The sequence below is a fragment of the Corynebacterium sputi DSM 45148 genome (assembly GCF_000427865.1).
GTDB lineage: Bacteria > Actinomycetota > Actinomycetes > Mycobacteriales > Mycobacteriaceae > Corynebacterium > Corynebacterium sputi.
Genome location: NZ_ATYV01000001.1, coordinates 169433 through 226725 on the forward strand (window position 1 = coordinate 169433; position 57293 = coordinate 226725).

The 57293-nt window shown below is 60.3% G+C and carries 51 protein-coding genes, 1 tRNA gene, 1 other RNA gene, 1 pseudogene and 1 riboswitch (2 of these 55 running past the window's edge); of the genes and pseudogenes, 37 read left to right on the forward strand and 17 right to left on the reverse strand.

The window, feature by feature from the left end; translation table 11 throughout:
* A protein-coding gene (gene aceE, locus YWU_RS0100855) for a pyruvate dehydrogenase (acetyl-transferring), homodimeric type (RefSeq protein WP_027018983.1) crosses the window boundary here: on the reverse strand, nucleotides 1-824 show its 5' portion. 1942 nt of this gene lie to the left of the window's left edge; only the first 824 of its 2766 coding nucleotides appear in the window; its start codon is at nucleotides 822-824; its stop codon lies off the left edge, out of view.
* 404 nt (nucleotides 825-1228) lie between these two features.
* Between aceE and YWU_RS0100860 the strand changes: the two genes are divergently transcribed.
* The 11 genes from YWU_RS0100860 (at nucleotide 1229) to YWU_RS14360 (ending at nucleotide 8575) form a co-directional block, all read left to right on the forward strand.
* Nucleotides 1229-1648 (forward strand): DUF3052 domain-containing protein, encoded by a 420-nt coding sequence (locus tag YWU_RS0100860; RefSeq protein ID WP_027018984.1) that lies wholly within the window; start codon nucleotides 1229-1231, stop codon nucleotides 1646-1648.
* A gap of 77 nt (nucleotides 1649-1725) precedes the next feature.
* Nucleotides 1726-1797 (forward strand) — tRNA-Val (locus tag YWU_RS0100865).
* 190 nt (nucleotides 1798-1987) lie between these two features.
* Nucleotides 1988-2269, forward strand: a complete 282-nt coding sequence (locus YWU_RS0100870; protein WP_027018985.1) for a hypothetical protein — start codon at nucleotides 1988-1990, stop codon at nucleotides 2267-2269.
* Nucleotides 2269-2499 carry a hypothetical protein gene (locus YWU_RS0100875; protein WP_027018986.1) on the forward strand — a complete coding sequence of 77 codons (231 nt, stop codon included), beginning with the start codon at nucleotides 2269-2271 and terminating at the stop codon, nucleotides 2497-2499. The genes YWU_RS0100870 and YWU_RS0100875 overlap by 1 nt, the downstream gene beginning before the upstream one ends.
* A 711-nt stretch (nucleotides 2500-3210) precedes the next feature.
* Entirely contained in the window at nucleotides 3211-4203 is a 993-nt protein-coding gene (locus YWU_RS0100880) for a ParB/RepB/Spo0J family partition protein (protein WP_027018987.1), read from the forward strand.
* 870 nt (nucleotides 4204-5073) lie between these two features.
* Nucleotides 5074-5316, forward strand: a complete 243-nt coding sequence (locus YWU_RS0100890; RefSeq protein ID WP_027018989.1) for a hypothetical protein — start codon at nucleotides 5074-5076, stop codon at nucleotides 5314-5316.
* Nucleotides 5317-5466: 150 nt separating this feature from the next.
* Nucleotides 5467-6291 (forward strand): helix-turn-helix domain-containing protein, encoded by an 825-nt coding sequence (locus YWU_RS17770; RefSeq protein ID WP_084141466.1) that lies wholly within the window; start codon nucleotides 5467-5469, stop codon nucleotides 6289-6291.
* Between the two features lie 141 nt (nucleotides 6292-6432).
* Entirely contained in the window at nucleotides 6433-6735 is a 303-nt protein-coding gene (locus YWU_RS0100905; protein ID WP_027018992.1) for a hypothetical protein, read from the forward strand.
* Nucleotide 6736: 1 nt separating this feature from the next.
* Nucleotides 6737-7186: a hypothetical protein gene (locus tag YWU_RS0100910; protein ID WP_027018993.1), complete on the forward strand. Its 450-nt coding sequence runs from the start codon at nucleotides 6737-6739 to the stop codon at nucleotides 7184-7186.
* A 175-nt stretch (nucleotides 7187-7361) separates the two neighbouring features.
* The gene (locus YWU_RS0100915; protein WP_027018994.1) at nucleotides 7362-8216 is read left to right on the forward strand and encodes a phage major capsid protein; all 855 of its coding nucleotides are present in this window, start codon (nucleotides 7362-7364) and stop codon (nucleotides 8214-8216) included.
* Between the two features lie 2 nt (nucleotides 8217-8218).
* Nucleotides 8219-8575 carry a hypothetical protein gene (locus YWU_RS14360; protein ID WP_156892648.1) on the forward strand — a complete coding sequence of 119 codons (357 nt, stop codon included), beginning with the start codon at nucleotides 8219-8221 and terminating at the stop codon, nucleotides 8573-8575.
* Between the two features lie 1275 nt (nucleotides 8576-9850).
* On the opposite strand, the gene YWU_RS0100930 is transcribed toward YWU_RS14360, so the two are convergent.
* The gene (locus YWU_RS0100930; RefSeq protein WP_027018995.1) at nucleotides 9851-11017 is read right to left on the reverse strand and encodes a tyrosine-type recombinase/integrase; all 1167 of its coding nucleotides are present in this window, start codon (nucleotides 11015-11017) and stop codon (nucleotides 9851-9853) included.
* 281 nt (nucleotides 11018-11298) lie between these two features.
* On the opposite strand from YWU_RS0100930, the gene YWU_RS0100935 reads away from it, so the two are divergent.
* Nucleotides 11299-12225, forward strand: coding sequence for a cobalamin biosynthesis protein CobD/CbiB (locus YWU_RS0100935; RefSeq protein ID WP_027018996.1), 927 nt, complete (start codon nucleotides 11299-11301; stop codon nucleotides 12223-12225).
* Here the strand turns inward: YWU_RS0100935 and YWU_RS0100940 are convergent.
* Nucleotides 12222-13151, reverse strand: a complete 930-nt coding sequence (locus YWU_RS0100940; protein ID WP_169718861.1) for an SURF1 family cytochrome oxidase biogenesis protein — start codon at nucleotides 13149-13151, stop codon at nucleotides 12222-12224. The genes YWU_RS0100935 and YWU_RS0100940 overlap by 4 nt on opposite strands.
* Nucleotides 13152-13290: 139 nt before the next feature.
* On the opposite strand from YWU_RS0100940, the gene YWU_RS14370 reads away from it, so the two are divergent.
* On the forward strand, nucleotides 13291-13884 hold the full coding sequence (locus YWU_RS14370; RefSeq protein WP_338025258.1) for a GtrA family protein: 594 nt from the start codon (nucleotides 13291-13293) through the stop codon (nucleotides 13882-13884).
* Here YWU_RS14370 and YWU_RS0100950 read toward each other — a convergent pair.
* Both YWU_RS0100950 and YWU_RS0100955 read right to left on the reverse strand, forming a co-directional pair.
* The gene (locus YWU_RS0100950; protein ID WP_027018998.1) at nucleotides 13881-14384 is read right to left on the reverse strand and encodes a low molecular weight protein-tyrosine-phosphatase; all 504 of its coding nucleotides are present in this window, start codon (nucleotides 14382-14384) and stop codon (nucleotides 13881-13883) included. The two genes, YWU_RS14370 and YWU_RS0100950, sit on opposite strands and share 4 nt — an antisense overlap.
* Nucleotides 14381-15112 (reverse strand): HAD hydrolase-like protein, encoded by a 732-nt coding sequence (locus YWU_RS0100955; RefSeq protein WP_027018999.1) that lies wholly within the window; start codon nucleotides 15110-15112, stop codon nucleotides 14381-14383. The genes YWU_RS0100950 and YWU_RS0100955 overlap by 4 nt, the downstream gene beginning before the upstream one ends.
* 34 nt (nucleotides 15113-15146) lie before the next feature.
* On the opposite strand from YWU_RS0100955, the gene cobC reads away from it, so the two are divergent.
* The 7 genes from cobC to YWU_RS0100985 all read left to right on the forward strand — a co-directional run bounded on the left by cobC (nucleotide 15147) and on the right by YWU_RS0100985 (nucleotide 22023).
* Nucleotides 15147-16169: an aminotransferase class I/II-fold pyridoxal phosphate-dependent enzyme gene (cobC, locus tag YWU_RS0100960; protein WP_034646631.1), complete on the forward strand. Its 1023-nt coding sequence runs from the start codon at nucleotides 15147-15149 to the stop codon at nucleotides 16167-16169.
* Entirely contained in the window at nucleotides 16166-17320 is a 1155-nt protein-coding gene (locus tag YWU_RS0100965) for a Nif3-like dinuclear metal center hexameric protein (RefSeq protein WP_027019001.1), read from the forward strand. Before cobC ends, YWU_RS0100965 begins: the two co-directional genes overlap by 4 nt.
* Nucleotides 17317-18054, forward strand: coding sequence for a zinc ribbon domain-containing protein (locus YWU_RS0100970; protein ID WP_027019002.1), 738 nt, complete (start codon nucleotides 17317-17319; stop codon nucleotides 18052-18054). The genes YWU_RS0100965 and YWU_RS0100970 overlap by 4 nt, the downstream gene beginning before the upstream one ends.
* Before the next feature lie 9 nt (nucleotides 18055-18063).
* Entirely contained in the window at nucleotides 18064-18723 is a 660-nt protein-coding gene (locus YWU_RS0100975) for a histidine phosphatase family protein (RefSeq protein ID WP_027019003.1), read from the forward strand.
* Nucleotides 18724-18753: 30 nt separating this feature from the next.
* Nucleotides 18754-19177: RNase P RNA component class A (gene rnpB / locus YWU_RS17280), an RNA gene on the forward strand.
* 15 nt (nucleotides 19178-19192) lie between these two features.
* Nucleotides 19193-20500 (forward strand): alpha-hydroxy-acid oxidizing protein, encoded by a 1308-nt coding sequence (locus YWU_RS0100980; protein WP_027019004.1) that lies wholly within the window; start codon nucleotides 19193-19195, stop codon nucleotides 20498-20500.
* Nucleotides 20501-20655: 155 nt separating this feature from the next.
* Nucleotides 20656-22023 (forward strand): HNH endonuclease signature motif containing protein, encoded by a 1368-nt coding sequence (locus YWU_RS0100985; RefSeq protein WP_027019005.1) that lies wholly within the window; start codon nucleotides 20656-20658, stop codon nucleotides 22021-22023.
* A gap of 3 nt (nucleotides 22024-22026) precedes the next feature.
* Here the strand turns inward: YWU_RS0100985 and YWU_RS0100990 are convergent, their stop codons facing one another.
* Nucleotides 22027-23208: a GHMP family kinase ATP-binding protein gene (locus tag YWU_RS0100990; protein WP_027019006.1), complete on the reverse strand. Its 1182-nt coding sequence runs from the start codon at nucleotides 23206-23208 to the stop codon at nucleotides 22027-22029.
* 164 nt (nucleotides 23209-23372) lie between these two features.
* Between YWU_RS0100990 and YWU_RS0100995 the strand changes: the two genes are divergently transcribed.
* Nucleotides 23373-23570: a hypothetical protein gene (locus YWU_RS0100995; protein ID WP_027019007.1), complete on the forward strand. Its 198-nt coding sequence runs from the start codon at nucleotides 23373-23375 to the stop codon at nucleotides 23568-23570.
* On the opposite strand, the gene YWU_RS0101000 is transcribed toward YWU_RS0100995, so the two are convergent.
* Genes YWU_RS0101000 through panB form a run of 3 tightly spaced genes read right to left on the reverse strand, consistent with a single transcriptional unit; the run spans nucleotide 23567 to nucleotide 26506 of the window.
* Nucleotides 23567-24007 carry a DoxX family protein gene (locus YWU_RS0101000; RefSeq protein WP_034646539.1) on the reverse strand — a complete coding sequence of 147 codons (441 nt, stop codon included), beginning with the start codon at nucleotides 24005-24007 and terminating at the stop codon, nucleotides 23567-23569. The two genes, YWU_RS0100995 and YWU_RS0101000, sit on opposite strands and share 4 nt — an antisense overlap.
* Nucleotides 24008-24049: 42 nt before the next feature.
* Nucleotides 24050-25654 carry a CYTH and CHAD domain-containing protein gene (locus YWU_RS0101005; protein WP_027019009.1) on the reverse strand — a complete coding sequence of 535 codons (1605 nt, stop codon included), beginning with the start codon at nucleotides 25652-25654 and terminating at the stop codon, nucleotides 24050-24052.
* 42 nt (nucleotides 25655-25696) lie between these two features.
* Nucleotides 25697-26506, reverse strand: coding sequence for a 3-methyl-2-oxobutanoate hydroxymethyltransferase (gene panB, locus YWU_RS0101010; protein WP_027019010.1), 810 nt, complete (start codon nucleotides 26504-26506; stop codon nucleotides 25697-25699).
* A gap of 81 nt (nucleotides 26507-26587) precedes the next feature.
* On the opposite strand from panB, the gene YWU_RS0101015 reads away from it, so the two are divergent.
* The 4 genes from YWU_RS0101015 to exaC all read left to right on the forward strand — a co-directional run bounded on the left by YWU_RS0101015 (nucleotide 26588) and on the right by exaC (nucleotide 35034).
* Nucleotides 26588-27925 carry a glutamine synthetase family protein gene (locus YWU_RS0101015; protein WP_027019011.1) on the forward strand — a complete coding sequence of 446 codons (1338 nt, stop codon included), beginning with the start codon at nucleotides 26588-26590 and terminating at the stop codon, nucleotides 27923-27925.
* 26 nt (nucleotides 27926-27951) lie between these two features.
* Nucleotides 27952-31128 carry a bifunctional [glutamine synthetase] adenylyltransferase/[glutamine synthetase]-adenylyl-L-tyrosine phosphorylase gene (locus YWU_RS0101020; RefSeq protein WP_027019012.1) on the forward strand — a complete coding sequence of 1059 codons (3177 nt, stop codon included), beginning with the start codon at nucleotides 27952-27954 and terminating at the stop codon, nucleotides 31126-31128.
* 26 nt (nucleotides 31129-31154) lie between these two features.
* Nucleotides 31155-33371 carry a hypothetical protein gene (locus tag YWU_RS0101025; protein WP_027019013.1) on the forward strand — a complete coding sequence of 739 codons (2217 nt, stop codon included), beginning with the start codon at nucleotides 31155-31157 and terminating at the stop codon, nucleotides 33369-33371.
* A gap of 142 nt (nucleotides 33372-33513) precedes the next feature.
* Nucleotides 33514-35034 carry an acetaldehyde dehydrogenase ExaC gene (gene exaC / locus YWU_RS0101030; protein WP_027019014.1) on the forward strand — a complete coding sequence of 507 codons (1521 nt, stop codon included), beginning with the start codon at nucleotides 33514-33516 and terminating at the stop codon, nucleotides 35032-35034.
* Nucleotides 35035-35107: 73 nt separating this feature from the next.
* On the opposite strand, the gene YWU_RS0101035 is transcribed toward exaC, so the two are convergent.
* Both YWU_RS0101035 and YWU_RS14375 read right to left on the reverse strand, forming a co-directional pair.
* On the reverse strand, nucleotides 35108-35644 hold the full coding sequence (locus tag YWU_RS0101035) for an NADPH-dependent FMN reductase (protein ID WP_027019015.1): 537 nt from the start codon (nucleotides 35642-35644) through the stop codon (nucleotides 35108-35110).
* A 121-nt stretch (nucleotides 35645-35765) separates the two neighbouring features.
* On the reverse strand, nucleotides 35766-37061 hold the full coding sequence (locus tag YWU_RS14375; protein WP_051259858.1) for an MFS transporter: 1296 nt from the start codon (nucleotides 37059-37061) through the stop codon (nucleotides 35766-35768).
* A gap of 137 nt (nucleotides 37062-37198) precedes the next feature.
* Here YWU_RS14375 and YWU_RS0101045 point away from each other — a divergent pair, with 137 nt between their 5' ends.
* Complete coding sequence (locus YWU_RS0101045) at nucleotides 37199-38152, forward strand: cation diffusion facilitator family transporter (RefSeq protein ID WP_027019016.1); 954 nt, start codon at nucleotides 37199-37201, stop codon at nucleotides 38150-38152.
* A gap of 21 nt (nucleotides 38153-38173) precedes the next feature.
* On the opposite strand, the gene YWU_RS0101050 is transcribed toward YWU_RS0101045, so the two are convergent.
* Complete coding sequence (locus tag YWU_RS0101050; RefSeq protein ID WP_027019017.1) at nucleotides 38174-39859, reverse strand: thiamine pyrophosphate-binding protein; 1686 nt, start codon at nucleotides 39857-39859, stop codon at nucleotides 38174-38176.
* Between the two features lie 357 nt (nucleotides 39860-40216).
* Nucleotides 40217-40376, forward strand: a riboswitch (cobalamin riboswitch).
* Nucleotides 40377-40509: 133 nt separating this feature from the next.
* Between YWU_RS0101050 and metE the strand changes: the two genes are divergently transcribed.
* The 3 genes from metE (at nucleotide 40510) to YWU_RS14380 (ending at nucleotide 43869) form a co-directional block, all read left to right on the forward strand.
* Nucleotides 40510-42816, forward strand: coding sequence for a 5-methyltetrahydropteroyltriglutamate--homocysteine S-methyltransferase (gene metE, locus YWU_RS0101055; RefSeq protein ID WP_027019018.1), 2307 nt, complete (start codon nucleotides 40510-40512; stop codon nucleotides 42814-42816).
* A 132-nt stretch (nucleotides 42817-42948) separates the two neighbouring features.
* Nucleotides 42949-43443 carry a DUF4385 domain-containing protein gene (locus tag YWU_RS0101060; protein ID WP_027019019.1) on the forward strand — a complete coding sequence of 165 codons (495 nt, stop codon included), beginning with the start codon at nucleotides 42949-42951 and terminating at the stop codon, nucleotides 43441-43443.
* Between the two features lie 126 nt (nucleotides 43444-43569).
* Entirely contained in the window at nucleotides 43570-43869 is a 300-nt protein-coding gene (locus YWU_RS14380) for a hypothetical protein (RefSeq protein ID WP_034646544.1), read from the forward strand.
* 33 nt (nucleotides 43870-43902) lie between these two features.
* Here the strand turns inward: YWU_RS14380 and thrC are convergent, their stop codons facing one another.
* Nucleotides 43903-45339, reverse strand: a complete 1437-nt coding sequence (thrC, locus tag YWU_RS0101070) for a threonine synthase (RefSeq protein WP_027019020.1) — start codon at nucleotides 45337-45339, stop codon at nucleotides 43903-43905.
* Between the two features lie 150 nt (nucleotides 45340-45489).
* Between thrC and YWU_RS0101080 the strand changes: the two genes are divergently transcribed.
* The 7 genes and pseudogenes from YWU_RS0101080 to YWU_RS0101110 all read left to right on the forward strand — a co-directional run bounded on the left by YWU_RS0101080 (nucleotide 45490) and on the right by YWU_RS0101110 (nucleotide 54143).
* A complete protein-coding gene (locus YWU_RS0101080) occupies nucleotides 45490-47244 on the forward strand; it encodes an ATP-dependent nuclease (RefSeq protein ID WP_169718862.1) in 1755 nt (584 codons plus the stop codon).
* Nucleotides 47245-47883: 639 nt separating this feature from the next.
* The gene (locus YWU_RS0101085) at nucleotides 47884-48105 is read left to right on the forward strand and encodes a hypothetical protein (protein WP_156892649.1); all 222 of its coding nucleotides are present in this window, start codon (nucleotides 47884-47886) and stop codon (nucleotides 48103-48105) included.
* Nucleotides 48106-48703: 598 nt separating this feature from the next.
* Nucleotides 48704-49885: pseudogene (locus YWU_RS14385) on the forward strand (RtcB family protein).
* 225 nt (nucleotides 49886-50110) lie between these two features.
* Nucleotides 50111-51160, forward strand: coding sequence for an iron-siderophore ABC transporter substrate-binding protein (locus tag YWU_RS0101095; RefSeq protein ID WP_027019024.1), 1050 nt, complete (start codon nucleotides 50111-50113; stop codon nucleotides 51158-51160).
* Nucleotides 51161-51238: 78 nt separating this feature from the next.
* Nucleotides 51239-52249, forward strand: a complete 1011-nt coding sequence (locus YWU_RS0101100; protein ID WP_027019025.1) for a FecCD family ABC transporter permease — start codon at nucleotides 51239-51241, stop codon at nucleotides 52247-52249.
* Between the two features lie 71 nt (nucleotides 52250-52320).
* On the forward strand, nucleotides 52321-53331 hold the full coding sequence (locus YWU_RS0101105; RefSeq protein WP_051259859.1) for a FecCD family ABC transporter permease: 1011 nt from the start codon (nucleotides 52321-52323) through the stop codon (nucleotides 53329-53331).
* Nucleotides 53331-54143: an ABC transporter ATP-binding protein gene (locus YWU_RS0101110; protein WP_027019027.1), complete on the forward strand. Its 813-nt coding sequence runs from the start codon at nucleotides 53331-53333 to the stop codon at nucleotides 54141-54143. Before YWU_RS0101105 ends, YWU_RS0101110 begins: the two co-directional genes overlap by 1 nt.
* 90 nt (nucleotides 54144-54233) lie before the next feature.
* Here YWU_RS0101110 and YWU_RS0101115 read toward each other — a convergent pair whose 3' ends face one another.
* From YWU_RS0101115 to YWU_RS0101130, 4 genes are read right to left on the reverse strand one after another with little or no spacing between them, the layout of a single operon-like run.
* Nucleotides 54234-54797: a sugar O-acetyltransferase gene (locus YWU_RS0101115; RefSeq protein ID WP_027019028.1), complete on the reverse strand. Its 564-nt coding sequence runs from the start codon at nucleotides 54795-54797 to the stop codon at nucleotides 54234-54236.
* 15 nt (nucleotides 54798-54812) lie between these two features.
* On the reverse strand, nucleotides 54813-55412 hold the full coding sequence (locus YWU_RS0101120; protein ID WP_027019029.1) for a hypothetical protein: 600 nt from the start codon (nucleotides 55410-55412) through the stop codon (nucleotides 54813-54815).
* 5 nt (nucleotides 55413-55417) lie between these two features.
* Nucleotides 55418-56167 carry a type I methionyl aminopeptidase gene (gene map, locus YWU_RS0101125; protein WP_027019030.1) on the reverse strand — a complete coding sequence of 250 codons (750 nt, stop codon included), beginning with the start codon at nucleotides 56165-56167 and terminating at the stop codon, nucleotides 55418-55420.
* Nucleotides 56168-56198: 31 nt separating this feature from the next.
* Nucleotides 56199-56984: an SGNH/GDSL hydrolase family protein gene (locus YWU_RS0101130; protein ID WP_240484021.1), complete on the reverse strand. Its 786-nt coding sequence runs from the start codon at nucleotides 56982-56984 to the stop codon at nucleotides 56199-56201.
* A 68-nt stretch (nucleotides 56985-57052) separates the two neighbouring features.
* Between YWU_RS0101130 and YWU_RS0101135 the strand changes: the two genes are divergently transcribed.
* Nucleotides 57053-57293, forward strand: the 5' portion of a protein-coding gene (locus YWU_RS0101135; protein ID WP_027019032.1) for a DUF6918 family protein. 188 nt of this gene lie beyond the right edge of the window; 241 of the gene's 429 nt are visible here — the first part of the coding sequence; it begins with the start codon at nucleotides 57053-57055; the stop codon falls past the right edge of the window.

Here is a 57293-nt window from a genome sequence, read left to right on the forward strand (position 1 = left end):
AAGGTGAGGTTGTCAAGCTTGTTCAGTGCAGCGATCTGCAGCAGACCACGTGACTCAGGCTCATCCATCTCGCCGTCACCGAGGAAGGCCCACACGTGCTGATCGGTCGTGTCCTTGATGCCGCGGTCATTGATGTACTTGTTGAAACGAGCCTGGTAGATCGCGTTCATTGGGCCCAGGCCCATGGACACGGTGGGGAATTCCCAGAAGTCCGGCAGACCATGCGGGTGCGGGTAGGACGGCAAGCCGCGCTCTTGGGAGACTTCCTGGCGGAAGGCGTCCAGGTCATGCTCGTTGAGGCGACCCTCCAAGAAGGCGCGCGCATACATGCCCGGCGAGGCGTGTCCCTGGTAGAAGATCTGGTCACCGCCGCCGGCGTGGTCCTTGCCGCGGAAGAAGTGGTTGAAACCCACCTCATACAGCGGCGCGGACGATGCATATGACGAGATGTGACCGCCGACGCCGACCCCCGGGCGCTGCGCACGGTGCACCATCACCGCAGCATTCCAGCGCATCCACTTGCGGTAGCGACGCTCGATGTCCTCATCGCCCGGGAATTCCGGTTCGATCGAGGTGGGGATGGTGTTGACGTAATCGGTGGACGTCAACGACGGAAGCGGGACGCGCTTCGCGGTAGCCCGCTCCAACAGACGGAGCATGAGGAAACGCGCGCGCTCGGGCCCGGCTTCCTCCAAGAGACCGTCGAGCGACTCCAGCCATTCTTGAGTTTCTTCCGGGTCGTTGTCATTGAGGTATGCGGCGACACCGTCGCGGATTAGCGCGACATTGGTGTCGTCGGAAAAACGGTCGGCCGAGTCAGCCATTGGGGGTTCCTCCGGGGGCTCTACATTGTGGTCCGTGTGGGCCGGATAAACGGTGTTCGCAGTCCAGGCACACCCAACCTTACGTTCGACACGGGCACTCTTGCAGATTGCATTCGCACCCAATTGTTAGCTGATTGTAACTACGCAGGTGATAGCAGTGAATCTTTGTGAACGGCAGTCAGCTACCGCTGTTCTACAGGGTGAACTCGACGTCACAGGAGTGTCACGGACTGCCCATGAAAGGGGTGCGTTCATCGCCTTTTCAGGGAAGATCCTGAGGATGGCCTATGGATTGCGGCCGGGAAAATGTAGAGTGCCCACTGAGCACTGAAAAACTCTCGAAGCTTCAACTCTCGGCATTAGCGCTGGGGGAGTCGCTTTAAGTTCTGAGGAGGACAAAAGACGTGGACGACGCCTCGGGCGCTGCCAGGCGGATCATCGAACTACTGGGCATCAGCAAGGATTCGCTGGTCCAGGAAATCGGGTGGGACGACGATTCAAATACTTCGGTCAGTGAGGCCGTCGAGACATTCCTCGGAGAGGATCTCCTGGACGAGGACACCGACGAGGTCGTGGACGCAGTATTGTATTGGTACCGCGACGAGGACGGCGATCTTGTCGACCACCTCGTGGACATCACGCGTCCTCTTTCGGATGAGGGCTTCGTGTGGCTGCTGACTCCTGCCGCCGGAACACACGGCTCCGTCGACGCTGGCACGATCGCTGAGTCCGCTCAGCTGGCTGGCCTGACGGGCACGTCTACTGCACGCCTGGGGGATTGGCAGGGCACCTGCCTGGTCCCGCGTGGAGTGAAGCGTCAGTGATTTCCTGATTTCAGGATCTTGTTGCTAGAGTTTGCTGGTGATTCCGCTCGCCTCCTTGGTGGACGGAGATCATCTTCGCGGAGATAGCTCAGTGGTAGAGCTCTGGTTTTACACACCAGCGGTCGGGGGTTCGAAACCCTCTCTCCGCACAACGTCCCTATCAGGTGTTTTTCTGAAGCCTGGTAGGGATTTTTGCTGTTTTAGGCTTGATTTCGCCGGGTTGTGGGTGGCCGTTTGGGGTTGCTGGTGTGTGGGGGAGGCGTTCATTGAACGTAAAAAGCCCCCCGCGTGAACCGAACATTCACCGGAGGGCATGACCGCTAATTAGGAGCGGATTTCATGCAGAATAACCCGAACTTCACCGCGTTTCAACTGGTCGCAGCCACTCAATCAGTGCTGCACAACGCCGAACGCCTAAAAGACCTCGCCGCGCTGGTCAATGACGTTGACCTTCACCGCGTCGCTGAGTCTCTAGAGGCCGTCGCTGGTCGTATGCAGGCTAAGGCCGATGAGTACGCACCTATCGCGCTGTATCCGGTTGATGTGATCTCCCCGGAACCTGCGCCGTATGCGCCTCACACAAGCCCTATCCCGTACATCCTCACGGACGAGGTGGCCTAATGCGCTACACGACTTTGAACGATGTTCGGGACTATGAAGTCATCCCCGCTCTTGGTGAGTATGCAGCCGATTACGACGTGGATGCGATAGCGGCTGAGGTGTCTCGCTGGGAGGCGGATCTGTATCCGGGTACGTCGGTGGCGAATGCTGCTACGGCGGGGTTTGTGGTTGTCGAAGACAACTGGGAGTTCTGGGACACGGTGCAGCGGCACGCGCTGGACTCTCTCTAAGGTCACGTAGTCCGGTATCCCACCCTTACCTAGCGGTGGGGTCTACCGGGCCGTATATGGCCTTCACAGCGGTGTTTGTGGGGGCGATATACGTTGCGTGACTCTCAGGGTCCAGGGCGTATCTGCTCATGAATTAAGGGGCGTTCATCGTGGTGGCGAAGGAAAAAACCACCACTCTATTTTTCACCTAGAAAGTGAGGTTTCGGGGCCGTCTTTTGCAGAGTCCGGCCTGCCAAAACAGATAGACCTGCCACGGCGTTAAAGTGCTACGTCTCCCTAGCCGTGAGGGAGCACCGTTGTCAGAGTCGCTATCTGGCACGGTGTTCGGACGTTCCCGTGACTCTCCAGGGGTGGAGGCCGGGGTAGTTCGGCATGGGTTGATGTCATTGTGTAGCGGAAACTGTGGTGTGACCATGGGAGGACATAGGGGGTTAGGGCTTTGGGGCCGTTAGGTCTCGATGTTCTTTGCGGCTACGTGGTCCACTATCAAGCAGTTAGTTCACTGTCAATGATATGTGACGAACAACACACTTAAATAAGTAGACTTAGGTAACGCTAAGTGGTAAGGTTTCGATATCACATGTGAGTGTGATGTGCAATTTGAGTAACTGAACAGCGTAAATACAGTAACCGACCTGGGTGGCCAGGGTCGGCGGCGTAGCCACACGCCGAGCACATTGGCCTCAGAACATCTAAGAGAAGGAGAAGGACTTGGAAGAAGACTACAAGGAGTACCTAGGCGGCATTCCGGTGCATCCTGTCGCCTCACTGTTCCCGATGGCAGACGATGATGTGCTCCAGGGGCTAGCAGAGGACATCAAGCAGAACGGTCTGCGCGAGCCGATTGTGACGGTTCATAACGGTGGTCGTGCTGATAATGTGATTGTTGTTGATGGGCGTAATCGTTTTCGGGCTTGCGAGTTGGCTGGTGTTGAGCCTGTTTTTACGAAAATGAGGGCGCTGGATAATGCTTCGCTCGAATATGGCGCGGAGGACATTACGGATGAGTCGTTGTCGAAGTGGATCATCTCCCATAACTTGCACCGCAGGCACCTAACCGCATCGCAACGCGCCATGATCGCAGAGGGGTACCAGGAGCAGTTCCGAGCAGCCGCTGAACTGCGAATGAAGGCAGGCAAAAAGCACAACCCTACGGAAACTTTTCCGCAGGGTTCGGTGGCAGATCAGGCGGGGGAACTGTTCGGGGTGTCTGGCAGGTCGGTTCGGGACGCTAGTTATGTGAAGCGGAACGCGCCGGAGCGGGTGGAGGACGTTAGGGCGGGGCGTGTGTCTGTGTCCGCAGCGGCGAAGGAGGCACGGAACCGGGATAAGTTCACCAACACCGGCGAATCACGGCCATACGACAACGTAGACCCCGGAGACTTCGAACAGCGATCCAAAGCACGATCAAGCTACATCCCCACCGAGGAGGAGTTGGACGCGTTCAAATGGTCCGGGAGTCCGTTGGATATCGAAACTTCCTACATGACCAAGTGTCGCCACAGCACACGATCTCTCGCGGCGCTAGCAAAGTTCGCCGAGGAGCACCCCGAATCTATCCGCCTCGAAACGCTAGATGCGCTTCAGGATCAGTTGGATCAGATTCGACGCATAGCAGAGACCGGGACACGTGAAGTTCCTGTTGGGGGCAATATAGTTCCGTTCAGGAACATGGGCGGGGCCGAGATTATCGACGCTGTTTAGAACGCAAATACCTACGCCAAGGAGGGCGATACCACTGGAGACAGAACACCTGGAGAACATCGAACTAGCACACGATCACGCTGAATTATCACGATCAGCGCTAACCAACCGATTAACACCCACCTACAACGAGCAGCGCCCCGTATATGGGGCACCAGCAGGAGCGCCACTGAACCTAGGGATGCTCGCACTAGCAGATAACACCACAGCATCGCTGTGGGCCGTCTGCTACTGGTTTGAGCGCTACGGCGGCACTGAGAAGGCCCCTAGGCGGCACGTGTGGCTACGCCGAACACCAGCAGGGCTGGAATGCCTAGGGTCAAGATCAACCGGCCTAGGTCATGCCGAGTGCGTCCAATGGTTACGGCGCAACTGGGACGAGATCCAGGCAATTGTTGAGCAGTCGCCATTGATGGAATTGCCCCTTGATCGTCTAGCCGGGGTAGTCGCAGAACATGAGAAGGTATGGGGGCTGAGCATTCAGGAGCCGGTATGGATTGACCGGGAGGCGGCAGCGGCGATGAAGTCAGACCGAACAATTCGACGTTGGTCGCAGAAGAAATTGATTAGGTCGCGGGTCGCCTGTGATGGGCGAAAGGAGTATCGACAATCGGATATTGCTAAAAGGGTTGGATTATCGGCGGCGGTGTAAATGGCCACCCCCTTGTTACAATTTAGGTGTAGGCAGTTTTTGATCGGGCTGCTTATGTCTCCGGGTTGGTTTCGTTGATATTCTGATCTCTCCTTCGCGAAGGGGAGCGCCTGTGGTCGTGGCTGGCTGCAGGCGCTCTTTTTTGTGCCGGAGTAGACAGGCATGGGGCGACATTGGCTGACTGGGGGCATAGGAAAAATGAATGGAGAGCAGGAGAAATGAGCATTGCGAAGATGAAGTCGCGTCGTTATCACGTGCCTAGGGCGTGTGGTCATATGACGGCGGCGAAGAGGTTCCACCCGGAGATGAGCGCCGAGGCCGAACGGCAGTTGCGGGTTGCGCGTGCAATGAAAGCAATCGTCGATATGCACGAGTTTGTTCCGGGTTTGAGCGATACGGAGAGGCGTGTATTTCTGGATGCGGTTCGGGAGTTTCCGCGTGTACCGGAGGTGGAACTGTAATGGCGATGAAGGTGAAGGCGCGGCGCAAGGATCGGACGAGCCGGTACGATACGCCGATTGTTTATGTTCAGATCGGGCCGACTAGTACGCGGTTGACGGAGTACGAGGCTCGGAATCTGTATATGGAGTTGAATAGTATTTACGGCGGTGATGCCGGTATTGAAGGGGGATCTTATGGCGGAGGTTCGGGGAACTGAGCGTTTTACTAAAGCGCCGGTGGCGTTGATTGATTTGATGCAGGCGGGGGTGATTAAGCCTACGTCGTATGCGTTGTGGCATGTGCTGTGGTCGTTTTCGGATAGTGAGCGCCGGGAGTGTTTTCCGGCGCGTGAGACGTTGGCTAATCGTCTTGGTCTGGCTAAGGCCGCATCGGTTGATAAGTATCTGGATGAACTTGTTGAGGCGGGTTTGGTCGTGAAGTTTGGCCGTGGCGGTGGGGGTAAGCAGTCCTCAAATGGGTACCGCCTTGTGGCTAAGGTGTCCCCGAATGGGGATAGCGGGGGAAATGATGTTTGTGCAGGTGGTGAGCAGTCCCCAAATGGGGATAGCACAATAACGCCTGGTCAGCAGCAGTCCCCAAATGGGGATAGTAGCAGTCCCCAAATGGGGATAGCAGCAGTCCCCAAAACGGGACACGAACAAGAACCACTTAACAATAACCAACTAACAAGAACCAATATCTCTCCAAACCGTTCCGGTTCGGAGCGTATGGCCGATGAGAAAAAGAGCAGCGATGAGGAGATCACGCCCATGGCTATTCCGACTGACTGGGTTCCCAATGAGCAGCACGCGGCACGCATGGACGAGTTGAATTTCAGCGATGAACTTATGGCCGGGACGGTCACTGCGTTCTATCAACGTTTCGATGATCCTGAGATTCTTTCCACTGACTGGGACAAGAAATTTGGGTGGTGGATCAATGCGGTTAATCGCAATCCTGAGATTGTCGCGTGGACTGAGAACATGATCGCGTAACTTTACGCAACCGTAGGTAACGCATTCTAAGCGAATATAAACCCTAAACCATACACATACACCAAAAACGAATAAAAACCCGCCTATGACACCCCTAGGGGCGTTTATGGGCATCATGGAACGAACTAGAGGAGAACAAAGATGAGCAACACCAACGAAAACACCATTCCGACCCCGGCTGAGGTCGCTGGAATGCAGAAATCAACCGCAATCACCTACTGGGATAACCGCCCGGACGATCACGACACAGAGACTATCTACTACACACCAACGAAAATTGATCGGGAGTCCCCGGCCTTTAAGGAGTTCGCAGAGGCTATGGAAATTCTGTTTGATCATGCTGACACTAAGCGAAAAGCGGTCATTGAAGCCTGCTGGGGTGAAATCGGCACGGGTCTAATTAACGATGATCTTGACGCGATTGTCTACGCGGGGGGTAAGTAAGTTGAGTGAATGGCAGGCAGCAGAGACTGCAGACAATACCGCCGAGACCACCGAGGCTGTCGAAGAGCAGGTTACCGAGGACAATCTCGAGCCGGAGCAGGACAACGCTAAATCCGAAATCCGCTACCGCAAACGCGCACAGGCCGCCGAAGCAAGCCTGGAAACAGCGCAGACCACCATCGCGGAACTGCAATCCACCATCGTGGCAATGGTGGCAGAAAAAGCCGGGATCAACCCGAAAGTCCTTGACCTCACCGAGCAGGCATGGGTCACCGAAACCGGCAATATCGACCAGGATGCACTACAGGCAGCACTGGCAGAGACAGCCTCAATGGTCGGAATTAAACCTATACGCAAACCGGCACCGGTTGCCACGCTGGGCACGCAATCATCGCCCGGTGGCGGCACGCTAACGCTGGCCGACGCATACCGGCATGCTACATCGTCCTAAGTGATCACCTCACACCAAATGTATTGTTGGTGTGGGGGAATGGCTTATGGATTCTCGCCGTGCGAGATCATAGACCAACCGGAGCAATAATATAATTGCCAGGGAGTAATACGCAGTGCGTATCCCCTGAATAGAACTATTAAACTTTCAAGCAATTAAAACGAGGTAAAAACATATGACTACTTTGAGCACCACTACCGCTACCGCTAACCACATTCTGCCCCCGGAGTTCGGCTCGCTGATTCAGCGTCCAATTGAGGCTGAATCCGTGGCAATGAATCCAGCCGTGGCGACCACCGTCACCGCTAATGCGCATGAGCTTCACATTCCTATTCTCGATACTGATGTGACTGTTGACTGGGCCGAAGAAGGCGCAGAACTGGATTCGACTAATCCTACGATGGACCAGTTGCAGATTGACTTCAAGAAGATTGGTGGTGTGAACGCGCTCACACGTGAGATGATGGACGATTCATCTCCGAAGGCCTCTGAGATCATCACTACCGGACTGGCACGGCAGATCGTCGCCGGTATCGACAAGGCATTCTTTACTGACCTTTCCGCCGATAACCCGCAGGCACCAAAGGGGCTGGCACACATCACCCCGACCGAGGTCACCGGCGATCTGCTGAACCTCGATGTCTTCGCCGATTCTTTGGCAGCGGCTCAGGCAGAAGGGGCAGCACCTACCGCGTTCATCCTGGCCCCGGCGGATATGCTGACCCTCCGTAAGTTGAAGCTCGCAGACGCGCATAACGCCCCGCTGCTGGGAACTGACCCGGCTGTACCGGGTAGTACTACCGTGTTCGGTGTGCCGGTCATTACGAGCAAGTACATCACCGCCGGTGAAGGCTACGCGCTTGATTCGCGTGATGTTCTTGTTGCTCAGCGTCAGAACCTGGAATTGGCGATCAATGACTCTTACTACTTCACGAGTGATCGTATTGCAGTGCGTGCAACTGCTCGCATTGGCTTTGGCTTCCCGACTGAGAAGAAGATCGTCCGAATGACCTTTGCTGGTGGTGAGTGATCTTGTTCACTGTTGAAGAGTTCACCACATATGCGGCGATGCACCCGGACGAGATGGACGAGGCACGGCTACGACTAATGACGCGTGAGGCAGTTGCCCTAGTGCATTCTGTGGTGGGGCAATGGCCGGTAGGCACTACCGATGTGGTTCAGGTTGTTGTGCTACGGGCAGTCTCACGTGCGTACCTGTCCACTCAGATCGACGGTGCATCGACTACTCAGGCCAGCGCGGGGCCGTTCTCACAGACTGTGACCTACTCAGGTTCCGGTGGGGTGTACCTCACTAAGGCTGACCGGCTGCTGTTGCGTTCATCCTGTGGTGTGCATCGACGGGCGTACATGGTTGACCTAGCGGCATAGCCACCCCCGCGCAATCTGCACCCCCTTTGGCTGTGCCCCCCCACCACGGCACGCACTAGCCACCACCCCCATACACCGCCCCACAAGGGCCGTACACGGGGGTAGGCGGGGCGTGTAGGGGTAGGTGAGGGCATGAGGCTGATCGTCGTGTGTGAGTGTTTGCATCTCGGACTGAGCGGCCACTGACACTAAGCATCGCAGCCGCCTGCTCTGCCGATTCCTTAGTTCTGTCTTTCCGCGCCAGTTCCGGCAAATTTGCCACAACTGGCGAATCATCGTGACGAGAGACATTTCCGCGCTGAACCGCCTCGATCTGTCGTTGCTTGGCTGCTGACTCCAACAACTCCAAAAAATCAGTAGCAACACACGCACGCTGCGACGCACTCAAATGCCGACGATGCAAACCAATCAATGCACGTTGAATAACATTGCAAACAATTGCAATTCTATTAATGCGCATTGAAACACAAACAAAACGCAATCAATGAGTGAGTATGTGCGCTCATGGCATTGGGCGTTAATCACGAGTCGGTGAAGGCAGCGGTTGATGGTGCGGAAAATGTTCAAAGTGGACAAAATCCGCACCCCGCCCCTGATCTGGTAAGGCAACCCAAGCAGGCCACCCCGACACCAGCACCACCCACATGCCAGCATCACCGCCCGAGAACCTGAACCGACGGCACCCGTTCCCGTTCATGGCGACTAGGTACGCGGCGTAGCGAGTGAGGCGGTAGTTCTGCCTCTTAGGTCCGCGATTGCCCGAAACTTCAGGCGCGTCCCTAAAGTTCTTTCCAACGTCAACGCCTTGTACATCGGCGCTGATAGTCGCCCGTTCTACAGCGGACTTCGCGTCAAACCATCGCGCATATCCGAGCAGTGGCATCAAGTCCCGAGCTGACCACCACACACCACCCATCAACACCACACCACCAACCAAAAGCAGGTGGTCCAAATGGATCACCTGAACCAACCCATCAAACGAATAGAGAACAATCATTCACAAATAACTAAGCACGACCTAACCAGCCAAGCTAAGGCAAACCATACCCGGGGGGTGAACCCCCTCCCCGCCATTCCGCTACCCCGACGGGCATACAGTCTCACCCCGTACGGGTTCCAGGGCTTTTGGGGGGTACTTGGGTATGGGTGGGGGCTTAAAAGTCGCTGTATGGGCCGTACAGGGCGTTTTTGCTGGTCGTGGGGTTGGGGGTGGTGGTTTTCCCCGGAATTGGGGTTTTCCGTTGGTGCAGGTGAATGGGCGTGAGTCGTAACGCTCTAGGGGTTTTCCTGCTCTTTCGGGTTCATTGCCAAGTGTTCAGAGTAAGCGTCACGCAACCCCGGTTCACGAGTCGTAAGAATCTTCTTAGCCTCGGTCCAGTCCATCGCGCCGAAACGTGCATATCTCTCGGTAGTTCGGATCGCTTCATGCCCGAGGAACTGCTTCACTGTCTCCAGTGAAATGCCGTCTTGCATCATCCAGGACGCGGCGGTGTGCCGGAGATCCTGTAGGCGTACAGATCCGACGGGCTGCCCGTTGACAGTCGCTAACCGGCACGATGCGGACCATTCCCTCCGTACCACGTCGGCGCTGAACGGCCTGTTCCCCTGAGACGTGAATATCAGTCCAGATACGGGCAGAGGCTTATCTATGTACTCAACACCAACAGCAGGTGTGCCGGGGTAGTTGCCTTCATGCCGCGCTTCATGGAGAGCAGTTCTCGCCATAGGTGAAATAGGCACGCTTCGGTTCTGGTGATTCTTCACGTCTTTGATCTGGCGAGTAGATTCGTTGTAAGCGCGGGTGACCTGAATCAGATCATTGGAAAAATCCACATCCTCCCAGTGCAGTGCCCGTAGTTCCCCTAGCCTCAAGCCGGTGGATACGAGTATTTCCGCTACTCTCCGCGAGTACCCGGTGTGGGGTAGTGACCGCGTGATTGCGTTGAACTGGTCGCGGGTTATGTACCTGTCCGGTGATCGTCCGGGCGACGGTAGGGGAATACCTTTCGCTGGGTTTATGCTGATGAGTCCTCGACGTATAGCGCGGTCGAAGATCATTTTCGCGGTAGCCATAGTGTGCCCAATGCTGTTGGGTGAGTAACCATCCTCGATCAAGTCAGTGACGAAATCCTCCATGGTTTCGGCGGTGATCGACTTGACTGGCTTATCTCCGAGCCGAGGGTTCAGCCGCGCATTAAGGTGCGTTTCGTTGCTCTTTCGTGTCGATGCTGCGACTCTTCCACGGGTCTTCATCCAGTCCGCTGCAACATCACGGAATGCCGGATTGTCCGACGGGTCATGCCCTGCGAGTGCGACGGCCGCTGCGTCTTGTGCCTGTTTTTTGGTTGCCCATGACCCGGCACCGTGACGTTTGCCGTCATCGGTCCTGTACCGGGCCTGCCACTTCCCGGATGCCGTCTGTTCTGCCCATGAGGTCGCCATACGGCCGATTTTAGGCGGGTGGTGTGTCTTAGGTCGAGATTGGGGCGTTTTAGGTCTATGGTTGTCCTTGTGGGTGGCATTGCAGCATGTGCTGTATCTCTTGTTCAGGACTTTTTCTAAGGTGTTGACCTGGGTAGAGTGATGGTGTAACGTCTCTTTTAGCTTCTTTTACACACCAGCGGTCGGGGGTTCGAAACCCTCTCTCCGCACCATCTGAAGAAGCCACGGTGCGTTAATTCGCCCGTGGCTTTTCTCATGTCCGGCACCGATTGTGAGCACCGATGCACCCTTTCCACCAGCGTGCCCTTGGCCTGACGCTGGGTTTTGCCGCAGACCGTGTCTTTGGGGATCCGGCGAAACATCATCCGGTCGCGTGGTTCGGCACGTGTGCTTCCGTTGTGGAGCGGGCGATCTACTCCGACTCACGTAGCCGCGGTGCTCTCTATGCGGGTGTGTTGATTGTGCCGGTGGTGGGTGCGGGAATGGGCGTCGGGAAGCGCTTTCCGGTTTTTTCCCTTGCGGTGACCACCTGGGCGGCGCTTGGAGGCACGACGCTGGCGCATACGGGGGAGCGCATGGCGCGGCGCCTCGATGAGGCGCGTGACAACCCCTCGCTTATCGACGCCCCCCGCTCCCTCATCCCATGGCTCTGCTCTAGGGACCCCTCCGCACTGGGGTTGGACGACATGGCGCGAGCGACGGTGGAATCCCTCGCTGAGAACACCTCTGATGCGGTGACTGGAACCCTGGTGTGGGGCGCGGTGGCAGGGACGCCTGGAGTGCTGCTGCACCGGTGCGCGAACACTCTCGATGCGATGGTGGGATACCGGACGGTGCGGTACACCAACTTTGGCTGGGCCTCTGCAAAGGTCGATGACGCGGTGAACTGGCTGCCGGCGAGGATCACAGGTCTTGCAACGGCGCTCGTGGGGCCGAAGCGGACTGAGGCGGTACGGGCCTGGCGAAGGGACGCCTCGGCGCACCCAAGCCCGAATGCGGGGATCCCAGAGGCAACCGCTGCCGGGGCACTGGGGCTGCAGTTGGGAGGTGTGACCAGGTACGCCGAGCGCACTGAACACCGTCCGACGATGGGGGCGGGGCGTGCGCCGGAGGTCTCAGACGTGCGCCGGATGGTGCGGCTGACTCGCCGGGTGCAGGCGGTCAGTCTTGGGCTGGTCGTCGGCGCGCTGTTGGCGCTGCCGCGTTAGAACCGTTCGCCGCGGTCGACGTAGCGGTTGTGCGACGAGGATCCATAGCGCTGCGCCATTCGCTGCGCGCGCCTTGCCTCTGTTGCATCCTGGTTGTCCTGCGTTTCCTCAGGGGTGGGAGTGTGCTCATCGTCGCCAGCGGAGGACACTCGAACCTTCTGCAGCGCGGCGATATGCTCCGCTTGCTCCTCCCGTTCACGGCGGCGCTCGCGGATCTCCGCGTACACGAACCACACCACGGCGGCTGGGGCAGCGATGCCGAAGAAGATCCACTGGATGCCATAGGAGAGGTACGGGCCGGACTCCAAGCTCGGCAACGGGATGTTTCTAAGGCCACCGGGCTGGTCGGAGTCGATGAGGACATAGTCCGGGTTTACTTCCTGGCCCGTCAGTTCGGTGAAGAGCTCGGAGTTGATGCCGTAAACCTGCGCCGGGTCACCCTCGATGGGGGCACGCTCTGGCATCATCTCGTCCTTGCGAGTGAAGCCCTGGATGGTCACCTGGCCGGAAGGCGCCGCGTCGTAATCCGGTACGTTGCCGTCTACTGGGTGCTCCCAGCCGCGGTTAACGAGGAAGACCGAGCCGTCAGTGGTCTCAAACGCGGTGAGGGCCTGCATGGCAGGGGACTGGTCCACTGGCCGGTTACGCAGGATTACCTCGTCCTCCGGCAGGTAATTTCCGGTGAGCGTGACTCGGCGCCACTCGTCTCCTGGGTCGACGGTCCCGTCGGCGTTGTAGATCGACGAGGCCGGCACGGGGTCTTCCTCGAAGGCGACGCGGAGCTGATCATTCCGGTTCTGCGTGGCCTCGTTCTTGCCCAACTGCCACGGAGCGAGCACGGTGAACGCGAAGTACGCGAAGATCAGGGCGAAGACGGCTGTCAGGACCCACCCAGGGGTCAGGAACTGGCGGATTCGGCTACTCACATCCCTCACCATACTTCCGAGGGCCCTAGGTCCTGTAAGTACGTTTCATCACGGCTCTGGCGTAGAGTCTTCGCGAGGTGAAACAGTCACCGTCCACGGACCGCTCAGACAGCGGTCACCGAGACACGGAGGAACGTCAGTGCCCGAACAGCCCACGGTCACCGAGTCGCGTCAGCGGCGGGTGATGCGGCAGTTCATTCAGTTTGGCATGGTCGGCATGACCGGTGTCGCCGTGAACCTGATTGCCGTGATCGTGTTCCGCAAGATCGGTGTCGCGATGGACATCAACGAGTACGACGCGGCGATGAACCTCTTCGGCACTCGCTGGAACATTCGCTGGACGCATGTCTACGCGACGATGGCATTCCTGGTCGCGAACATTTGGAACTTCCAGCTCAATAGGTCCTGGACGTTCCGGGTGAAGAACCGGCCGAACTGGTTCAAGCAGTTCTTCCCCTTCCTGTTGGCAGGCCTGAGCGGTCTGGTGGTCAACCTGATCACCATTACTGCGCTGACGAACCCGACCTCCCCCTTCGCGCTTCCCTCGGAGATCTTCGACGATTCTTCCGGCCTGCGGAACCGTTTCTACTGGGCGAACCTCATCGGCGTGTTGCTCGGTACTCCGGCGAACTTCCTCATCAACAAGATCTGGACGTTCCGCCTGCGCGGCATAACTCCGTCGAAGCCAGTGGAACTGCTGTCGACGGACGACGTCGCCGGTAATCAGCCCTAACGGCCCGACAGATCCTTCAGTAGCGTCCGAGTCCACTCGACCAGGCCCGGGGTTGCGGCCTCGATCTCAGCGCGGGTGCGAGTAAACGCATCGTGCGGTCCGTAGTACGGATCATCCACCACGGCGCCGGCCTCTGAATTCGGGTCGAAGGACCGCATCAAGCGGATTCTTTCCTTCGGGATGCCCGCAACTCGCAGTTCGTTCAGGTGACCCTTGTCCATCGCGATGTAGAGGCTTGCGTCCGCATGCTCCTCGCCGAGCTGCGCCGCGGTGTGGTCCGGGTCGTATCCGGCCGCGAGAAGTTCAGCTCGCGCCCTATCGTCGGCGGGTTCACCGACGTGCCAGCCGCCGATGCCGCAGGAGCGAACCAGTACGTCGTCAAGCAATCCAGCATCGTCAAGTGCCTCGCGGACGATGATTTCTGCCATCGGCGACCGACAAATATTGCCGGTGCACACGAAAACGAGGTAGACGGACTGGGTGCGGGTGGTGGGTGTCATGGCGCCAACAATAGCTGCTGCACCACGCTGTCCAGTTCGTCTGGCGACAGTGCGACGGCGTCCGCCTGGTCCCACTCTTCGGCCGTCCCGTATCCCCACGCCGCGGCGACGCAGCGTATGCCGAAGACGTGTGCTCCGGCGATGTCGTGGGAGCGGTCGCCAATCATGATGACGTTGTGCAGGGCATCAGCAGAACCGCTTCCCGACGTTTCCCCCGGCTCATACCCCTGCAACCTTTCTGCAGGGAGTCCGAGCTCCCCAAGGGTGTATTCAATGACGTCGTCCTTAGCCCGCCGAGCACCGTCGTCAGAGGCGGAACCAATGACCTCGAAGAGGTCGAGGATGCCAAATAACTCGAGGGTTTTGCGGGTGTAGCGGTGGCCTTTGGAGGTGGCCGTCGCTAAGCGAATGCCATCATTGCGCCACTTCTTGAGTAGTCCCGGCCAGCCGTCGTACATGTGGGTGACGGACCAGCCGCCAGCCTCCTGGTGCGCGCGGTAGGCGGCGAGGGTCTCTAATTGCTGCTCGTCGTCTAGGCCGATGCGCTCGAGGGTCTCCAGCAGGGGAGGCCCAGCGATAGTGGACATAAATGCCTCGTCGGGAATCGGATGTCCGGTGGAGGTGAGTGCATCCCGCAGGCCCGCCTGAATTCCAGGAAGTGACGCGGAGAGGGTTCCATCGACGTCAATGAGAATCGTTGGCTGGGTGGTGGTCTCGGAGGTGCTCATGGTGCCAGTATGCAGCCGGGCTACCATCGACCGCATGCCTGCACCCGATCCGCTCCGCTACCACGGTGATTCCGCCGCCAGAGGCGCCCGGATCGACTTCGCAGTGAACGTACGCGGTTCCGCACCACAGTGGTTGACTGCGGGCCTCCGGAAGGCTGTCGATGAATTGGCTGCCTATCCGGACCCGGGCCTGGATCGCGAGGTGCGGGAAGCGCTCGGTGCCCGCCATGGCCGGCCTGCCGACGAGGTGCTTCTGCTGAACGGCGTCGCGGAGGGTTTTGCTCTGCTGCCGCACCTGAGTTCTTCTGCGACGGTGGTGTGCCCGCAATTCACCGAACCGGAGGCAGCCTTCGCAGCCGCTGGCGTATCGGTTCACCGGGCGATCTGCCCAGAACCATGGGATCTGCCAGAGCTGGCGCCGAACACTGATGTGGCAGTAGTTGGCAATCCCACCAACCCGACGTCCCGTATTCATTCCCAGAGCGAGATCCTAAACCTCGCAGATCACTGCCTCCTATTGGTCGTCGATGAGGCCTTCATGGACGTGATCCATCCGCTGGATTTCCCAGATGGACAGGATCCCTCAGTTGCCTCGGTCCGGGATGATCGCCTCATCGTGTTTCGCAGCCTAACTAAAACATGGGCGTTGGCTGGACTGCGCTGTGGATATGCACTTGGCTCGGCCGAGGTCCTGGCTGCGATGGCGGCCCGCAGACCAGCCTGGCCTCTGGGGACTCTGCAACTGCGGGCCATGCAGTTGGTCGCCGAACACGGGGACCTTGGTCAATTACAGGAGCAGATCCGCGCTGAACGGCAGGCGATGGCAGGTTTGCTCACCGACGCAGAATGGATGGTGGCCCCAGGGGGCGCGCCATTCATTCTGGCCCGGCCACCGGTGGATGACATCGATGCCGCTCGAGACCGCCTCGCCACCCGCGGAATCGCCGTCCGCAGGTGCGACACCTTCCCCGGACTGGACCCCACGTGGTGGCGCCTAGCGGTGCGCGGAACCGATGAGGTGGGCACACTGGTATCTGAACTAAGGAGCATGCAATGAGCAACACGATCGTCACAGTCGCCGACGTACGGCACACCATGGACCGCGCCTACCCGCCGCATCTGGCGGAAAGCTGGGACAAGGTCGGGCTGATCTGTGGCGATCCGGAGGCGGCAGTTTCGAAGATCGTCCTGGCTCTGGAATGCACAGACTCGGTCGTCGAAGCAGCAATAGAGGCCTCTGCCGACATGATCGTGGTGCACCACCCCTTGCTGATGCGCGGAGTTAGCTCTGTTGCCGCGGACACCCCGAAAGGTCGGATCATCCACCGGCTGATCCGGGAGGGAATCGCACTTTTTGCTGCACACACGAACGCTGACTCCGCACGCCCGGGAGTTAACGATGTCCTGGCAGAACTCCTTGGAGTCACCGCCGGACCTGCACTAGACCCCAAGACCGCCCCGGGGATGGATCTGTGGGTGGTGAAGGTGCCTGGTGCAGAGGTGGACGTCGTGAAGCAAGCTCTTTTCGCCGCAGGCGCAGGCGAACTCGGTGACTACGGTGAGTGTTCCTTCGACAGCGACGGCCGGGGCCAATTCCGACCCACCGCCGCCGCGAATCCACACCTGGGCACCGCCGGAGAACTGGAGAGGGTTGAGGAAACCAAGCTGGAGATTGTCGCTCCGCGGCCGCTGCGCTCGAAAATCCTCACGGCATTGCACCAGGCGCATCCATATGAAGAACCAGCCTTCGACATCATCGAATCCCAGGCGCCGACCATCGCCCCGGAAGAGACTCTTGGCATCGGCCGGGTAGGAGACCTGGACGAGCCAATGCCGTTCCGCGACTTTGTCCGACGTGTCGCCGACCGCCTGCCGGCAACCGCTTGGGGAGTGCGCGGTGCGGGCGATCCGGAGAGGATGATTTCGCGGGTTGCGGTGGCCTCCGGAAGCGGGGATTCGTTCCTGGATACAGTCACAAAACTCGGCGTCGACGCGTTCGTAAGCTCCGACCTGCGGCACCACCCAGTCGATGAGGCTCTGCGCGCTGGCGCACCCTGCATCGTCGACACGGCACACTGGGCCAGCGAGTTTCCGTGGTGCGCCTCCTGCGCCGATATGCTGGGCAAAGAACTCGGGGTGGAAACGGACGTTATCAACATCCGCACAGACCCCTGGACCGTCGCATTCCCGAACAAGGAGAACTCATGAGGATTGACCCGACCACCCAGGCCCAGTTACTGGAATTGTCGGAAATCCGGACGGGAATCGACGTGAACAAGGCACGCCGCGAATCCCTTCCCGAACGTGCCGAACTGACCCGCCTCGTCAGCGATGCCTCCCAGAGCCGCACCGAGACCGCGCGCTCGCGCTTGGCATCACGCGATATGGAGTCAGACGTCCGCAAGCTCGAAGCTGACCTAGAGAAGCTCCGTCGCCGCGAAGCTGATGACCGCCAGACCCTTGGCGTGGTCGCAGATCCCTCGCGACGCAAGGACCTGGAGCACGACCTGCGTTCCACTCAGCGTCGCCGCGAACTGCTGCAAGAGGAACTGTCCGAGGTCCGCCAGAAGCGTGAGGCGTACGCCGCCAACGCAGGCGATGCCGTCACCCGCGCAGAAGACGCTGTCGCTGCGGCGCGCCGGGCACTGGAGTCCGCGGAGGAGCCGCTGCTGAACGACGACGTGCGCCTGCACAAGGAACTCGAGATCCTCCGCGGAAAGATCGAAGCCGAGGTGCTGCGCAAGTTCGACCGCCTGGAAAGCGACATCGGAGTGGCCGTCGCTCGCATCGACGGACGGACCTGCCAGAGCTGCTTCATGGAGCTCGATGCCCCCACCCTGGACACCTTCACCGCTTTGCCCGCGGATGAAGTGACCCGATGCCCCGAGTGCGGCGCCTACCTGGTTCGCCCGAAGACGCTGGCAGCGTCGAAGAAGTACTGAGGCCGGCGCATGAGCAGGGACACGGCACCAGGGTGGACCGGCGCAGTGGGAGCACCCACCCGACTGGTGCTGCTGCGGCACGGTCAGACGCCGATGAGCGTTGACCGGCGCTACTCCGGCAGCACTTCGAACCCTGGATTGACCGACTTTGGCCGCCAGCAAGCGTTCCTCGCGGCGCACCGGCTGGCAGTCTCAGGCTGGGATTTCGACGCCATCGTCTCTTCCCCGCAGACCCGTGCCCTGCAGACCGCCGCCTACGCCGCCGACGAACTGGGCCTCGACATCGAAATCGACGAGGACCTCCGCGAGACCGACTTCGGTGAATGGGAAGGCCTGACCTTCTCCGAGGCCTACGAACGAGACCGGGATACCCACTCCGCTTGGCTGAAAGACCCGCACCGGTGTCCGCCCGGGGGAGAAGCCTTCGCCTCTGTAGATTCTCGAGTTTCCGGAGTCCGCCAGCGCGTCACCGAGAAGTACGGCGAGTCCACAATCCTCGTCGTCAGCCACGTCACTCCGGTCAAATCCCTTCTGCGCCAGGGCCTTGGTGTTGGCTTCGAACTATTCACCAGGCTGCACCTGGATCTGGCCTCACTGTCGGTTTCCGAGTTCTACGCAGACGGTCCCACGTCGGTGACTCTCGTCAATGACACGATGCACCTGCGCTAGTTCGCCTGCGGTACGCTGACTTCCTGTGAGCGAGTCGGCTGGATGACCGCGGCACGGGGACCAGCGTCCATCGCCAGGCCCGGCGCCGAGGAAAGTCCGGACTCCAGAGGGCACGGTGGTTGTTAACGGCAACCTGGGGCGACCCACGGGACAGTGCCACAGAAAATAAACCGCCTGGTTTCGGCTAGGTAAGGGTGAAACGGTGCGGTAAGAGCGCACCAGCACCCCAGGTGACTGGGGTGGCTCGGTAAACCCCACCGGGAGCAAGGCAAGAGGGCGCACCATGGTTTCGGCCAGGGTGTGCCTGCTCGGACGTTCGAGGGCTGCCCGCCCGAGTTCGAGGGTTAGCTGCTTCAGGCACCCAGCAATGGTGTGTCGAGATGGATGGTCATCGCCGGCATTCTTCGAAAGGAGAACGTCGGAACAGAATCCGGCTCATACGCCGACTCGTTCACTTATTCTTTTGTCCATGAAGATTCCTAACTTCGGCGGTTTTGGACGCACACGACAGTCAGCGATCTATACGGATGGCGTCTCCGGGCGTAGCCCTAAGGTCCCCACCGACTTTCCGTCGTTGGAAAAAGCAGCCCGCAAGGCGATGAGCCCTCGGGGCTGGGCTTATGTCGCCGGTGGCGCTGGCGCAGGCGACACAATGGATGCGAACCGCGAGGCGTTCCGCCGGTGGCGGATCGTTCCCCGCATGCTTAACGACGTCTCCGATCGCACCCTCTCCACCACCCTTTTCGGACGTGAGCTTCCTGCTCCGTTCCTTTTCGCGCCGGTTGGCGCATCCGAGTTGGCTCATCCTTCAGGGGATATCGGTGTGGCCAAGGCCGCCGCTGACCTGGGGCTTCCGTACATCTTTTCAAATCAGGGGTGCTCTCCAATGGAGGAGACCGCCGCGGTGATGGGGGATAGCCCTCGGTGGTTTCAGCTCTATTGGAGCACCGATGACGAGCTCGTCGACAGCCTGCTCCGCCGCGCAGAAGCGATCGGTGCGGACGCGGTGGTCGTCACCGTCGACACGACGATGCTTGGCTGGCGTCCCGAAGACCTCAATATTGGGTCGCTGCCGTTCTCTCGAGCCCAGGGAATCGCGCAGTACACCTCGGACGGACGGTTCCGTGAGATGGTCCGTGAGCGGATCGGAGCCGCCGGTTCAGTAGATGGCGACAATGATGCCAACTCCTCTAACGTTCGCCCCACCATTAGTGCCCTGAAGACGCTCTTCTCTATCGCAAAGCGGTATCCAGGCCCGTTCCTGAAAAACCTCACCGCACCGGAGCCTCGGGCTGGTGTGGAAACCTTCCTCAACACCTACTCCCGACCTTCCCTCAACTGGGAGGATCTGGCGACCATCAAATCCAAGACATCGCTTCCAGTGCTGGTGAAAGGGATTTTGCATCCCGACGACGCCGCCAAGGCACTCGAGATCGGCCTCGACGGGATCATCGTTTCCAACCACGGAGGCCGCCAGGTCGATAACACGATCAGCGCCTTGGACGCATTGACCACCATCGTCCCTGTCGTCGATGGCGAGGTCCCTGTGATTTTCGATAGCGGTATCCGTTCAGGTTCTGACGCCTTCATAGCGCTAGCGCTGGGTGCCGACGCTGTGACCGTCGGGAGGCCTCATCTCTACGGCCTTGCCATTGACGGCTGGGAAGGCGCCCGCGACGCCGTCGCCAACATCGTCGCTGAACTGGACCTCACCGTGGGCCTGTCCGGGTATTCCTCTGTGTCCGATGTGGGCCCGGACGCACTCAACCGGAGCTAACCCCGCCCAACTTCCATCAACCGCAACAATTTTCGAAGTTTTTCACTGTAGGGGTTGCTGACCTGCGCGGATGTGTCTAGTGTCGAACGTGTAATCGGATCGGCCGATGGGGTGGTCGGTCCGGGATCAGCGCACGTCAGTCCAGGGGGACTCTGATGGACCCGACACGACCGCCGACCCACGAACCACCATTCGACCGAACCGATCCACAGTGCCCTTTCGCAGCGTCGATCCGTCCCGGCGCCAAACTCTTCACTCACGAAAAGCCGGGGGATTCACAGGCGGAGGGCTCCATCATCGTGAACCGGGCTCAGATCCGACAGAGCATGATGTGCCGGTGCAACGGCATCGAGGATGCTCATGCGCATTCGGAATCCACCGGCATTCGTATTGGCGCCACTGCTGGACGCGCCACCCGGCTCACGTACATCTTCCTGACTCTTCAGGCTTTACCTCGTTTGGCCTTCGTTCTCGACCACCGCGCACACCTGCGACTGGAGCACCTCCACGTCCTTGCCGAAGCGATCACGCCCCTCTTAGAAGCCGAGTTCGCTGGCGGCGAGGAAACTCCTGAACTCCTGGAGGCTCTCGAGCCTCAGATTCTGAGGGCCATCCTGCCGAGGATCGACAACCAGAGGATGATCAGCGACCGGCTCTTGCGAAAGCGCCTCCAGCAAATCATCGAAGATGCCCATGAATTGCTACGTCCGATCGACCCGGGTGCGGAGAGCAAACCACCTGACCGCCTGGAGTTGTCCGATGACGGCCACAAGACCGGCTACATCAGTGGATATATGGACCGTTCCAAACTGGCTGAGATCTCCGTCGCAGTCTCCGAGGTGGCACGCAAAGAGGACTGCACAGACTCGGAGGCTTTACTCAGGCTGGTTCGCGGCTCCACTACTGCAGAGGTCACCCTCAACCTGTACTGCCACCTCAACGGTGGGCCGATCTGGTCTACTGAGACCGGCTGGTTGGAGGGCACCGCTGCGCAATCTTGGTTGGATCGGGTAGACAACATCCGGATCGTCGCAGACAGCGCCACCGAGGGGTACCGGCCTACTGCGGCTCAGACGGCGTTCGTTGTCGGACGAGATGGCACCTGCATGTTCCCCGGCTGCGACATCCCGGCTAACCGTTGCCAGCTCGACCACATCAGCCCGTACGACCACGATGACCCCAGTTCCGGCGGCCCCACTGACACCGAAAATCTCCACGCTTTGTGTCAACGCCACCACAATTTGAAGACGGACAAGCACTTTGACGTAATGAGATTCTCCGACGGAACTGAATACTGGACCTGCACCAATACCGGGACCACCACTTACTCCGCGTCCACGGGACCGGCTTCCGGACCCGGCCGAGTCAGCGTGTCGGGGAGACTGCGCCGGAAGTTCCGGACCGTCCGAGACCACAATCAGTCCAGACGGAAACCAGCCGGCGATGATGATCACCGAGGCCCGCCTGGGGAAGATGATCAGACCGGGACGGAAGGCACGGGTGATGGGGAGGGCTCGAAGTGAGCGTTAGCTCCCGCCAAACTCCACGATTCGACCGGAGTTGGTACCGGAGGCGCGGATGACATCAGCGCCGGCCGCGTGCAGTGCGGTGGCAACCTCTTCCGCAGACTCGACCGGTGCCCATGTCACGAGGGCTGCCCCGTGTCCGCTGACGGGTCGGCAGGCAGCGCCTGCGTTGAGGGCCGTAGAGTAGATGCGACCGATGGTGGTGTCCGGAGACGGTGCCAATCCGCTGAGGTTCACGTCCGTCTTGATGCAGGCCAGTGCTGCGGGCACATTGCCGTGTTTGATGTGCCCTGCCAGAGCATGCGCTCGGTCGGACGATGCTGAGGTTTCTTCCATCCAGCTCTCGGCGCGGTTCTCGGTGGGCAGGTCATCTTCTGATCCGACGTCGTGGCGTGCGCGGACCCATTCCAGGACGCGAGTTTCAGAGTCGGGGAGCTCAGCGAGCGTCGGGACACCGAAGGCACGGCAGGCGTCGGTGAAGAATTCCGGACGGTCGCTGCGGGCACGCGATCCGATCGTGTCTGGGGAGGAGGCAATGAGGAGCGACATGGAGTCTGGCCGTTCCATCTGCGTCACAGCGCCGTCCGCGTGATTGCAGACGAGGATGCTGTCCGGCTGAGAACGCAGAGCGGTGGTGAAGGGGTGGATGGGGGTTTCGTATCCGAGGTGTCGGGACGAGACCTCATGCAGTGTCGAGGCGAGTTTCGCACGGGTCGGGGTGTCATCCCGGTCGCCCCACACCGCATTCGCAGCCAGGGCAACTGCACATTCAATGGAGGAGAAGGCGCCAAGACCGCGGTTCTCTGGAACATCGGTATCGACGGTCACTGTCATGCCGATGTCGTTGACCGGAATCTGGTGCGTGTTGTGCTGCAGAGCATTCACTGCCAGTGCAACTGCCTCCACGACCCAAGGCAGGTCGTCCGGGACGCTGTCTGGAAGCGGCGTGCTGAAGGTGTCGCCGCGGTAGTTGACCGTGAGTTCACCGGAAGTATCCGGGTTCAGCGCAACGGCGGCGTAAACGGGAAGTGCGGAGGTAATGAGCATGCCGCCGGCCCGAGTACACGGATCGCCGAGAATCTCGACACTTCCGGGAGCCTGGGCGAAAACGGTGCCGGTGGGTGCCTGTCCCTCTGCTTCGACTGCGTTTCGTACACGGTCGAGAGCGGTGGTGCCGGTCATCGAGGTCCTTTCGTCACGGGTTCCCTGTGGGGGATCGTTCCGGGAAATGGTAGCCCCCGGCGGGTGGAGCGGGGACGTGGGGAGGGGTGCTGGGACATAATGGCGGTAGCGCGGTTTACCGTGACATTTTTCCATACTTCGTAACACCCCGACGGGAGATTTCGATGAGCAGCGACAAGTGGTATTACGACTCCAAGACTGGCGAGGTCAGCCTCGGAAAGGCGAGCTCGTGGGATAACCGCATGGGACCGTATGACTCAGAGGCGGAGGCGCGAGAGGCACTTACGAGGGCCGCTGCGCGCAATGAGCAGGCCGACAACTGGGACGAGGATGACGATTGGGCGGAGCCGGACACCCGCTAGTTGGTGAACGCCCCGCCCTTCAAAAGTCGGTCGATGGACCAGTTTCCTGGTCCGTAGGCTGCCAGTAGCAGTGCGCCGGCAGCGATGACGATGACCAGTTCTGCTCCGCCGTCGCCGATGAAAAGGGTTCGAGCGTCGCCGTGCGCAAAAATGGCGGCGCCGAGCATCAGGATCGTCACCAGGACTCCAGCGATGAAAATGAATGCTCCGGCGATGAGGAGTAGCCCGCCGAAGAGCTCGACACTGGCAGCGAATACTGCCGCGACCCGCGGAAGCGGAATGCCCATTCCTTGGAAGGAGTAGGCAGTGCCCCCGATGCCCCACTGGAAGAACTTCTGCAGTCCATGGGCGACGAGGATCGCCCCGAGCAAAATACGGGCGATGGCGACCAGCGCATCTTGATAGATGGGAGAGATAGTCGGCACAAGGCGGTTCATGGTTTCGCGGGTCCTAGGGTTCGATGTGCGCGCCCGGGCACGTCACCCGAGGTCGTTCTTCCGGATCATCGTGGCATATTCGGATTCGATTGAGGCAAAAAGTTCGTCGTAGTCCTGAAGTGCGGTGTGTCCATCGAGGTATTCGATCTGGAATAGCACTCCGTAGCCGAAGGTGTCGTGGCCCTTTTGGTGCGCGAACGCAGCCTTTCGCTGCAGTACCTCGCGCGCCGTGACGGTGTCCTGGAAGTCGCCAAGTGCGGACTGCAGTTTTTTGCAGGCCTTGATGAGCTTCTTCGTGTTCAGTCCAGCAGACTGGGCCGCTTCAGCGGAATATCGCAGCTTCTTCGCCGCCTTGCGCACGGAGTGGAAGCGGTTTTCGCGATCGACCAGAGGCAGTGACGTGTCCTCGCGGCCCTTCACCGCCTTGCGGTGCTTCTTTCGCAGGTCACGGTAGGCAGTGGCCAGGTGTTCGGAGAGGATCTCAGAAGTGCCTCGCTTCCCGACGTCCCCCTCTTCATTCTCCTCCGCCTCCACTCGGGGAGAAACAACGGGAGGTTCCAACAGCAGGTTATCGAGGGAGTCCAGCAGCGCGAGGTAGCGCTCGGAATCGAGGGCGAGAACGACATTCCGATGTGCCCGCTTGTATTCGATAGTCATGGTGTCGGTGAGGTCGGCGCGGGTGGCGTCGGGAAGCACGTATGTTTCGTCGCGGTCGAGAAGCGCGAGGAAGCGCGCGGCGACGACCTCTGCATCACGGGCGATCCCCAGGATCGATGCGAGTGCCTTCAGCTCCTTTTCCACTCGCTCATATTCGTCACCGCCGAGGATGCCCTCGAAGGTCTGCAGATGGGAGCGCAGTTCGCGGGTAGCGACGCGCATCTGGTGGATCGAATCCTCCTCATCGCGGCGCACTGCCGGGTCCATCTGGAGCAGGCGGTCGCGATTGGCGGTGAGGGCGTCAACGACGGTGCGAGCGGCAGTGCCCTTGGCGGGGCGCTCGGGGGTGTCCGGGAGCGGGACGTTGTCTACCGAATCGCCGAGGGCAGTGCGGAGCTTCGACGGGCTGTCGGAGTCGTCTGCTCCGGCGGCGAGGAGCATCGAGTGGGCGTGGCGCATGAGAACTGCGGCGCGGGGAGTTCCCGGAAGGCCCTGGGCGAGTTCGAGTTCCCACTCTCGCCACTCGGTGACTTCGCCTCCAGGTAGGAGGGACATCGCGGTGACATGGTCATCGCAGAATTCAGCGACCGGTGCACCGGTAGCGTCTCGGAGGATCTGCTGTTCGCGGCGATTATCCACCTGGGCGATGGGCTTGAGAGGGAGGTCGCGGATCAAGGCGCGCACTGGGCCGAGGATCTCGGCGGGGGCTGCGGCACCCTCCTCACCGAGCGGCGCACCATATTCGATGCGGCCGTGCTCAGCGGGAGTCTTCAAGTGCCAGCCGGCATCGGCGCCACCGGTGCGGCGACGAAGAGTCAGCTTGTTGCGGGTAAGCCGGAGATCCTCGGTGTCGTAGTAAACGGCAGAGAGATTGATGGTCTCCACCGGGTCCACGGTGGCCACCTCTGCGAGAGAGATCAGGGCAGGTACAGCAGTATCGGGATCAACGGTGAACTTGGCCTCGACCTCGAGGTTTTCGGTGGTGCTCATGATCCCGGATTCTACTGCCGCGCACCCGATCCGGCTGAGCGTTTACCCCGAGAAGATGTGGTTCTGGGTGGGGAAGGTGCCGTTCTCGACGGCCTCGCGGTACGCACGAGCGCCGTCAGTCATGGCGGCGCCGACTTCAGCGAAGACGTGGGAGAAGCTTGGGCGGCGGCCGTCCTGGGGGTGGGCGACCATGTCGTGCCAGACGAGCACCTGCGCGTCGGTGTCCGGACCAGCACCGATGCCGACGGTAGGGATCGCCAGCTCCTTCGTTACCTGGGCAGCCAGGTCGCCGGGAACCATTTCCAGGACGACGGCTGCGGCGCCGGCTTCCTGGACGGCGAGGGCGTCGGCACGCAGTTGGTCAGCTCCATCACCGCGGCCTTGGACGCGGTATCCGCCAAGGCTGTTGACCGACTGGGGGGTAAACCCGATGTGGGCGCACACTGGGATACCTGCGTCGACGAGAGCGCGGATCCGCGGGGCGATGCGCACGCCGCCCTCGATCTTGACCATGTGGGCGCCGGTCTCGCGCATCATGCGGGCGGAGTTAAGGATGGCCTGCTCATCGGATGCCTCGTAGGAACCGAACGTAAGGTCGGCGATGACAAGGGCGTTTCCTGCTCCGCGAACGACGCCTCGGGCCAGCGGGATCAGCTCGTCGAGCGGCATCTCGGTGGTGGTGTTGTACCCGTACATGACGTTTGCGGCGGAATCACCAACCAACATCACCTCGACTCCGGCGTCGGCGAAAGCGCGGGCGGTGGAGTAGTCGTAGGCGGTGAGCATTGCCCATTTGCGACCTTCCGTCTTCCAGCGGGCGAGGTCATGGATCCGGATCTGCTTCTGACTCATGCGGGGAAGTTTGCCACGGCTACACCGGCGGCGAGGGAATAGGTGCGGAATCAACTTCGGAAACCAGTATCGTCGGACGGTATGAACCGCCAACAGGAATTTGTCCTCCGCACCATCGAAGACCGCGACATCCGCTTCATCCGGTTGTGGTTCACCGACATCCTCGGGTACCTCAAATCCGTTGCGGTGGCACCGGCGGAACTAGAAGGAGCCTTTGAGGAGGGTATTGGTTTCGACGGATCCGCCATTGAAGGCTTCTCTCGAATGTCCGAGGCGGACACCATCGCACGTCCGGACCCCTCCACCTTCCAGGTGCTCCCGTGGCAGCACGACGACGACATGAGCTCTGCGCGCATGTTTTGCGACATCTCCATGCCGGACGGGCAGCCGAACTGGGCGGACCCGCGCCATGTGCTGCGCCGACAGATCCAGGCTGCGAAGGACCTCGGCTTCACCCCGTTTGTCCATCCGGAGATCGAGTTCTTCCTCGTGGAATCACTGGACACAGATGGCAAGCCGCCGACACCCACCGATCACGGTGGCTACTTCGATCAGGCGGTGCATGACAAGGCGCCGCATTTCCGTCGTCACGCCATCAATGCATTAGAGGCAATGGGTATCCAGGTGGAGTACTCCCACCACGAGGGCGCGCCGGGCCAGCAGGAAATTGACCTGCGATTCGCTGATGCTCTGACGATGGCGGACGCCGTGATGACGATGCGTTACGTGACCAAGAAGGTCGCCATCGAGGAAGGCGTGCGGGCGACGTTTATGCCGAAGCCGTACCACGACCAGCCCGGCTCAGCGATGCACACGCACATCTCGCTGTTTGAAGGTGACGACAATGCTTTCCATGATCCGGACGATGAATTCCAGCTGTCGGACACGGCGCGTCGCTTCATTGCTGGTGTGCTGACCCATGCTCCGGAGATCTCTGCCGTGACGAACCAGTGGGTGAACTCCTACAAGCGCATCGTCTTTGGAGCTGAGGCTCCCACGGCCGCAACCTGGGGCATGGCGAACCGCTCGGCCCTTGTTCGAGTGCCGATGTACTCACCGGGCAAGTCTCGCTCGCGCCGGGTTGAGATCCGCTCTGTGGACAGCGCCTGCAACCCGTACCTGGCTTACTCGGTGATTCTGGCCGCGGGTTTGAAGGGCATCACTGAAGGTTATGAATTGCCTCCGCAGGCTGAGGACAACATCTCGGAGATGACGCGAAGGGAACGTCGGGCGCTGGGATATCGGGACCTGCCGACATCCCTGGAGACCGCCCTTAAGGAAATGGAGCGTTCCGACCTGATGGCGGAGACCCTCGGCGAGCACGTCTTTGAGTTCTTCCTGCGCAATAAGTGGGCGGAATGGCGGGACTACCAGAGCCAGGTCACTTCCTGGGAACTGCGCACGAACCTCGACTACTAGATCCCGCCTGAGCCTGAGAGAGTCCGATGACTAATCATCCGCGTACGTCCCGAAATGTCCTCCCGCGACCCGCGGCCCTTGGGCTGGAAAGTGGTGACCGCACCAAGTCCGACCTCGACGAACTGGGTTGGTATAACGAGGACTCGCTGGAGCTGCTTTGGGGGCTGGCTGGAGCTGGTGATCCGGACCTTGCTCTGTCGTCGATGGTGCGGCTGAAGCAGACATTGGAGGAAGGCGTCGCTGCGGGGGACGTGCCTGAATGGTCTCAGTGGCAGTCATTGGATGCGGCGATGCGGCAGACCGTGGCGATCCGGACCCGAATGTTTGCATTGTTCGGTGGCTCCTCGGCGCTAGCGGATCACATGATCGCCAACCCTTCGACATGGTCGCTGCTCACCGCTGAACTGCCGACCAAGGCCGACATGTTCCGAGAAATGCTCACCTCGGTGGAGGCAGTACCTGAGACTCCAGTGCTTACCGATGAGGAGTCGCTCGAGGAACTGGCGGAGGTAGACGCGAAACCGTTGCCAAAGTCGTCGCCGGAATTGGAGGGACCAGGCCTGTACCGGGCTGGCCTCACCGGCACGGATGCGGATCGAGCGCTCAAGCGCTCTTATCGAAACCTCATCATGCGGATCGCGGCAGCCGACTTGGCGGGAACTTACCCCAGGGGACCGCGTCGACCAGGCCAGCCGCCGGTGCCGTTCACTGAGGTCACTGAGCTTTTGGCGCACCTCGCAGATGCAGCCTTGACCGCCGCACTGGCAGTGGCCGTCGCGCAGACGTACTCGAACAAGCCGGTGGATTCGCGGCTGTCGGTAGTCGCGATGGGCAAGTGCGGTGCTCAGGAGCTCAACTACATCTCTGACGTCGATGTCATCTTCGTCGCCGAGCCCGCCACTGCTCGGGCAACTCGACTGGCTGGTGATTTCATCCAGGTCGGATCCCGATGCTTCTTCGAGGTCGATGCGGCACTGCGTCCGGAGGGCAAGTCCGGAGCTCTGGTGCGCACCCTTGATTCCCATGTTGCGTATTACAAGCGGTGGGCAAACACCTGGGAGTTCCAGGCTCTGCTGAAGGCCCGGCCGATGACCGGTGACATGGATCTGGGCCAGGCGTACCTGGATGCTTTGACGCCGATGGTGTGGGAGGCATCCAAGCGCGATTCCTTCGTCGAAGACGTTCAGGCCATGCGGGTCAGAGTCATCGAGAACGTCCCTGACGAGTTGCGCGATCGCGAGTTGAAACTCGGTCGAGGTGGTCTTCGCGACGTCGAATTCGCCGTGCAGCTCCTGCAGATGGTCCACGGGCGGTACGACGAAAAACTGCGCCGCAGGTCCACTGTCGCTGCGCTGGAGGCGTTGATTGAGGAGGGGTACGTCGGGCGCGAAGACGGTGCCTCGATGATCGACAGCTACGAGTTCATGCGCCTGCTCGAGCACCGCTTGCAGCTGGAGAAGATGCGCCGCACGCACATGCTGCCGGAGGATGATGACGAGCAGGCACTGCGGTGGCTGTCGCGTGCTTCAGGAATCATCGCGCGCGACTCGGAGACATCTGTCGTTGCGCTGAAACGCGACGTGCGCAGCGCAGCCCGGCAGATCCGCAGCCTGCACAACAAGCTCTTCTACCGTCCGCTGTTGAACTCGGTGGTGGAGCAGGACATCGGGACGCTGCAGCTCTCGGCAGACGCGGCGAAGCGCCAGCTGGCAGCCCTGGGATACATGGCGCCGAACCGCGCCTTCGAGCATCTGTCGGCCCTGGCCGCAGGTGGCTCCCGCAAAGCACGGATCCAAGCACTGCTGCTCCCGACGCTCCTAGAGTGGCTCTCCGAAACCGCAGATCCGGACGCCGGCCTGTTGAACTACCGCAAACTCTCCGAGGAACTGAAAGATCGCTCCTGGTATTTGAGGATGTTGCGGGATGAGGGAATCGTCGGGAAGCGATTGATGCACATCCTGGGAACCTCACCGTACGTCTCGGGTTTGATGCTTACCGCGCCGGATTCGGTGCGGCTGCTCAGCGACGGCGGCAGTGGGCCGAAGCTGCTGGAAGCGGATCCGCGGACGGTCCACCGTTCGCTGGTGTCTGCAGCGAAGCGTTACGACGACCCCGACCGCGCTATCACCGTCGCCCGCTCTCTGCGCCGCGTGGAGTTGGCGAGGATTGCGTCCGCGGACATGCTCGGCATGTTGACCGTGGAGCAAGTGTGCGACGGGCTGTCCGAGGTCTGGGATGCAGTGTTGGAAGCTGCCCTTGCCGCCGAGATCCGCGCCTGGTCGGTAGAGCATCCGGATGAGAAGATCCCGGCGTCGATCTCAGTGATTGGCATGGGTCGACTCGGTGGCGCCGAGTTGGGATACGGCTCCGATGCCGACGTGATGTTTGTGTGTGAGCCGACTATCGGACCAGATGGCGAGCCCTTCAACGACAACACGGCAGTGCGCTGGGCGATCGGGGTGTGTGACCGATTGCGTCGTCGGCTGGCCAAGCCGAGCCAGGACCCGCCGTTGGAAGTGGATCTCAACCTGCGTCCGGAAGGACGATCGGGCCCTCCAGTGCGCACGCTGGAGAGCTACCTCCAGTACTACGAGCGCTGGGGCGAGACCTGGGAAATCCTGGCGCTGCTGCGGGCGACGTGGATTGCCGGGGACCGAGAGCTGGGGCAGAAGTTCCTCCGCGGTATCGACCCATTCCGCTACCCGGAGAATGGCACCGACGAGAAGACGGTGCGTGAGGTCCGCCTGATGAAGGCGCGTATCGACGATGAGCGTTTGCCTCGTGGCGCGAACCGACGGACCCACACCAAGCTTGGCTCTGGCTCGCTGACTGACATCGAGTGGACCGTGCAGTTGATGACCCTGCAGCATGCCCATGACGTGGAGTCTCTGCACAACACCTCGACGCTGGAGTGTCTGGCCGCGTTGGAGGAAGCTGAACTGCTCAGTACCAGCGACGTGGAGGAACTGCGCACCGCCTGGCTCACCGCAACACATGCCCGTAATGCATTGGTGCTGGTGAAGGGTAAGCGGCACGACCAGCTTCCTCAGCCAGGTCCGCAACTGGCGCAGGTGGCCGGTGCCGCCGGTTGGGATCCGTCCGATTCAGTTGGCTACATGGAGAACTATCTTCGTGTGACGCGCCGGGCACGGCGGGTAGTCGACCGGGTGTTCTGGGGAGAAGAGAACCCGGACCACGATTAGACCGGTGGCGTGCAATAATAGACCGAATGGACACGAAGGTTGATTACGGTGCGCGCCCTGATTTCGCCGCCTACGTGCGGTCGCTCGGAGCGACGGCCGCACGTGATCTTTTCCATGCCGTTTTCCCGGGGCGCTCACTTCCTGCTGAGCGCGACGTCATTATTGAGTTGCTCACTACCGACGAGGCGGCATACGCGGCGCTGATCGATCTGACTCCGGACGTTTTGGCCGTGGTCGGCATGGTGCACGTCCTGGAGGATTCGGCGTCGGTGGATCGCCTCATTCGTGTTGGCGTGATGGCCAGCGAAATGGACACCTTCCCGCACGAGACCGACCGGATCCCCTCCGGGCAGCGCACCCCGCCGACGGAGGACGAAGTCAGCGCTCTGCTGAATAAAGCTCGTGAACGTGGTGTGGCGTGGGAGGAACCTGCCGGTGTGTGGCACGTGCCTACTCACGTGGCCAAGTTCCTGCCGAAGGACTCCACACTCGCGACTCCGGTGGAGTCGCTGGTGCGATACGGGGACCCCGTAGAGCTTCACGACGCCATGGTCCGCGCCGGCATCCTCGACGAACCTCGCTTCCCTGAGGATGCGTTCGGGGTCGAGGCACAAACCTCGCTTTTCGACGCTGACTCGCACCTGGCAGAGCTGCGCGATTTTTTGTGTGATCCTCGTCGAGTCAGGGCGTTGGTGGGAACTGCACCGCACCCGGTGCGTCGGGAGCTGCTTCTCTTTGCTGGTGAAGGGATCTACCTGCCCAGTGATGAATGGTCCGTGCGGCGAACCGAAGCGGTGCGCTGGGCGAAGGATCGCCTGTTGGTGGTGGAGTTCGATTCGGGACACGACAATGGATCAACGCACGCTTCGATGGTCTCTCCGGCAGCACTTGCGTTGAAACTGGGAGGGAATCTGATCCCTCGGCAGCATCAGATTGAGTCGCGGGCAGCGTTGGAGGGAACGGAGTCGTTGACGGCGAGGGCGTCATCGGCGGTGGTCGTTGCTGATGCAGTCATGGAGCGGTGGGCCGGCAGCGGTTTCCTCACTCCCGGTCCTGGTGCTTCCGATGAGGCCCGGATGACCCTGCAGGGTTTTGAGGGCGCTGTTGCAGTCGGTGATTTTGCTGCGCACATTGGCGCAGATGAGAACACGGTCTTTGAGGTTTTCGGCATGCTCGCCTCGGTCGGGTTGATCGATGGGTTGACCGGTCAGCCGACTGCCCGCGCGATGGCTCGGTGGTTTACCGCCTCTGCGAAGGAGCGGTGGGCGTGGCTGGCCACCGGATGGTTGCGTGGACCGGACCGCTGGCAGACCGATATGAATGGTGATGACGAAGATTGGACGCTGTCGGAGGAAGCCCTCGCGACAATCATGCGTCGGTCGAAGCATCACCTCGTTGGGCTCGCTGCCTCACTCAAGGACGAAGAAATGCTGTACCCGTGCTGCATCGACAATGAACTTCAGTGGAACTGCGGTGCTGCCCTAGAGAACTTCGATGCAGTGTGGGGAACGATCCTGCAGCAGGTGCTTCGCGGAGCACGAGTCCTCGGTGTCTTTACCGATGGCATCTCCGGTGCGCCAGCACGGCATATTGCCTCGGCACTGGCAGAGGCTTGGTTTACCGGCCAGCAATTGCAGGCCGATGAAACCGCACGCCTCATCGCGGAGCAGGAGTACCTGGAAGACCCGTTCGTCGTGGTCTCTGATTCGGCTGTGTTGCGGACCGCAAAGAATGCACTGAACCCAGAGCGTATGGAGATCGTCGCCCAGGTTCGTGGAGTGCCGTCCGGGCTGGTTCCGGAAGTGCTCGGTGCTATCGGTTTCCGGGAACACACCGGTTCCCGATCGACCTGGCTAATCGACGAGGACTCCCTCATGGGCGCCATTCGCGGTGGAGCGAAAGCCTCAGAGATCATCGGTTCCTTGGAGGAGATCGGCGCCTCCGGTGGAGCAGTGAAGCTGCTGAAGCAGCGGATCACGTCGCTCGGTGAGGCGGTTCGCTTGGACTCTGAGTTCACCGTTCTGGACGCCGAACCTCAGGTTCCTGTTCCGCCGGCTCCGTCTCCGGTGTGGGAGGAGGCGGATGAGGATGAGGACGTCGGGAAGCCTCTGGAAGAGATCGATGGCCAGTATTCGTTGTGGGACGACCTGGTGGATGAGTCCGCGACCGAGCCCCTCGAAGAGGGGTATCCGGGGGAGTTGCCGGGGCAGTTGTCCATCTTCGATTCCGGTGATGAAGACTAGGCCTGAGCGGCGGATTTCCCGTGCAATGCAACTGATTTCAGCAAGGGTATGAATGTATCATTGTTGTTTCGGTTAACTACGGATAGCCTCTCGCATAGTCGCAGGGATGTGACTCAACGCACTCTCTCTGAGGAGGATATCCATGACCGTGTACGCGAAGCCGGGTACTGAAGGCAGCATCGTCGAGTTCCGTGAGAGCTACGACAACTGGATCGGCGGAGAGTTCGTACCGCCAGTGGACGGGCAGTACTTCGACAACGTCAGCCCCGTCGATGGACAGGTATTCACGCGTATTGCTCGCAGCACCGCAGGTGACGTGGAACTGGCGCTGGACGCAGCCCACAAGGCCGCACCGGCCTGGGGCAAGACCTCTCCGGCGGAGCGCCAGGCGGTCTTGCTGAAGATCGCGGACAAGCTTGAGGAGAACCTCGAGGCGTTCGCGGTTGCAGAGACCTGGGACAACGGCAAGCCGGTCCGAGAGACCCTTGCTGCTGACCTGCCGCTGGCAGTGGATCACTACCGGTACTTCGCTTCGGCAGTGCGCACCCAGGAAGGCCGGCTGTCGCAGATCGACGACGACACCGTCGCCTACCACTTCCATGAGCCGCTGGGCGTGGTCGGCCAGATCATTCCCTGGAACTTCCCGCTGCTGATGGCGGCGTGGAAGCTTGCGCCGGCTCTTGCTGCCGGTAACTGCATCGTGCTCAAGCCCGCCGAGCAGACGCCGGCAACGATCCTGCTGTTCATGGAACTGCTGGCCGATGTGCTGCCGCCGGGTGTGGTCAACGTGGTCAATGGTTTCGGTCATGAGGCTGGCGCCGCGCTGACCGGTTCGGACCGCATCTCAAAGCTGGCCTTCACCGGTTCCACCGAGATCGGCAAGGTCATCGCCAAGGCTGCTGCGGACAAGATCATCCCGGTGACCTTGGAGCTCGGCGGTAAGTCCCCGAACGTGTTTTTCAAGTCGATCATGCAGGAAGATGACAACTTCCGGGCCAAGGCTGTGGAAGGCTTGGCGATGTTCGCGCTGAACCAGGGCGAGATTTGTACGTGCCCGTCGCGTGCGCTGGTGCAGGAGGATATTGCCGATGAGTTCATCGACCTGGCAGTAGCTCGGGTGAAGTCCATCAAGCGAGGCAATCCGCTGGACACCGACACGATGGTTGGTGCGCAGGCCTCGCAGGAGCAGATGGATAAGATCTCCGGATTCTTGGAGTCCGGTCCGGCCGAGGGGGCAGAGTTGCTCACCGGCGGCAAGATCGACAAGGTCGATGGCCTGGACGGCGGCTTCTACATTGAGCCGACGATCTTCCGAGGTGATCAGTCGATGAACATCTTCCAGGAAGAGATCTTCGGCCCAGTGCTGTCGCTGACCACGTTCAAGGACTACGACGACGCGATGCGTATGGCGAACGACACCCAATACGGTCTCGGTGCCGGAGTGTGGACCCGTGACACCAATGAGGTATACCGGGCAGGTCGGGAGATCCAGTCCGGTCGCGTGTGGGTGAACTGCTATCACCAGTACCCGGCGCATGCGGCGTTTGGTGGTTACAAGAAGTCCGGCGTTGGCCGCGAGAACCACCTGATGATGCTGTCGCACTACCAGCAGACCAAGAACATGCTGGTGAGCTACTCCTCGGACCCGACCGGTCTGTTCTAAGAAGCCCCAGTAACAGCAATGCCCCCACCTGGTGATCATCACCGGATGGGGGCATTTTTCGTGCGGGGAGGAGCTAGCCGTTCAGCGAGACAACCTCGTCGACGACCTTGTTGAGCTGCTCGACCTGAGCATCGGACGGCTCGAAGGCGCCATCGGCGAACTCAGCGCCGAGGTCGATCTCCACGGCCTGCTCGGCAGCCTTCATGTTCAGGTTGCCCACGATGTCGCGCCAGTGCTTCACGGCACGAGCACCCTTGTGGAAGCCGTAGCCAACGAAGCCAACGGGCTTTCCGGTCCACTCGACGAAGAGGAGGTCAACAGCGTTCTTAAACGCGGCCGGGGGAGCAGCGTTGTACTCAGGGGTAACGAAGATGAACGCGTCGACATCCTTGATGGCAGCGGCCCAGCGGGTGGTCTTCTCGTTCTCGTAAACACCGTCTGCGGCACCGGGCATGGTCGGCTCGTTGAGTAGGTCCAGGTCGTAGTCGGCGACGCGGAGGTCGACCAGTTCCACGTCGTCGCGGTCAGTGAGGGTGGCGTTTACCCAGTCTCCGACGCTGGTTCCTGCGTTTCCGGGGCGCGTGGTTCCGGTGATGATGCCGAGCTTCATGTGGGTCTCCTTGAGTTCGTATCGCGGTCCCAATCATTCTGCCTGATCGGAACTTGATGATGTATCAACAACTCTAGACCTGGATAGACATCTTTGCAACACTGAATCGTGAAATGGCAGGTCAACGCATAGCGTCGGCGCGATTTCTGCGGTTGGTGGCGGCGGTGAAGTAAACCAGACCGATCAGGCCGAGGGCCCACGGAATTGTCAGCGCGATCCAGGCGAAGCGGAAATCCGTCCACGTGTAGTCGCCGGTGGCGGAGGAGAAGTCTAACAGCAATCCGATGCCCATTGCTGAGGCCATGGCAGAGAGGAACCCTCCCATGTTGGCTAGGCCAGTAGCGGTAGCGAGGACCCGTCGGTCCAGTTCTTCCCGCACGGTGTCGAAAGCCAGGTTTGCCATGGTGCAGGCCGATCCCATCACTAGGACCACCACGAGCAGGAACGTCAGGCTGCGCGGGGTGTCAGACAGGAAGAAGGCGACCCATAGCGCCAACTGAATTACGGCGCTGGCCATTGCGAGGTAGGTGCGTCGTCGGCCGAGCCGGGAGGAGAGGTAACCGGTGAGAGGTCCGGTAAACACCATCGCGAGAGTGCCGGCAACCAGGACAGTGCCGGCGGTAGTCGCGGACAACCCCATGCCGAGGTTCATCATCGGCAGACCCCACAACATCATGAAGACCGCAGTGCCGATCATTCCCACATAGTGGGTAAAAAAGCCCTGCCAGCATGCAGGATGCTCTACGACGACCCCAAGCGTCCCCCGCAGACCTATCTTCGGGGAGGAGGACTCATCGCGCGTGGAGCAATCGGGGCTATCTGCGACTAGGGCGACTGCCAGCAAGGCAACGACAAATCCGGATCCACCGAGCACTGCGAATGCGGGCGTCCAACCGCTGGCGTGCAGGAAGATGAGGAATGGAACCGCAGAGATGACTTGCCCCAACTGGCCGATGCCAGCGGTGAGCTGGGTGAAAAGCGGTGCGATGCGAATTGGGAACCAGTTCGGCAGCAGCCGCATCGCGGAGAGGAACGCACCAGCGTCGCCAAGCCCGATCAGAACCCGGGCGCCGATGGCTAGCGGGTAGGACTCAGTGAACGCCAGCAGTAGCTGACCGGAGCCCATGATGACGGCTCCGCAGGTCATGATGGCCCTCGGGCCGAACTTATCGATCAGCAGTCCGGTGGGAACCTGCGCCAGTGCATAGACGCACAACTGGACCGCCACGAAAACGGCCAGACGAGAGGCGTCGACAGAAAAGCGGTCCATCGCGTCAACGCCAGCAACTCCGAAAGACGTACGGCTGGTGATCGCGAAGACATACGTGATCAGGGCGGCTGACCACACGACAAGAGCGCGGGTCGTCACCTGTTGACGCGGATCCGGGGCAGGGGTTCTCGATGGATTGGCGGACATCACCAGGGAGAGTGTAAGCCTGGCTACCGGTGTTCGTTCCGCAGCCCCGTGGCACAGGCCTGCAGATTAAGCGTTACTGCAGATGAAAGCCTTTTTCAGGTATGCGTGCACCCCGGCAATGGGCCTATTGTGTGCACATGGAACAGACACACGGGCACGGGGATGGCCACGACCACGAACACAAGCACGGGCTGTTCGACTCGCATGACCACGATCACTCCAACACGTCCGTGATCCGTATCGCTATCGCCCTGGGTCTGACCGCGACAATTATGGTCGCTCAGATTATCGGTGGTGTGATCTCCGGTTCGCTGGCGCTGCTGGCGGACTCGGCGCACATGGCCAGTGACGCGCTGGGTCTTGTCATTGCTTTGGTGGCGGCCTGGGTTGGCATGAAACCTGCGACGAAGCGTGCCTCCTATGGCTTCCGTCGAACCGAAGTGATCGGCGCTCTGTTCAACGCAGTCTTGGTTGGAGCGGCTGCTCTGTGGATCCTCTTCGAGGCCGCCCAGCGTTGGCAGGAGCCGGCGGAGGTGATGTCCGGTCCCGTGATTGTCATCGCGATCATCGGTTTGTTTGCGAATCTGGTGTCGGCCTGGGTACTCGCCGGTGGCGATCGCACCAACATGAATATGCGGGCGGCCCTGCTGCACGTGATGATCGATGCACTGGGCTCGGTCGGTGTGCTCGTCTCTGCGCTGGTCGTTTACCTCACCGGTTTCCAGCGAGCGGACACCATCGCCGCGGTGCTCATCGCATTCCTCGTGGTCCCGCAGGTAGTTAACCTCATCCGGATGGCAATGCGGGTGCTGCTGGAACAGGTTCCGCCGGGATTGGATCCTGCGGAGATCACCGAATGGATGGAACAGGCAGACGGGGTTATTGACGTCCACGATCTGCACGTCTGGTCCATCCACGGAACGGACGCAGTGCTCACCGCCCACGTCACCGTCGAAGACGGAACGGACCTGGAGAGCGGATGCAGCATTCTCTGCCGACTTCAGTCAGGTCTGGAGGAGCGCTACGGCGTCGACCACGCCACCTTGCAGCTCGAATCCGCCAGCCACCGTGACCATGAGATCAGTTGCTGACGGATCCAGGTACTGCTGCGGTTACTGCTTCTTCAGTACTTCGGCAATGAAGTCTGCGATGATCTCGCGGGAAATCTTCACGTCGAGGACAATGACACCTTCGGGCTGAGCTGCCAGTTCCTTCTCCACCAGATCGAAGTCCTCGGGGGACTCGATGGTGATGCCACGGGCGCCGAAGCCTCGGCCCAGGGCTGCAAAGTCCACATCGGGGATCAGCATGGAGCCGGTGTCTAGGCCCTCATTGCGGAATTGGTGCAGCTCCGCGCCATAAGCTGCATCATTCATCACGATGACCGCGCCACGTCGCGCGGTGCGGATAAATGTCTCGGCATCTGCAATGGCCATGAGGCCGCCGCCGTCGCCGGTGACGAGGACGGTGAAATCACTCGGGCGAGCTGCGGTCACACCAACGGCAGAGGGGAAGCCCAATCCGATCGTCTGGATCGCAGTGCCGACGATTACTTGAGACTGCGGGCAGGGGCTCTCCAGATAGAGCGGCACCCAACCAAGGAAGTGGCCGCCATCGGTGGTGACTGCACGGTCGGTCGGCAGGATCTCGTTCAGGCGGCGCATGACGCCACGCGGGTCCAGACGCCCATCCGGGCCGTAGTCGTTGAACAGATCCGGCATCGTCTCACGGTCCTCAGCAGCCGGGACGGCTGTGAGGGAGTCGCGCCAGGAGGAGAGGGGAACGTCGGGAAGCAAAGCGGTAAGGCGGGGGAGCACGTCGCGAAGGTCGCCACTGACACGCAGGTCACTGCGCTGAGATGCAGGATGCTTCTCGACGTCCACGTGCACAACCGTCGCATCCGGACGCACCAGATTGCCGCCACGGAACTGGAACTGGTTCCAGGACGCACCCAGGATGAGGACGGTGTCCGCCTGCTGGGTGATCTCGACGTACGAGGGGTGCGTGAACCCACCGGCGGTACCGAGAGACCACGGCGTGTCGATGACATTGCGTGCCATCGCCGAGTGCATGTGTAGCGCGCCGAGACGGTCGCCAAGATCGCGAACCTGACCGGAGGTGTCCGAGAGCACCACGCCACGGCCGGAGATGATGAGCGTGCGCTTCGAGGCACGCAAAATCCCTGCGGCGGCCTCCACGTCTGCATCCGAGGCGTGGGGCGGGGGGTTGAAATGCGCCGTTGTCGCCGAGGTGGTGGACATCTCCGAGCCGGAGAACACGGTCTCGTCTGCTGTGACGGTGGCGGTCTGAATGTCGAACGGGAGGTTCACGACGACCGGGACACGGTTCTTCTCTGCCAGATCGAACGCGGCATCCATGTCGGCCAGCACCGTCTCCGGGGAGACAGTGATGAGATCGATACCAAGAGCCTTGACCATGCCGGCCTGATCCAGGTCGAAGGGGCGCGGGCCGCGGGTCGGCGCGGAACCGGTTACGTACACCAGCGGAATACGGGCGGCGCGAGCCTCAGCCAGAGCGGTGATGGTGTTGGTGAAGCCAGCTCCACACGTAGTGGTGGCTACAGCAATTCCGCCGCCGGCCCGGTAAAAGGCATCGGCGGCGGTGACTGCGGCAACTTCGTGACGGGTGGAGGTATACGGAAACTCTGCCGCTGTCAGAAAGCTGACGACATGGCTGTTCGCGTTACCCACCAGACCGAAGACATGGTCCGCACGGGCCATGATCGCTTGGGCGATGGCCGTGGAGACAGTCGTGGTGATGGTCGGGGAGTAGTGCACGTGGGGTCCTTCCGCGGAGGGATGCGACAATTCAGCAGCGTCAGATGAGCAGCTTCTTTCCTACAAGATCGTTATCGTAGCGTGATCTGTTTCATTTGGGACCCCACATCCGCAGAAAACTTTGGGGTGGGAGAACGTAGGACAGTGGTCGGCATGAACGCGCGAACGAACTGGGAATTTAGTTCGCGCAGGTTATGGCGATTTCCTGCCTGGCTACACCCGAAATTCTGCGTTCGATCCGTCCGAGGGGGTGTCGGGGGTGATCCTGGTTACTTCTTCCAGATCACACGGGTGAGGCGTCCAGACGCGGCTCACGCGATGGTGTTATCGCCAGCCGCGGCTTCGTTTGCTACGGTCATCGGCACGGCCTGGTCCGGTCGGCCGTGCACCTGTGGAGCCCCACCCCCGCACGACTTCCGACCGCTAAGAGGGAATCCGGTGTGAATCCGGAACTGACCCGCAACGGTATCCGTCAACAGACGGGAGTCCGATTACCTGCCAGCCGGGGCCGCCACAGATGTGGTGGCCGGCCATCTCGCCTCGTGGAATCGGGCAGACGGTCCGGACACATGGGGCACCGGTCACGTGTATCTCCCGGATGACGTCTGCCTTGGGCAGGTGGTTCGTCATCAACTTGAATGGGGATAACCATGACCACGACCTTCACCACAACGGTGCTTGGTACACCGCGTATCGGACCGAACCGCGAACTCAAGCGAGCAGTCGAAGACTTCTGGGCAGGACGCACCGGGATCGAAGCTGTACTTGAGGTCCGCAACGACCTTCGAACTGCTTCCCGACGTTCCCTCCTCGACGCCGGACACGACTCCATCCCGGTGGGAACTCACTCTCTGTACGACCACTTCTTGGATTCCGTTGCACTTTTCGGAGGCTACGCACCACGCCACCGTGCGGCGGCTGCTGGAAGTGCACATCCGGAGTGGACGTCTTACTTCGCAGCTGCCCGCGGCACTGCCTCGGTTCCGCCGCTGGAAATGACCAAGTGGTTCGACACGAACTACCACAACCTGGTGCCAGAATTCGGCGCACACACTGAGTTCTCGCTGCATGCAACGGACCTGCTGGACGAGGTCCGCGAGGCTGTCGCCGAGGGAATCCCGGCACGTCCGGTCATCGTCGGTCCGCTGACCCTGCTGCTGTTGGCCAAGCCGACCCAGGGTGGCTTCCGGACCCTCTCACTGCTTAATCAGCTCTTGCCCCTGTACGTGGAACTGCTGGCGAAACTGAAGGCTGCTGGCGCCGAGTGGGTCCAGATCGATGAGCCGATTCTCGTCCAGGACCGCACCGTTGAGGAGCTCTCTGCCGCCGAGCGGATCTTCACTGACCTGGCAGCTGCGACCGATCGCCCGTCGATCCTCGTGGCTACCTACTTCGAAGGCGCGCACGAGTCACTGAACGTACTGGCAGAGGCTCCGGTTGAGGGCGTTGCCCTGGACTTCGTTGCCGGTCCCGTGCCGACCTCACTTCCGGCCGGCTTCGGCTCGAAGCTGCTGGTCGCCGGTGTCGTCGACGGCCGCAATATCTGGCGCACGGACCTGGAGGCCGCTCTGCAGACCCTGGAGGGACTGCGCGACCAGGTTGGTTCGCTGGCTGTCTCGACCTCGTGCTCGCTTCTGCACGTGCCGTATTCGCTGGCACCGGAGAAGGAGATCCTCGAGGATGAACTCCTCGCCGCCCGTCTGGCATTTGGTGAGGAGAAGATCGGTGAGGTTGCAGCACTAGGCGCAGCCATCGCTGGCGGTTCGCTGGACCCGCAGGAAGTCGCACTGTCCCGCGCGGCCATCGATGCTGCACAGGCTGATCCGCGAGTGACGGTGGGGGATGTGCGTGATCGCGTCGGGAAGCTGGTTGATTCCGACTCCCGTCGTCCGGCTTTTGCGCAGCGTTTCGCTACTCAGTCCGAGGCGCACCCGCTGCCGGCGGTGCCGACCACGACGATCGGTTCCTTCCCGCAGACCCCGCAGATTCGCGTTGCTCGCGCTGACCTGCGCAATGGCACCATCGACGAGGCCGAGTACAAGGCCCGGATGCGTGCTGAAATCGACTCGGTCATCGCACTGCAGGAAGAGATCGGCCTGGACGTGCTGGTCCATGGCGAGCCTGAGCGCAATGACATGGTTCAGTACTTCGCTGAGCAGCTCACCGGCTACGCCGCGACTGTCAACGGATGGGTGCAGTCCTATGGTTCCCGGTGTGTCCGGCCGCCGCTGCTGTTCGGTGACGTCTCCCGTCCCAAGCCGATGACCCTGGAGTGGGCACAATATGCCCAGTCCCTCACTCCGAAGCCGGTCAAGGGCATGCTGACCGGTCCGGTAACCATGCTCTCGTGGGCATTCGTCCGCTCCGATATTCCGCTGCCGAGCGTTGCAGACCAGGTTGCCCTCGCCATTCGTGACGAGGTCGTTGATCTGGAATCCGCTGGCATCTCGATCGTCCAGGTCGACGAGGCTGCTCTGCGTGAACTGCTTCCGCTGCGTGAGGCAGACCAGCGGGCGTACCTCGACTGGTCAGTGCGGTCATTCCGGCTGGCCACCTCCGGGGTCGCCGATGTGACGCAGATCCACACACACATGTGTTACTCCGAGTTCGGCGACCTGATCGACGCTGTCGCCGATCTGGACGCTGATGTCACCTCCATTGAGGCTGCCCGTTCGGACATGGAGGTCATCGAGGACCTGGAGGCTATCGGCTTCGAGCTGGGCGTCGGCCCAGGCATCTACGACATCCACTCGCCGCGAGTGCCGTCGGTCAGTGAGATGGCTGATGCACTCCGCCTGGCAGCCCGTCGCGTCCCCGGCGAGCGACTGTGGGCTAACCCGGACTGCGGTCTAAAGACCCGTAAGCACGAGGAATCCACCCCGGCGCTGAAGAACCTGGTCGAAGCCGCGAAGATCGTCCGCGCGGAACTAGCAGAGAAGGTGGCCGTCACGACCTAACTACCCGACGGCGGCCCCACGTCCATCCTGGCTTGACCACCCACTGATCAGGCGGAGACACAGGATGACGTGGGGTTTTGTCATGCCCTGGCGCAGGTAGACTCGCGGGCTCACCGGAGGAAAGGCCCCACGATGAAAGAGTTCGACTATTCACTTGATTTCTCGGAGATCGATTTTCGAGAACGCCCGGACCTCTACCGAGTCGGTCGTGGTGAGCAGGGCGTATTGAAGGTCGAGCCATACAAGTCGGAAATCCTCCCGCACTGGCGCTTCGCGGATCCGGAAAAGGCCACGGCATCGAGTGAAAAGATTTCTTCGCTTTTCGACGCCTACCTCGACTCCAACGACTTCGTCGGTGCGGACATGGCCCGAAAATTCCTGCAGATGGGCTACACCCGAGCGCGGCGGTACGCCAACCACGCCGGAGGGAAGAAATACGAAGGCGCAGTTCCTGACGACAAGAGAGGCCAGAGCGGCGCCCACGGCAGGGCAGAGAAACCTCGGCAGCCGGAGGATCCAGTGAAGGCTGAATCAGCTCGCATCTTCAAGGAAGCGTGGGACAGAGCGGCGGCTGACGAGCGTTACTTGGAAATGAAAAAGAAGCACCGGGCCGAGCACGAACAGTGATGGCCAACACAGCCACGGCCGGGTTTGTTACGTTCAGGATCACCAAAGAACACTGTTCGTCTCCCGCGAGGTTACTTATAGAAAATCCTCAGTGACTGTAGAGGTGATCGGCGTAATCTCTGGCCCATGGACCCACTTCTTCGAGCAAGCATTGAGGAAATCAACAAGATCGACCCGTACGGATTCTTCGCCGGCGCGGCCGAAAACCCGGACGCGCCGTGGGATGAGTACGCACCGGAGGCCAAGGACTTCCTGCTACACATGCGGCAGCACGGGCCCATCGATATCGCGGCCTTGGACGTCATCTGGAACAAGTGGTTCGGCAGCCCCGGCGATCCCGTCACGGTGACCAAACTGGTCGGTGAAGAGCGGGCGGAAGTACTAGTAGACCGCCTGAATAAGGTGTGGGGAGAGGCTCACAAGTAGTTCTCGGGTGAGCCCCGCCGCGGCCCTAGAGGTCTAAGCTTCGACGATGTTGTCCGTGATGAAGTTCTTCACCACGTCCAGATCGTTCGGGAGCGCCTCCACACGCATGTCAGTGTCGAGGATGTCCTTGAAACGCTCGGGCACCTCCGGCTCGCCGCCGGTGGCCTCGCGGATGGTGTCAGCGAACTTCACCGGCAGTGCGGTCTCCAGGCAGATGATGGGGGAGTTGACCTTGTCGCGCAGATCGCGGGCGGCCTTCACGCCGTCGGCGGTGTGCGGGTCGATCATGACGCCGAGGCGCTCCCAGCAATCGCGGATCGTGGAGACGCGATCGGCATGGGTCGAAGTCCCCGACAGGAATCCGTGCTGGGAAGCGGCGGAGGGGAAGGTGGGGTCGTCGGAAAGCGAGAAGCCACCGTCCTTAACCTGAGTGCCAAAGAGATCCGCGGTGCGCTCTGCATCGCGACCCAGCAGATCGAAGATGAACCGCTCGAAGTTGGATGCCTTGGAAATGTCCATTGACGGGCTGGAGGTCTCCATCGTCTCCGCGGAGGTGCGCACGCGGTAGTCGCCGGTGCGGAAGAACTCGTCGAGGACGTCATTCTCATTGGTGGCGACAATGAGGCGGTCGATCGGCACACCCATGGACTTGGCGATGTGGCCGGCGCAGACGTCGCCGAAGTTGCCCGTCGGGACGCTGAAGCTGACCTTCTGGTCATTGGACTCAGTGATGCGGATCCAGCTGGAGACGTAGTACACAACCTGGGCCATCAAGCGGGCCCAGTTGATGGAGTTGACCGTGCCGATGCGGTTCTTCTTCTTGAAGTCCAGGTCTGCAGAGACACCCTTGACGATGTCCTGGCAGTCATCGAAGACACCGGAGAGAGCGATGTTGTGGATGTTCTCATCGAGAAGTCCGAACATCTGCGCCTGCTGGAACGGGGTCATGCGGCCGGCGGGAGTCAGCATGAATACGGAGATGCCATCGCGGCCACGCATGGCGTATTCGGCGGAGGAGCCAGTGTCACCGGAGGTGGCGCCCAGGATGTTGAGGGTCTCGCCGCGACGGGAAAGCTCGTATTCGAAGAGCTCACCGAGGAGCTGCATCGCCATGTCCTTGAACGCGGCGGTGGGGCCCTCGGAGAGGTGTCCGATGTAGAGGCCGTCCTCGAGCTCGGTGACTGGGACGATATCTTCGCTGGAGAACTTCGGGTACGTGTACGCGCGTGCCGCGATGGCCTTGAGGTCGTCGACCGGAATGTCATCGACGAACAACTGGAGAATCTCGCCAGCCAGGGCCGCATAGCCTTCCTCGGCGAGCACGCCGCGCCAGCGGGTCAGCGTGTCGTCGTCAAGCTGCGGGTAGTCCGCAGGGAGGTAAAGGCCGCCGTCCGGAGCAAGTCCACCGAGGAGGATGTCCGAGAAGGAGGCACGGGTGCCCTTGGGGTCGCGCGTCGAGATGTAGTCCACGATTGTCCAGTCTAACGGGTGGGCTGATGGTGGGCACATCCAGTAGGCTATTTCCTGCAGAAGCGCAATGAACCACATAGGGGGTTTTGTGAAAGACGCATTCTTTGAGCCCCAGCTATTGATCAGCCGTATCGGAACCGGAGTATTTGTTTGTCAAGTAATGTAAGCGGTAGATATGTTGACCCGGAAGTTACTGCTATCACCCTCTCAGATGATCAGCGCCTCGACCTGAGTCGTGGTTCGGTTTTGATTGTGACGGGTGCCAATAACTCGGGGAAAACTACTTTTCTGAATGAGTTCTATGCGCAACTGGGCCGCACTCAGAATGGTGAAATACCTGCCAAAATAGTCACTCGGGTTGATCTTGACTGGAATGTTAATCCTGATGAAAAAATTGCATATATCAAGCGAAACTATGTTCACAAGATTCGGAACGGGACAAACTCATATCTACTTCCACGGAAATTATTGAGTGACTACAAGCTTCAATTATCATCCAAGTTGGAGAATTCTTTCGGAGATATGATATCGGCGTTTATCAAGTTCGATGATGCAATCGGCCGGGTTGGGGAATCGGTTTTTAAAGAAAAGACGGACGCGGTGTATTCAGAGAGTCAAGATTCGCCTCATCCGATTGAGGAGATCGTAAGGAGCCCTGAGGATTTCCGAGTTCTTGAGGAATCCTTCAGAGAAATATTTTTCCAAGAGATTACGCTTGATGATTTTGGCCGCCAAGTGGGATATAGGTTAGGTGAGGTCGATGATAAAGGAGCAAGTCGAACAGGGCCGGTAGACAGCGAGCTGTTGAGCAATGTGCGTAGCCTGCCGGCGATTCAAGATCAGGGGTTGGGGATGCGGGCGACGCTTGGCATACTGATCGCTATTTTGGGTGGTAAACAGGAAATTCTCCTCGTAGATGAACCAGAGGCGTTTCTTCATCCTCCGCAAGCGAAAAAGCTCGCATCGGTGTTGACGCGTCTGGCAGTAGAGCGCAAAAAGACCCTACTAGTCGCAACGCATGATAGGAACTATATTAACGGAATTCTGGATGTAGATCATGGGCAGGTTAGTTTTCTCCGGCTAAACCGAGTGGAGCATGACCTAGATATAAACATAGTTGATATGGGACTGATTGAATCTGCGAAAGCCGGCTCTCTGGTCCGTTATTCGCCACTGCTGGATACTCTTTTTCATAAGTTGACCATTGTCGTAGAAGGCGAGTCCGACGCAATATTCTTCTCCGCGGCATTCAGTCATATGTTGGAAGATTCTCCCAGCGAATTGCAAATATCTCCTTCGGATATTCTCATACTCCCATGTGGCGGAAAGGCTGCGCAATCTATTGTTCTGGATTTAGTTAGGAAAATGGGTTCGAAGGCGGCGGTAATTTGCGACTTTGATATATTCTCCGACGATGGCCAGTTTAGGTCGATTTGGGAAGCGGCTGGGAATAACTGGTCAGGTGTAAATGAACAGTATAGGTCGTTTAGTAACTTTGTAGATGAAAACTCACTTGCTCCCGAGTCTGCCGAGCTCATCCTTTCATTAAAAGAGGTTGTTGATTCAATTTCTGCAGATTCTGGTATCCATAACTCTCAGATCAAAAAGCAAGTCAGTGATGTGATTAGTTTTCCATCCCCGTGGAAGGCCTATAAGAGTCATGGGGTCGAAGCGGTTGTCGGGGAATTCCCTTATGAGGGGATCGATGATTTGCTTGGGCTGTGCTTGGAAAAGGGAATCGCCATTAATCCGTATGGAGAGCTTGAATCTTTCGCTAGATTTAAACAGGGGTTTGAATGTAAGAAGAATTCAAACTGGCCTAAATTTGCCATTGAGAAAGATTTGCATAAACTTAATGAGGTGCAACAATTTCTATCGAGGGTATTGTGTCATTTGTCTAAATGAGTAGGTTTGGCTCGCTGGTTGTATCTTCCCGGGGTGGACAGGGGTGAATTCTTCAAGCATTGATATTCGTCTATTTGGATTAACTCAACTACTTGTCGGACTGTATTCCGCCTTGGGAGACATCACCTGGGTTAAACATCTCGCGTGATCCAGTCGCATGCCGCAGAGCTCATCTGGGAGTTGACTTGAGGTGAGTTCGGTCGATGAGGGAGTCCGCGCATCAATTTGAGTGCCATATCCGAGAAGGATCACTCTCATGACACGCCACATCCTCGTCGTGGTTGGTCCCCGTTGCCAGGGGCCCTCAACTATGACTGGTCAATTCCTATATCGGCGCTGCATGAAACGGTGGGTGCGGGTTCGTGTCGTCGATCTCGCTTCCACGCATCCGCGCATGCGAGGCACGTTGTCAGCCTCATGCGACGATGACCAAAGCACCCGGAGCTGGACGTCGCATGCTATCTCGATGTCGTGTTCTGGGGACGAACATCTGGTTTTCTTTCTGTGGGCCGGGCTCGTATCCGGCGGTACTGAAGTCCTTCATCGACCGGGTCGTCTTCTCCGGCGCGACGTTCTGGTACCGCGAAAGGAACGGACTCCCGGAGCAGCTCATCAAGGGCCGCCTGGATCGTCATGACGATGGACGGCCCGACCTGGTGGAATCATTTTGTCTATCCCGATGTCCCGGGGGCCAGCCTGAAGCAGGCCATCTTCGGATACCGCCGGGTGAAGATGAAGAGAATCCCGCGATTCACCTCGGTGTGTTCCGGTGATGCAGGGATATGGGCGGAGGGGATCCCCCGGATCGCACAACTCGGACGCGTCGATGCTGGCGTTGCCGCTCGTCCCCGCCGGAAGTAGTCGCTTGACGACGGATCCTTCACCACTTCCTCTCATTCTCCGGAAAAATCATTTGCTTTCGCGGAATCCTGTGATAAGTCTTAATGGTCGCGTTTTTGACGACGGTCACAGACCGCGACACGAGGTTTTATGAATCGGGATAGGGGCATCTCGGTTGTGGAGTTCGGCTTGACGGTTGTCGTCGACTCCTCTTCTCCGCAAAATACCGCGCATCTGTATTGCGGACGCCATGGCGTATCCACGGCGGCCGTTCTGTGCCAGGTGAGATGTGTTTGTGGTGCTCAGTGTGCTGATTCAGGAACCCGGAAAATTTACTGACTTCGGTCCCGCGCGGACGGACAACGAATCGCCGAAAGGCAAGGAGAAAACAATGATTGACCATGCATCGCGCCGACAGCTACATCTGCAGTTTATGCAGTCCTCGTTACGTGGAGTTCTTTCAGCGAAACGAGGCGTGAAGACGGACATTATGACCCCGGCCGCCCCAGTCGGAACTGTTGTGCCCGATTCCCGTGAATTCACCGCGACAATGCCCCCACCATCTATTCCAATAGTCACCTGAGCGTGACTACGTACATCTGAAAGGAGGGAGACTCCCATGTCTCCCACGAAGATTGCTGACCGGGTGCTGTCCTGGGCCAGCATCATCGACGACACCACCCGCGAGCAGGCCATCGCCCTCGCTGGCCTGCCGTTCATCCAGCCACACATCGCGCTGATGCCGGACGTGCACGCTGGAATGGGAAGTGCCGTCGGGACGGTCATCCCGACCGAGAAGGCCGTGATCCCCGCTGCTGTCGGCGTGGATATCGGCTGCGGCATGATTGCCGCTCGCACCCGGTATGCCGCAGCTGACCTGGACCGAATCAGTCTGGAGGAGCTCCGCGACCAGCTTGAGTGATCCATCCCGCTGTCTCCGGGCAGCTACAACCGGAAGAGCCACCTCGATCACACTGCAGATCGGATCGCAGAGCTCGAGGACCTTGCGGAGGAAGACGGCGTTGACTTGTCCCACTCTCCGAAGTGGCGCGAACAGCTCGGTTCCCTCGGCGGCGGAAACCACTTCATTGAGCTCTGTCTCGATGAGGAAGACCGGGTCTGGTGCTTCCTGCACTCCGGCTCTCGTGGCGTGGGCAACAAGATCGCCCGCAAGCACATCAAGACCGCGCAGAGTCTGTGTAAGAAGTGGTTCATCCAGCTCGCCGATCCTGATCACGCTTACCTCGTGGAGGGAACTCCTGAGTTCACGAGGTATCTGAAGGATCTGGCGTGGGCGCAGAAGTTCGCTGCGCTGAATCGAGACGACATGATGGATCGGTTCGTCGACCAGCTCGCACGTCTCATGGGAGACCCCGCCGGTGAAGTAGAGGTGGAGCGGATCAACACGCACCACAACTACACCGAGAAGGTCACCATCAAGGGAAAGTCTGTGTGGCTGACCCGTAAAGGTGCAATCAACGCCGAAGAAGGCCGGCCCGGCTTGATTCCCGGTTCCATGGGCACGCGCAGCTACGTGACCGTGGGCAAGGGCAATGCTTCTGCATTGTTCTCTGCGCCGCACGGGGCTGGTCGGGCGATGTCCAGGCGAGAGGCGAAGCGTCAGTTCACTATCGATGATCTGGCTACTCAGATGGGGGACATTGTCTACCGTCACGGCGAGCAGTGGATCGACGAGATTCCCACGGCATACAAGCCCATTGACCAGGTCATGGCAGATGCATCTGACCTCGTCGAGATCCGACACACTCTTCGGCAAGTGATGAATGTGAAGGGAACGTAAGCGAAGGTGACGTCGTGAAGCGAGATTTTTCGCTTTACGACGTTTTCAGCTTGAATCCATCACCCTCAATCCCCAAAGGGATTCGGTAAAGCTGATGGGCGCCGTCCCTAAAGTAGTGTTTGGAACTTGTGTTAGGTGAGACTAGCCTTTTGGTCGGTAATATGTCCGCTCGGACATTCCCCGGCTGGTGATGACACGGCCGGAGCCTATGGAAAGGAAACGCGAATGCGTTTTTCACGAGTTCTCGGCGCGACCACCGCGCTCGCACTCGCCGCCGGCATGGTGGCATGTTCCTCTGATGACTCCAATGAGCCGACCGAGGACACCAACTCCGCTGCATCGTCGGCTGAGGGCTTCCCCATTGAGGTAGAGCACGTTTACGGCGTCACGGAAATCCCGGAGAACCCCGAGCGTGTCGCCACCGTCGCCTGGGCGAACCACGAAGTTCCGCTGGCAATGGACATCGTTCCCGTTGGCATGAGCAAGGTCTCCTGGGGTGACGATGACGGCAACGGCATCCTCCCGTGGGTCGAAGACAAGCTCGATGAGCTCGGCGGCGAAGAGCCCGTCCTATTCGACGAGACTGACGGCATCGACTTCGAAGCTGTCGCGGACACCCAGCCGGACGTCATCCTCGCCGGCTACTCGGGACTGACCCAGGAGGAGTACGACACTCTCTCCAAGATCGCCCCGACCATCGCATTCCCGAAGGACAGCGTCGCCTGGGGTACCTCCGTTGACGACATGATCACGATCAACTCCGAGGCACTGGGCCTGAGCGACCAGGGCGAGGCCCTGATCGAGGACCTGGATTCGCAGGCCCAGGCAGCGCTGGATGAGAACCCGGAGCTCAAGGACAAGAAGGTCATGTTCGCCTTCTTCGATCCGACCGATCTGAGCCAGTTCGGCTACTACACCAGCCACGACACCCGCCCGGGCTTCCTGGAAGGACTTGGCCTGCCGACCCCGGAGGTCGTCGAAGAGGCTTCCGCACAGTCTGATGACTTCTACGCTGAGATCAGCTCCGAGGCCGCTGACCAGCTGCAGGATGTGGACATCATCGTCACCTACGGAGACCCCGATGGCGACCTCATCGAGCAGCTGCAGGCTGACCCGCTGCTGAACAAGATCCCGGCTATCGCTGAGGGCAACATCGTCATCCTCGAGGATGATTCGCCGCTGGCAGCCTCGGCCAACCCGTCCCCGCTGTCTATCCCGTGGGGTATCTCGGAGTACTTCGCTCTGCTCAACAGCACGAACGATTCCTCCAACTAACGCCATCAACGACGGCGGATTCAGCATCGGCAGGGGAGTGGACCGGCAGTGGACGCGGGAACCAAAAATGGGACGGACATTAGTCCGACAGTCGCGGTAGCAGCCCGACGCAGTACAGCGTTGATCATCTGCGTCGTGGCGCTGGCACTGCTGGTGTTCGCCTCGGTGACGTTCGGCGTGCGGTCAGTATCGCTAGCTGACGTGTGGTCGGGGCTCCTCGGGCACACTGAATCCCTAGAGGAGTCTGCCGTCGCCAAGCGCGTCCCCAGAACGGTCCTGGCCATCCTGGTCGGTGCCGCACTGGCACTGTCGGGCGCGTCGATGCAGGCGGTGACGCGAAACCCTCTGGCCGACCCCGGCATCTTTGGTGTGTCCGCTGGCGCGTCCTTCGCCGTGGTCATCGGTATCGCCTTCTTTAGCCTCAGCGCCCCGTACCCGACGATGGCGGTGGCCATTCTCGGCGCGGCGGTGGCTGCGGTGTTTGTTTACAGCGTGGGCACTATTGGTCGCAGCGGAGCAACACCGTTGAAATTGGCATTGGCAGGCGCTGCAACGTCGGCGGCCCTGGTGTCACTGACATCAGCGGTGATGTTGCCGCGCGTTGATCAATTGCGGAACTTCCAGTTCTGGCAGATCGGCGGCGTGGGCGGCGGCTCCTGGGAGAAAATCACCATCGTCGCTCCGGTTCTGGGGATCGGCGCACTGATCGTATTCTTCAGCGCCAAGAGCATGAACTCCCTGGCCCTCGGTGACGAAATGGCAGCTGGTCTCGGAGAAAATGTGGTCCGCGCGCGAATCATCGCAACCGTCGGCTCCGTGATTCTCGCCGGCGCTGCCACTGCAGTTGCCGGCCCCATCGGCTTTGTTGGCCTCGTCGTGCCGCACATGTGCCGGCTCCTGGTTGGCCCTGACCATCGCTGGCTGTTGCCGTTCTCTGCGGTAGTTGGCGCGGCGCTGCTCGTAGCGGCTGACGTCGTCGGCCGGGTCGTAGCACGGCCTGAGGAAATCGAGGTCGGCATCGTGACGGCCATCATTGGTGCCCCGGTATTCATCTGGATCGTCCGGAAGCAGAAGGTGCAGTCACTGTGACCACCACAAAGATCGTTCCCAGTACTACCGGCCGAGATGATGACGAAGGCGCTGAGAGGCCACTTGGGAGCATGATCCGCGCCGGCCGTGCGAAGCGCGCCCGCAAGCGCGTGCTCGTGACGACAGTGCTGGCGGTGCTGCTGGTCGCCGTATTCCTGTTCAGTTTGGTCTACGGGTCGACGGTGTACTCGTTTCCCGACGTTTTCCGCGTCATCCTCGGCCACACCGTCCCCGGTGCATCTTTCACAGTCGGTGAACTTCGGCTGCCGCGTGCGGTGATGGGCGTGCTCTGCGGATTCGCCTTTGGTGCTGCAGGTGTGACCTTCCAAACTTTGCTGCGCAACCCGTTGGCGTCCCCGGACATCATTGGTGTCAGCGCAGGCGCGGCTGCTGCCGCGGTCACAGGCATCGTTGTTTTTTCCCTAGGCAGCACTGCGGTGTCCGCGCTGGCGCTTATTGGGGCATTGGTCACGGCACTGGCGATTTATGCGCTGTCGAATTCAGATGGGTTTACCGGTACTCGGTTTATCCTCATCGGTATCGGGTTGGCCGCGATGCTCCACAGCGTGATTTCGTACGTCCTGTCCCGGGCTGCCGCGTGGGACATGCAGGCAGCGATGAGATGGATTACCGGAAGTCTCAACGGGGCGACGTGGTCATCGATCATGCCTCTGGCTATCGCCTTCCTAATTCTCGTGCCGTCGCTGCTTATCGCAGGAAACAGCCTGGGAGTGTTGCAACTTGGCGACGAGACTGCCCGTGCCCTGGGACTTCCGGTGGTCGTTGTGCGAGTGACTCTCATCATCGTCGCCGTCGCATTGTTGGCTTTCGCTACCGCGGCCGCCGGCCCGATTTCCTTCGTCGCCTTCATGTCTGGCCCGATCGCAGTGCGACTGCTTGGCGACGGGACCTCCCCGATACTTGCCTCCGGCCTCGTCGGTGCGCTGTTGGTGTTGATGGCGGACTTGGTCGGTCAGTATCTTTTCGCGGGCCGCTACCCAGTCGGCGTCATCACCGGTGCCCTGGGTGCGCCGTACCTCATCCTCTTGCTCATCAGAATGAATCGCATCGGAAGCCGATAATGACGACAACTCACCAGCTCACAGCGGATTCCCTGTCCCTCTCCTACGGAGACCGCGCGATTATCGACGACTTGGATCTGGAGATCCCTGCAGGCAAGGTCACCTCCATCGTCGGCGCGAACGGATGTGGCAAGTCGACCTTGCTGAAGTCCCTGGCCAGGCTCCTCAAACCGCAGTCAGGTTCTGTGCTTCTCGACGGCCAATCCGTCACCTCCATCCCCTCCAAACGACTCGCCCGGACGCTGGGTCTTCTTCCGCAGAACCCCATTGCCCCAGACGGCATCGCGGTGGCTGACCTCGTCGGTCGTGGTCGGCATCCACACCAGGGAGCGCTCGCACGCTGGAGCCCAGGTGACGAGGCGGTGGTGGAAGAAGCTCTGCGCGCGACCCGCACCCTAGAGCTGGCCAATCGTCCGGTTGATGAGCTCTCCGGCGGTCAGCGCCAACGCGTGTGGATCGCGATGGCACTTGCGCAGGAAACTGACATCCTGCTTCTCGACGAGCCGACCACCTTCCTCGACGTCACTCACCAAGTGGAAGTCCTTGACCTGGTCACTGACCTCAACCGCGACCGCGGGACGACGGTGGTAATGGTCCTCCACGACTTGAACCTGGCTGCCCGATACTCAGACTCTCTCGTCGCGGTGATGGACGGAAAGGTCCGAGCCTTCGGCACGCCCGACGAGGTTCTCACCACCGGCCTCGTCAAAGAGGTGTACGGGATGGACAGCATGATTATCCCGGACCCGGTCTCCGGTAGTCCCTTGGTCCTGCCAAAGGGCCGGCACCATGTGCACTCGGTGGAGCAGTAGCCGAACCGCTCCAGGTCAGTGACCCCATTCGATAACTCGCGAAATCCACGACCTGCGAAAATACAGCGAGCAATTGATCAAACGGGGTCACTACTCCTTAGGCAAGGTCCGGACGACCTTCGCCGGTGTCCCGACAGCCACTGAATGCTCTGGAATATCGGTCAGGACCACACTGCCGGCACCAATCACTGAGTTCTTACCGATGGTCACCCCTGCCCCGACAGTGACCGAAGCGCCCAGCCAGGTGTTCGACCCGATGGAGATCGGCAGGGCCTTCTCCCACCCTTCGCGGCGCTTGGCATGGTCCTCAATTGGGTGAAGTGCAGTCATGAATTGAGCCCCAGGCCCAATGCGGGCGTCGTCAGCCACGGTGATCTGAGCGTCATCCATGAAGAAGGCGTTCGCGTTGATGAAAACCCGTCGGCCTAAGCGGATGTTTCGTCCGTAGGAGCATTTAAAGCGGGGAATGATCTCGACGTCCTGGCCGTATTCTCCTAGGAGATCAGAGAGTGCCGTGAAGCGGACATCGTCGTCGTCTGCCAGAGCGTTGTTGAATCTATCGAGGATACGGGCGCAGCCACGTCGCCGTGCCCTCAGCTCATCGTCATCGAGATACCAGTCGCCTTTGGCAAGTTTTTCTGCGTTGTCACTCATTGGCGCCTTTCTCGCTCATGGCAAGAACCCTGCTGCTAGAAGGAACACCGGCAATGTCGCTACCGCTACTGCTGCTCCAGCAAGAACTTGGCGGAGAGTGTGATGCGCGATCCGAATCCGGGCCCATGCGACCACTGGGGTCAGCAGAACCATCAGGATGAACCACGGCTGCAACATTGCGACGGCTGCCCAACCGCCGAGCCACACGGCTACGTGCATCGAGGGCTTGTGGCCGATCAGTGTAAGCACAGCGCTGAAGATCACCACTGAGAACTCCGCAGCCACCAGCCCAATGACCGCCTGCGGCACGTCAGCGACAGCGACAAAAATACCTAGGAGCACTAGGCACATCAGGATGATCACGAACACTCCGGCTCGTTCGGCCCGGTCCGTTACGTGCCACCCGCTGGAGATTGATCCGCGGCGTTGTTTCACCATGATGGCGATGCCTGGGATTACGCCACTGAGCGCACCGATCACGATGCCGACGACCAGATCCCCAGTCAATGCACCGAAGATCACTGCCATGACCGCGACCACCCACACGGGCGACGTGATGTCGGAGATTCTGCGCGCGAGCGTGTCTCTGGAGCCCGCGGTCTTCGCGGAGTTCACCTCGTTTACTCCGGCTGCACTGTCACGATGATCGGCTCATCCTTCGTCACAACGATGGTGTGCTCAACCTGAACCGAGCGGCTTCCGGTGGTATGCAGGGTCCAGCCGTCTTCCTCGTCGTCATCGGCGTAGTTTGCCGTTTCAGATAGGAATGGCTCGATCGCGAGCACCTGTCCTTCGCGCAGCCGCGTGTTGGCAGAGCGGTCAGCGTAGGAGGGTACCTGCGGCGGCTCCCATAGGTCGCCGCCGACGCCATGTCCGCACAGGTTTCGCACGATGACGAATCCACGCTGCCGGGCCACGCGCTCACAGGCCGAGCCAATGCGCCACACCGGCTTCTTTGCCCGCGCTGCAGTCAGGCCAGCCACCCGCGCCTCGTGGACTGCCGAGACAAGGGCATGTGCCACCGGATCGGCCTCGCCGACAGTGAAGCTCTCACCGTTGTCGGCCCAGAACTCACCGAGGCGCCCGGAGACATCAATGTTCACCAGGTCGCCGTCCCGAACGATTGTGTCCTTAGAGGGGATGCCGTGTGCGGCAACATCATTGATGCTGATGCACGTGTCTGCCGGGAAGCCACGGGTCGGGGGAGCGGGGAGTACCCCGAGGTCCTTCATCACCTTCGTGCCGATCGCGTCGAGTTCGGCGGTGCTAATCCCCGGTTCGGTCGCAGCCTTCATCGCGTGCAGTGCGGTGGCGACGGCGCTGCCCGCGGCCTTGAGGCCTTCGAGCTGGTCCTGGTCCTTGATGATCATGAGTTCCTTTGTAGTCCGTGTGTCGGAAGGCTCAGTCAGTAGCCCCTGCTGCCTTATATGCAGCATCGAGTTCGGTCGCGGGAATCCATTCGGTGTACTTCGGCTGACGTCCATCGCCGCTGGAGGTTCCCCGCAGTCGGCGGCTGACCCACGGCGCTGCGAAAGAGCGAACCCACTGGCGGTCGATGGTGTCGTTGGCGAATTCCTTGTCCGTAATGGGGGACTCGTAGTCGACGCCGCCGATCTCCGGCTGTGCGCCGACGGTGTAGCCGGCCAATTGGGACATGAATCGGTGTCCACGGGAGTTCATGTGGAGGCGGTCGCTCGACCACATCCGCATGTCGGAGTACTCCTTTGCTCGCCAGAAGTCGACGATGCCGGCGCCGGTCTTCTCTGCGAGTTCGCGGATGTTCTCCGAGTAGATCGCAGACCGGCCGCGGATGGCCTTGAACACGGGGGCATCTTGAGGGTCAACCGCGGTGAAGACGTACACCTTTGCCCCCGCGTCCTGGAGGGTGCTGATGATCGTGCCGACTCCTTCGGCGAGCTTGTCGATATCGGCCTTCGGTCGCATCAGATCATTGCCGCCGGCGTAGCAGGTGACCACGTCGGGTGCGAGGTCCACCGCCTGCTCCAGTTGCTCATTCAGCACCTGGTGCAGCAGTTTTCCGCGCACTGCGAGGTTCGCATACTGCAGATCAGGTTCAGTTCGGGACCATCGACTGGCCAGGCGATCGGCCCAGCCTCGGCAGAGGTCTCCGCTGCCGTCGTCCTCTGGGTGCGGGTCCCCGACACCTTCGGTGAATGAATCGCCCATCGCCAAATACTTCATGGCGATTCACCCTACCCGTCGATCCGGGGCGGGTGCGGGTATAGTTCTAGCCCATGACTTCTCTTTATGACAGCATCACGGACCGCGACGCGGCCGTGGCCGACACCGCCGATTTCATCGAGCAAGTCGTCTCCAAGCAGTCGGGTTTGAAGGGCACAGCAGTCAAGAGCGCGTACGCCGCGGCCAAGAAGGCCGACTCGGAGATAGCCACCAAGGCTGCCCGTCGTTTCCTGCAGCAGCTGTGCGATGGCCTGGATCAGCTCTGGCAGGCATTCAAGGAGTGCGGACAGGCTG

Excerpts from the sequence above, each read along its gene's own strand:
- YWU_RS0100870 (WP_027018985.1), top strand. The coding sequence starts at position 1,988 with ATGCAGAATAACCCGAACTTCACCGCGTTTCAACTGGTCGCAGCCACT.
- YWU_RS0100875 (WP_027018986.1), top strand. The coding sequence starts at position 2,269 with ATGCGCTACACGACTTTGAACGATGTTCGGGACTATGAAGTCATCCCC.
- YWU_RS0100890 (WP_027018989.1), top strand. The coding sequence starts at position 5,074 with ATGAGCATTGCGAAGATGAAGTCGCGTCGTTATCACGTGCCTAGGGCG.
- YWU_RS17770 (WP_084141466.1), top strand. The coding sequence starts at position 5,467 with ATGCCGGTATTGAAGGGGGATCTTATGGCGGAGGTTCGGGGAACTGAG.
- YWU_RS0100905 (WP_027018992.1), top strand. The coding sequence starts at position 6,433 with ATGAGCAACACCAACGAAAACACCATTCCGACCCCGGCTGAGGTCGCT.
- YWU_RS0100915 (WP_027018994.1), top strand. The coding sequence starts at position 7,362 with ATGACTACTTTGAGCACCACTACCGCTACCGCTAACCACATTCTGCCC.
- YWU_RS0100930 (WP_027018995.1), bottom strand. The coding sequence starts at position 11,017 with ATGGCGACCTCATGGGCAGAACAGACGGCATCCGGGAAGTGGCAGGCC.
- YWU_RS0100935 (WP_027018996.1), top strand. The coding sequence starts at position 11,299 with ATGCACCCTTTCCACCAGCGTGCCCTTGGCCTGACGCTGGGTTTTGCC.
- YWU_RS0100950 (WP_027018998.1), bottom strand. The coding sequence starts at position 14,384 with ATGACACCCACCACCCGCACCCAGTCCGTCTACCTCGTTTTCGTGTGC.
- YWU_RS0100955 (WP_027018999.1), bottom strand. The coding sequence starts at position 15,112 with ATGAGCACCTCCGAGACCACCACCCAGCCAACGATTCTCATTGACGTC.
- cobC (WP_034646631.1), top strand. The coding sequence starts at position 15,147 with ATGCCTGCACCCGATCCGCTCCGCTACCACGGTGATTCCGCCGCCAGA.
- YWU_RS0100965 (WP_027019001.1), top strand. The coding sequence starts at position 16,166 with ATGAGCAACACGATCGTCACAGTCGCCGACGTACGGCACACCATGGAC.
- YWU_RS0100970 (WP_027019002.1), top strand. The coding sequence starts at position 17,317 with ATGAGGATTGACCCGACCACCCAGGCCCAGTTACTGGAATTGTCGGAA.
- YWU_RS0100975 (WP_027019003.1), top strand. The coding sequence starts at position 18,064 with ATGAGCAGGGACACGGCACCAGGGTGGACCGGCGCAGTGGGAGCACCC.
- YWU_RS0100980 (WP_027019004.1), top strand. The coding sequence starts at position 19,193 with ATGAAGATTCCTAACTTCGGCGGTTTTGGACGCACACGACAGTCAGCG.
- YWU_RS0100985 (WP_027019005.1), top strand. The coding sequence starts at position 20,656 with ATGGACCCGACACGACCGCCGACCCACGAACCACCATTCGACCGAACC.
- YWU_RS0100990 (WP_027019006.1), bottom strand. The coding sequence starts at position 23,208 with ATGACCGGCACCACCGCTCTCGACCGTGTACGAAACGCAGTCGAAGCA.
- YWU_RS0100995 (WP_027019007.1), top strand. The coding sequence starts at position 23,373 with ATGAGCAGCGACAAGTGGTATTACGACTCCAAGACTGGCGAGGTCAGC.
- YWU_RS0101000 (WP_034646539.1), bottom strand. The coding sequence starts at position 24,007 with ATGAACCGCCTTGTGCCGACTATCTCTCCCATCTATCAAGATGCGCTG.
- YWU_RS0101005 (WP_027019009.1), bottom strand. The coding sequence starts at position 25,654 with ATGAGCACCACCGAAAACCTCGAGGTCGAGGCCAAGTTCACCGTTGAT.
- panB (WP_027019010.1), bottom strand. The coding sequence starts at position 26,506 with ATGAGTCAGAAGCAGATCCGGATCCATGACCTCGCCCGCTGGAAGACG.
- YWU_RS0101015 (WP_027019011.1), top strand. The coding sequence starts at position 26,588 with ATGAACCGCCAACAGGAATTTGTCCTCCGCACCATCGAAGACCGCGAC.
- YWU_RS0101020 (WP_027019012.1), top strand. The coding sequence starts at position 27,952 with ATGACTAATCATCCGCGTACGTCCCGAAATGTCCTCCCGCGACCCGCG.
- YWU_RS0101025 (WP_027019013.1), top strand. The coding sequence starts at position 31,155 with ATGGACACGAAGGTTGATTACGGTGCGCGCCCTGATTTCGCCGCCTAC.
- exaC (WP_027019014.1), top strand. The coding sequence starts at position 33,514 with ATGACCGTGTACGCGAAGCCGGGTACTGAAGGCAGCATCGTCGAGTTC.
- YWU_RS0101035 (WP_027019015.1), bottom strand. The coding sequence starts at position 35,644 with ATGAAGCTCGGCATCATCACCGGAACCACGCGCCCCGGAAACGCAGGA.
- YWU_RS14375 (WP_051259858.1), bottom strand. The coding sequence starts at position 37,061 with ATGTCCGCCAATCCATCGAGAACCCCTGCCCCGGATCCGCGTCAACAG.
- YWU_RS0101045 (WP_027019016.1), top strand. The coding sequence starts at position 37,199 with ATGGAACAGACACACGGGCACGGGGATGGCCACGACCACGAACACAAG.
- metE (WP_027019018.1), top strand. The coding sequence starts at position 40,510 with ATGACCACGACCTTCACCACAACGGTGCTTGGTACACCGCGTATCGGA.
- YWU_RS0101060 (WP_027019019.1), top strand. The coding sequence starts at position 42,949 with ATGAAAGAGTTCGACTATTCACTTGATTTCTCGGAGATCGATTTTCGA.
- YWU_RS14380 (WP_034646544.1), top strand. The coding sequence starts at position 43,570 with ATGGACCCACTTCTTCGAGCAAGCATTGAGGAAATCAACAAGATCGAC.
- YWU_RS0101085 (WP_156892649.1), top strand. The coding sequence starts at position 47,884 with ATGGACGGCCCGACCTGGTGGAATCATTTTGTCTATCCCGATGTCCCG.
- YWU_RS0101095 (WP_027019024.1), top strand. The coding sequence starts at position 50,111 with ATGCGTTTTTCACGAGTTCTCGGCGCGACCACCGCGCTCGCACTCGCC.
- YWU_RS0101105 (WP_051259859.1), top strand. The coding sequence starts at position 52,321 with ATGATCCGCGCCGGCCGTGCGAAGCGCGCCCGCAAGCGCGTGCTCGTG.
- YWU_RS0101110 (WP_027019027.1), top strand. The coding sequence starts at position 53,331 with ATGACGACAACTCACCAGCTCACAGCGGATTCCCTGTCCCTCTCCTAC.
- YWU_RS0101115 (WP_027019028.1), bottom strand. The coding sequence starts at position 54,797 with ATGAGTGACAACGCAGAAAAACTTGCCAAAGGCGACTGGTATCTCGAT.
- map (WP_027019030.1), bottom strand. The coding sequence starts at position 56,167 with ATGATCATCAAGGACCAGGACCAGCTCGAAGGCCTCAAGGCCGCGGGC.
- YWU_RS0101130 (WP_240484021.1), bottom strand. The coding sequence starts at position 56,984 with ATGGGCGATTCATTCACCGAAGGTGTCGGGGACCCGCACCCAGAGGAC.